Raw genomic sequence first — 54,215 nt, 5'->3', positions numbered from 1 at the left:
GGTACTTCCTCGAATACAACAACTTCATTCCGGCCGATTCGCTCAAGACGCCGAACCACATTGCGCCGGTCTGGTATTTCACGCCGTTCTACTCGATGCTGCGTGCAACCACCGACGACATGGTCAACGTGTTCGCGCTGATCATCGCCGCGGCCGCCGTCCTGAACTTCATCAAGGGCAAGTCGAGCATGGCCCTGAAGATCGCGCTGGTCGTCGTGGCGGCCGTGGCCATCTTCCTGCTCAAGGCCTTCGACGCCAAGTTCTGGGGCGTGCTCGTGATGGGTGGCTCGGTCATCATCCTGTTCTTCCTGCCTTGGCTCGACAAGAGCGAAGTCAAGTCGATCCGCTATCGTCCGGGCTGGCACAAGTATGTCTACGGCGTCTTCGTGTTCTTCTTCCTGATCCTGGGCTACCTGGGCATCCAGGCGCCTGGCGTCTGGGGCAGCCTGGTCATCGGTTCGTTCGCGCTGGACATCGCGCAGACCATTTCCCAGATCGGCACGCTTTTCTACTTCGGTTTCTTCCTGCTCATGCCCTGGTGGAGCAGCAAGGGCGAGTTCAAGCCCGTGCCTGAGCGCGTGACCTTCGCCGCCCATTGAGAAGCCCAAGAGAGCTCGAGAGAAACACGATGAAGAAAAGCATTTCTGGCTGGCTCGCGGTTGTGGGCCTGGCCTTGGGCCTGACCTTTTCCGCCGCCGCATCGGCCGAGTCCGGCGGCATGGCCTGGGACAAGGCGCCCAACAAGACCACCGACGTCGCCTCCCTGCAGAACGGCGCCAAGCTGTTCGTCAACTACTGCCTGAACTGCCATTCCGCGGCGTTCATGCGCTACAACCGGCTGCAGGACATCGGCATTACCGAGCAGCAGATCAAGGACAACCTCCTGTTCGCCACCGACAAGGTCGGCGAAACCATGAAGGCCAACATCGACGCGCGCCAGGCCAAGGAATGGTTCGGCACGACGCCGCCCGACCTGACCCTGGTTGCCCGCTCGCGCGCTGGCCATGGCGGCACGGGCGCAGACTACCTGTACACCTACCTGCGCACCTACTACCGCGACGACACCAAGGCCACCGGCTGGAACAACCTCCTGTTCCCGAGCGTTGCCATGCCCAACCCGCTGTGGGAGCTGCAGGGCGAACGCCGTCCTGTCTACACCAAGGTTTCGCAGCATGGCCACGAGACCGAAGTGTTCAAGGGCTGGGAGCAGGTCACCCCCGGCACCATGACGCCGCTGCAGTTCGACACCGCGGTCGGCGACCTGGTGAGCTACCTGCAATGGATGGCCGAGCCGGCACAGAACACGCGCATCCGCATCGGTGTGTGGGTGCTGCTGTTCCTCGTCATGTCGTTGGTCTTCGTGTGGCGACTGAACGCCTCGTACTGGAAAGACGTCAAGTAGTTCCGTCCACGCCGACCGTGCGCCTGGTGCGTGCGGTCCCACAGAGTGGGTTGCCAACGCGACCCACTCTTTTTGATTTTTAGGAGTCTCTCGCCATGATGGTCTTGTATTCAGGAACGACCTGCCCCTTTTCCCACCGCTGCCGCTTCGTGTTGTTCGAAAAGGGCATGGACTTCGAGATCCGCGACGTCGATCTCTACAACAAGCCCGAAGACATCAGCGTGATGAACCCGTACGGCCAGGTACCGATCCTGGTCGAGCGCGACCTCATCCTGTACGAGTCGAACATCATCAACGAGTACATCGACGAGCGCTTCCCGCATCCGCAGCTGATGCCCGGCGACCCGGTCGACCGCGCGCGCGTGCGCCTGTTCCTGCTCAACTTCGAGAAGGAACTGTTCGTGCACGTGGCTGCGCTCGAGAACCGCACCGCCAAGGGCAACGAGAAGGCGCTCGAAAAGGCCCGCTCGCACATCCGCGACCGCCTGACGCAGCTCGCACCCGTGTTCCTCAAGAACAAGTACATGCTGGGCGACAATTTCTCGATGCTCGACGTGGCGATTGCGCCGCTGCTCTGGCGCCTGGACTACTACGGCATCGACCTCAGCAAGAACGCGGCGCCGCTCCTGAAGTACGCCGAGCGCATCTTCTCGCGCCCGGCCTACATCGAAGCACTGACCCCGTCCGAAAAGGTCATGCGAAAGTAAGTAAGCTGCGTGCCTGCTTCCACCGTTTTTCGCCGTCTTTCATGATCAACGCGCTCGAGTCGTCCTCCACCCGCCCGTATCTCATCCGGGCGCTGTACGAATGGTGCACCGACAACGGGTTCACGCCCTATGTCGCGGTGCAGGTCGACGACACCGTCCAGGTGCCGCGCGAGTACGTGAAGAACGGCGAGATCGTGCTGAACATCAGCTTCGACGCGACCAGTTCGCTCAAGCTCGGCAACGATTTCATCGAGTTCAAGGCCCGCTTCGCGGGCAGTGCGCGCGAGATCGTCGTGCCCGTGGGCCGCGTGATTGCGATCTACGCGCGCGAGAACGGGCAGGGCATGGCGTTTCCCGCTCCGGTACCTGCCGGCAATGGCACCGAGAGCGGCGGGCCGTCCCCGGCGGCCGGCGCGCCTTCCTCGCCCCAGGGGCCTGCGCGCATGCCGCTGCGCGACGCGTCGCGCGGTACCGAAGGCGATGCCGGCAAGATCGTCCACCTGGTGACGGGTGAAGACGCGGACGAAATGGTCGATGTCGGCGACGACGCCGGCTCGCCCACCGACCCCGCCGATGAGCCGCCGCGCCCGCCCGCAGGCGGTGGCAGCCGCCCGTCGCTCAAGCGTGTGAAGTAGCCGCAGGCAGCCAACGCACACCGCACCGTTAAAATCCCGCAAGAGAATCCGTGCCGCTTTAGCTCAGTTGGTAGAGCACCCGCCTTGTAAGCGGAAGGTCGTCAGTTCGATTCCGACAAGCGGCACCATATCGAACATACCGGAAAGCACTCGCGCTGACCGGGCAAGAAAGAAGCGGCGATCTGTCCGCTACTTTCATCCTTCATCCTCGCTGCTGAAGATCAGCAGCGTCCCTTCTTGGCCTGTCCCGGTGGGCAGTGGTATCCGCCACCGCCGCCTGGATGATCGTCGTGATCGGCGTGGCGATGTTGCGGTTTCGCGCGGCGCCAGTTGCCCTCCATCCATCGCCATCCGCCGTCCGCCTGTACCCAGCGGCCCGGCGCATATGCGTAGTCGGGCCGTGCCGCCTGCCAGTAGCCCGAGCGCCAGACGTAGGCGCGTTCGTTCCATTGCCAGTGCCCGGGCACCCACACCTGGCCGGCTCTCGGTCCCGGCATGGGTTCGTAGCGCGGCGCGGGAGGCGCCACCTGGATCAGGCCGGGCACGTTGATGTGAACCGAAACCTGCGCCGCGGCGGGCAAGGCCGACGCCGCGAGTACGGCCGCGGCCAGGAGAGTTGAGACTTTCATTGAAACCCTTGAACGTGTGTACAGGTCTGCACAACGCAGACCGGCGGGAAAGTGTAATCAGCACATTCCCTTGGGGCGGCCGGTAGAGCAAACGCGGTCGATGGGCCTCGGCCATACGTTCGTCCGGGTGCTAGAGTTCAGGCGCAAGTTGCACGCCGATGCGCAGACTACGCTTCCTTACCCACCGCCACCGCGCGCCCTCCACCAACCGGGTGCTCGGCCTGCTGCTGGCCTTCAATGCCGGCGCCGTGAATGCGGGCGGGTTCCTGGTGCTGCACATGTACACCTCGCACATGACGGGCTTCGCGTCGCAGTTCGCGGACGGGCTGGTGCTGGGCAATACCAAGCTGCTGCTGAATGCGCTGGGCGCCATCCTCGCCTTTCTGTCGGGTGCGGCGGTCTGCGCCATTCTCGTGAACTGGGGCCGCCAGCACCGCCTGCGCAGCGTCTATGCGGTGCCGCTGCTGCTGGAAGCCGCGCTCATGTTCCCGTTCGGATTGATGGGCGCCATCACGCTGACCTGGCCGACGCCGTTTGCCGTTCCGCTCACGGTGCTGCTGCTGTCGTTCATCATGGGCCTGCAGAACGCCGTCGGCTCCAAGACCTCCGGCGGCAGCGTCCGCACCACCCACATGACGGGCAACATCACCGACGTGGGCATGGAACTGGGCAAGCTGCTCTATTGGAACCGGCATGCCACGCCGGCACATGCGATGGTGCGCCACAACCGCCGCCGGATGCAGATGGCGGGCGGGCTGATCGGCATGTTCGTGCTGGGCGGCACCGTCGGCGCGCTCGGTTTCAACTACATCGGCTTCGTCTGCGTGGTGCCGCTGGCGGCGCTGCTGCTGGCCATCTCCATCCCGCCGCTCATGGAGGACGTGCCGCGCTCCAGGCCGCTGCAGAAGCTGCTGGCCGCATTCAGACGGCGCCCACGCTGCCGGTGACCGGCAGCACGATGCCGGTGATGTAGCTGGCGCAGCTCGGCGCGGCCAGGAACACGTAGGCAGGCGAGAGCTCTTCCGGCTGCGCGGGCCTTTGCAGGTCGGTTTTCTTGCCGAAATCCTTGATCTTCCCGGGCGGGCTGTCGGCGGGATTCAGCGGCGTCCACACCGGCCCGGGCGCCACCGCGTTCACCCGGATGCCCTTGGGCAGCAGGTTGCTGGCCAGCGACTTGGTGAAGGCGTGGATCGCGCCCTTGGTGGTCGAATAGTCGAGCAGGTGCGCGCTGCCCTCCAGCCCGGTGACCGAGCCGGTATTGATGATCGAAGCGCCCTGGCCCAGGTGCGGCACCGCGGCGCGCGCCATCTGGAAATAGCCGAAGACATTGGTCCTGAGCGTGAGTTCGAAGCGCTCGTCGGTGATGTCCTCGATGGACGCCGCGTGCAGCTGGAAGGCCGCGTTGTTCACCAGGATGTCGAGCTTGCCGAAGGCCTCGATCGTCTGGTCGACCGCGTCGCGGCAGAACGCCGGATCGCAGACGTCGCCCCTGATGAGGATGCAGCGTGCGCCTTCGGCCTCCACGTGGCGCCGGGTTTCCTCGGCGTCCTCGTCTTCTTCCAGGTAGGCGATGGCGACGTCGGCGCCTTCACGGGCATAGAGCAGCGCCACGGCACGCCCGATGCCGGAATCGCCGCCGGTCACCAGGGCCGCCATGCCTTCGAGCTTGCCGCTGCCCTTGTAGTCCGGTGCTTCGAAGCGCGGGCGCAGCGCCATGTCGGCTTCGAGCCCGGGCTTGCTCAAGTGCTGTGCCGGCATCGGATTGGCCGGCTGAGGCCGCGGCCCGGCCTGCGCGGGTGGGCTGGTTTTCTTGGCGGCAGGCTTGGCGCTGTCCTTCGCGTCCTGCGCGCGTTGAACGGTCCGCTGCCGCGTGGCCGTGCGGGCCGCCCCGCGGGACTTGGCGGATTTTGCGGGGGATGCGGTGGTCGATGTCATGTGCATGGGCTCCTGCATGTGAAAGACAACCGTAGAACGCCGCCGCGCGGCCCGCGTAGGAATCCGTCCCGAATGCACGCCCACGGAGGCTGACCCCGAAAAGTCTCGACCCCTTCCAGAAACACCGCGGAACCGGCTTTGCCGGGCCGCTGGTGTTGCTCCCGGTAGGGGGAGGGAGTAGCGACACGAAGTGCGCAAAGCCTGGGGGCGAGCTAAATTTCTGCCCCTTCGACCAGGAAGCGCACGCGGCGCACGCCCTGCCATTCGTCGGCGTCGAGCCTGAAGGCGAGCTTCACGCGCGCGGGCAGCGGTTCGGTGTGGCCGAACCAGATGCCGTCGACCGGCTGCCCCTGGTGCCGCAGCTTGAGCGCCAGGTGCTTCTCGCCCACGAGGCGCTGCGATACCACTTCGACTTCCTCGCTGAAGGTGGGTGGGGCAAAGCCCTGGCCCCACACTTCGCGGTGGAGCGTGTCGACCAGGTCGATGCGCATGTACTCGCGCGCGATCGGGCCATCCGTTTCGATCTGGCGCGTGAGCGCGGAGGCGGCCAGCCATTCGTGCGCGACCTCGGCCAGCGCTCGCTCGAACACCTCGAACTTCTCGCGCGCCACGGTGCAGCCGGCGGCCATGGCATGGCCGCCGAAGCGCAGCAGCACGCCCGGATGGCGCTTGGCCACCAGGTCGAGCGCATCGCGCAGATGGAAGCCCGGAATCGACCGGCCCGAGCCCTTGAGCTCGTGCTCCTTGCCGGGCGCGCCGCTGGCGGCAAAGACGAAGGTCGGGCGGTGGAAGCGGTCCTTGATGCGCGAGGCCACGATGCCGACCACGCCTTCGTGGAAGTCGGCATCGAACACGCTGATGGCCGCGGGCGGTGCCTCGCTGCCATCGGCGGAGGCGCCGAACAGCGATTCGGCGAGCAGCAGCGCCTGGTCGCGCATGCCGCCCTCGATGTCGCGCCGCTCGCGGTTGATGCCGTCGAGCATGCGCGCGAGCTCGTCGGCGCGGCCGGCGTCGTCGGTCAGCAGGCATTCGATGCCCAGCGTCATGTCGGCGAGCCGGCCGGCCGCGTTGATGCGCGGGCCGAGCGCAAAGCCGAAGTCGAAGGTGGTGGCCACCGCGGCGTTGCGCCCCGCGGCCTTGAACAGCGCCGCGATGCCCGCGGGCAGCGCGCCGGCGCGGATGCGCCGCAGGCCCTGCGCCACCAGGCGGCGGTTGTTGGCGTCGAGCTTCACCACGTCGGCCACGGTGCCGAGCGCGACCAGCGGGAGCAGCACGTCGAGCTTGGGCTGCGCGGCCGCGGTGAAGACGCCGCGCGCGCGCAGCTCGGAGCGCAGCGCCAGCAGCACGTAGAACATCACGCCGACGCCGGCGATGCTCTTGCTCTCGAAGCCGCAGCCGGGCTGGTTGGGATTCACCAGCACGTCGGCGGCCGGCAGCTCGGGGCCGGGCAGGTGGTGGTCGGTGACCAGCACCTGCAGGCCGCGCGCCTTGGCGGCGGCCACGCCCTCGACGCTGGCGATGCCGTTGTCGACGGTGATCAGCATGTCGGCGCCGCTGTCGGCCACGCGCTCGGCAATCGGCGGTGTGAGGCCGTAGCCGTCGACCACGCGGTCGGGCACCAGGTAGCTCACGCTCTTTGCGCCGAGCAGGCGCAGGCCGCGTACCGCAACGGCGCAGGCGGTGGCGCCGTCGCAGTCGTAATCGGCCACGATGCACAGGCGCTTGTCCTGTGCCATCGCGTCGGCCAGCAGCACCGCGGCCTCGCGCGTGCCGTGCAGCGTGTCGGGCGGCAGCAGGCGCGCCAGGCCGTCGTCGAGCTCGTCCTTGGCCAGCACGCCGCGCGCGGCGAACAGGCGGGCCAGCAGCGGATGCACGCCGGCCTGCTCGAGCGCCCAGACCGTGCGGGGCGGAATTTCGCGGGCGATGATCTTCACAGGGCCTCCAGGACGCTGGCGGCGCGCGGCCGGTCGAACAGACTCCTGGCCCAGCGCGCCAGCCCGCGCTGCTGCACTGCATAGCGCTGCGCGGTGCGGTCGCCGCACAGCGTGAGCGTGACGTCGGCGCCGGCGGTGTAGTCGGCCAGCAGGCCGGCGATGGGGCCCGCGTCCAGTGCCTGCCAGGCTTCGGCCCAGCCCAGGCCGTCGTCGCGCAGCGCGGCCACGCGCAGCGCGTCGCTCACGGTCGGCGCGGCGGTGTCGGCCGGGGGCGCGCCGGCTTCCAGGGCGCCGGTGCCGCTGAGCCAGAAGGAGTTGATCGGCGGCACGCCGCGCGCGGCGCGGTCGTCGTTCACGCGCTGGGTGTAGAGCAGCATCTGCATTTCGTTCTGGAGGCGGCGCAGCGGCCGCGCGGCTTCGGCCAGCGGCGACCACTGCGAGATCGGGTGGCCCACCGCGCGGTCGATGGAGGCCGTGGCCAGTCCCTCGAAGATGTGCGCGCGCGCGAGCCAGCGGCCGGGTGTGGGGGAAGGGTGCAGCGCGATGCCGTCTTCCTCGAAGAAGGGATGGGCGGCGGCCAGCAGCGCGGCCGATTCGGCGGCGTCGATCTCGATCGCGGCCGGGTCGCCGAGCACCACGTCGTCGATGCCCACCTGCCAGTTGCACAGCGAGACCAGGCCCCAGCCTTCGCGGTCGCCGGGTTCGGCGATGCCGGCCTGCCGGGCTTCCAGCGCGGCCCAGGGAATGCAGCCGTCGGGTGCGGAAATGCCCCGCGCCCGGGCCAGCGCCCGTTCATGGGGCGGCGAGCGCGTGCTTTCGTCCTGCGTATCGGCCTCTGCGAGCGAGAGCCGCGAGAGCAGCGCTTCGAGATTGGGAAGCCGAAGCGTGGGCAGTGCCGCGCGGCACGCCGGGGAACCGCGGCCGGCAAAGGGGATCAACAAGTGACGTGGGGAAGGTTCGGCCATTCCCTCTATTGTCCGGGATGCCACAATCCCGGGATGAAACGCCGCCCGAAGCGCGTTGGGAATAACTGATAAATATGCGACTTCCTTATGAACTGAAGCTCGGCTGGCGCTACACGCGCGCAGGCCGGGCGACGCGGCGCAACGGCTTCATCTCGTTCATCTCCGGCGTGTCGATGCTCGGCATCGCATTGGGGGTGGCGGCGCTGATCATCGTGCTCAGTGTGATGAACGGCTTCCAGAAGGAGGTGCGCGACCGCATGCTCGGCGTGGTGTCGCACATCGAAATTTTGTCGCGCGACGGCCAGGCCCTGCCCGACATCGACGCCATCATGGCCGCCGCCCGCAAGAACCCCGAGGTGATCGGCGCGGCGCCCTTCATTGCCACGCAGGCGCTCATTGCGCGCGGCGAGGACATGAAGGGCACGCTGGTGCGCGGCATCGTGCCCAAGCTCGAACCCGAGGTGACCGACATCGCCACCACGGCGCAGAAGGGCACGCTCGACAAGCTGGTGCCGGGCGAGTTCGGCATCGTGCTCGGCGGCGAGCTGGCGCGCTCGCTGTTCGTGCAGCCGGGCGACCAGGTCACGCTGGTGGCGCCGGGCGGCCAGGTCACGCCGGCCGGCGTGGTGCCGCGGCTCAAGCAGTTCACCGTGGTGGGCACCTTCGATTCGGGCCACTACGAATACGACTCGGCGCTGGCGATGATCCATGCGGAAGACGCCCAGCGCGTGTTCCGGCTCGAAGGCCCGACCGGCATCCGCATCAAGCTCAAGGACCTGAACGAGGCGCGCGAAGTGGCCGACCAGATGGCCGTCACGCTGCCGGGCCAGTTCCTCATCCGCGACTGGACGCGCCAGAACAAGACCTGGTTTGCGGCCGTGCAGGTCGAGAAACGCATGATGTTCATCATCCTCACGCTCATCGTGGCGGTGGCCGCCTTCAACCTGGTGTCCACGCTGGTCATGACGGTGACCGACAAGCGCGCCGACATCGCCATCTTGCGCACGCTGGGCAGTTCGCCGCGCAGCATCATGGGCATCTTCGTGGTGCAGGGGGCGATGGTTGGCGTGATCGGCACGGTGGCCGGGCTGCTGCTGGGGCTGGGCATTGCCTACAACATCGACGTGATCGTGCCGGCCCTCGAGCAGCTGTTCCACGCGAGCTTCCTGCCCAAGGACATCTACCTGATCAGCAAGATGCCGAGCGATCCGCAGCGCAGCGACATCATGCCGATCGCGATCATTTCGCTGGTCCTGGCTTTTCTTGCAACGCTGTATCCCAGCTGGCGCGCGAGCCGCGTCAACCCCGCCGAGGCATTGCGCTATGAGTGACGTGGTTCTCAAGGCGCGCGGCCTCACCAAGCGCTTTCACGAAGGGCGCATCGACCTCACGGTGCTGCACGGCGTCGACCTGGACGTGCGCGCCGGGGAAACGCTGGCCATCGTCGGCGCCTCGGGCTCGGGCAAGAGCACGCTGCTGCACCTGATGGGCGGGCTCGATGCGCCCACCGCCGGCAAGGTCGAGCTGCTCGGCAAGGACATCGCGCATGCCGATGCGGCCGAGCAGGGGCGGCTGCGCAACCGGCACCTGGGCTTCGTCTACCAGTTCCACCACCTGCTGCCCGAGTTCAGCGCGCTCGACAACGTGGCGATGCCGCTCAAGATCCGGCGCATGGACTCCGCACCGGCGGCGGCGGCGGCCACGAAGATCCTCGAAAGCGTGGGTCTGGGCGAGCGCCTGCACCATCGGCCGGCCGAGCTCTCGGGCGGCGAGCGCCAGCGCGTGGCCATTGCGCGCGCGCTGGTCACGCAGCCGGCCTGCGTGCTGGCCGACGAGCCCACGGGCAACCTCGACCGCAGCACGGCGGACACGGTGTTCGCACTGATGATCGAGCTCGCGCACAGGCACCGCACGGCCTTTGTGATGGTCACGCACGACCAGGAACTCGCAAAGCGCTGCGACCGCGTGCTGCAACTGGTGGCGGGGCGATTGGCGGGCTGATTCGCCGATGCCGCTTGCCACGGCGCATGCAATGTCGCGAAACTGTTCGCCTGCGCGGCACGAGGCCGTGCAATCACAGGAGCGCTTCTTCATCATGGAAACCGACGACGACACCCCACCCGCGGCCACCGCCGAGCCGCGCAATTCGTACCTCGAAGAAAAAGCCTTCAAGTCGCGCACGCTGCTGATCTTCGGCAGCATCACCGATTCGGTGGCTGCCGACGTGACGCGCAGGCTCATCGCCCTGGACGCCGACAGCGCGGACAAACCCATCGACATCCTGGTGAGTTCGCCCGGCGGCCACCTGGAGTCGGGCGATGCGATTCACGACATCGTGCGCTTCATCTCCGCGCCGGTGAACATGATCGGCACCGGATGGGTGGGCAGCGCCGCCACGCACCTGTACCTGGCGGTGCCGCGCGAGCGGCGCGTGTGCCTGCCGAACACCCGCTTCCTGATCCACCAGCCCAGCGGCGGCGCGGGCGGACAGGCGACCGACATCGCGATCCAGGCGCAGGAAATCATCAAGGCCCGGCACCGCATTGCGCACGAGATCGCGCGGGAAACCGGCAAACCCATCGACGTGGTGCTGGCCGACATCGAGCGCGACCGCTGGCTCTCGGCCGCGGAGGCGGTCGAGTACGGCCTGGTCTCGCGCATCATCCAGCGCAAGACCGAGCTGCATGCCTGATCAGGCCTTGGGCTTGTAGGCCACCACGTCGATCTCGACCTTGGCGTCGACCATCAGCCGCGCCTCGGTGGTCGAGCGCGCCGGCTTGTTGTCACCGAAGTAGCTCATGTAGATGCGGTTGAAGGCACCAAAGTCGCGCGCGTCCTGCAGCCAGACGGTGCTCTTGCAGACGTCGTCGAGCGTGGCGCCGGCCAGTGCCAGCACCTTCTTCAGGTTTTCCATCACCTGGCGCGTCTGCGCCTCGATGCCGCCCACCACGATCTCGCCCTCGGCATTGGCCGGCACCTGGCCCGACACGTAGATGAAATCGCCGGCGCGCACGGCCGGGGAGAAGGGGCGGGCCTGGCGGTCCGAGGCGACGGGCGGGGCGCCGAGGTATTCGAGCGGCATGGAGAACTCCTGAAAAGATTGAAAGAAAAGCAGGTCGCGAGTATCGATCCAATCTGAAAATTTGTTTCAGAAAAACCCACAAACAAGGGTTAACACGGATGATTTGGCATGGATAGTGCTTCAAAGTGCGGGCCGAAAAGAAAATTTCTTTCACAATTTGCTCGCCCCACGAAGGAGTTCCCCATGTCCCACGCCGGTCTTGTCCAGTGCCTGCCGAAGCTGTCGAAGCGCAGCCTGCTGGGTGCCTCCCTGCTCGCCATGCTGTGCGCCGCGCTGCCTTCCCAGCCCGCGCATGCCCAGGGGCCGCGCAACTTCGCAACGCTCGCCATGGTGGCCGAACCGCAGACGCTCGACCCGATGGCGTCCACGGCCGACCTGGTCGGAACCATCATGCAGCATGTGTACGAGACGCTCTACACCTTCGATGCCAAGTGGAACGTGGTGCCGATGCTGGCCGAGAGCAGCCCCAAGATCTCGGCCGACGGCAAGACCTACGCGATCACGCTGCGCAAGGGCGTGATGCTGCACAGCGGCCGCGAACTCAACGCCGACGACGTGGTGGCCAGCCTGCAGCGCTGGATGGACCAGTCGCCGCGCGGCAAGGCCGTGGGCAAGGAGATCGAGAGCCTCAAGGCCAAGGGCCCGCTGGGCGTGGAGATCGTGCTGAAGGCGCCGTATGCGCCGCTGCTCTCGCAGCTCGCGCTGCCCAGCGGCATGGCCGCCATCATGGCGAAGGATTCCATTGCTTCGCCGCTGAAGGAATTCGTCGGCACCGGCCCTTACAAGTTCAAGGAACGCCGCCCCGACCAGTTCGTGCTGCTCACGCGCTTCGACAAGTACACGGCGCGCAAGGAGCCCGCGACCGGCTACGGGGGCAAGCGCGAGGCGGCCATCGAGGAGCTGCGCTTCGTGCCTGTGCCCAATGCCAGCACGCGGGTCGAAGGCGCGCTGGCCGGCCAGTACGACTTTGCCGACCTGCTGCCGGTCGAAGCCTTGCCGCGCCTGGAGAAGTCGGGCGGCAAGACCGTGCCGATCATGACGCCGTCGTTCGGCTTTCCGTACCTCGTGCTCAACACCAAGGAAGGCGTGGCTTCCAGCCAGGCCCTGCGCCAGGCGATCCAGTCGGCGCTCGGCGAAGGCGAAATGCTCGCGGCCGGCTTCGGCGACACGCGCTTCTTCGTGGCCGAAGGCAACCACTTTCCCAAGGGGTCGCCGTTCTATTCGACGGCCGGCACCACGCTCTACAACGAGCGCAACGCCGCCAAGGCCAAGGAGGCCGCGGCCAAGGCCGGCTACAAGGGCGAGCCGATCCGCGTGCTCACCAGCCGCCAGTACGACTTCCACTACAACATGTCGCTGCTGATGGCCGAGCAGCTCAAGCGCGCCGGCTTCAAGGTCGACCTGAACGTGGTCGACTGGGCCACGCTGGTGCAGCGCCGCAACGACCCGAAGCTGTGGGACATCTACGTGACCCACTCGGGCCAGTTTCCCGAGCCGATGCTCTCGCCACCGCAGCTCGGCGACGGCGCCCCCGGCTGGTGGGACACGCCCGCCAAGAAGTCGGCGCTGCAGGCCTTCAATGTCGAAAGCGACCCGGCCAAGCGCGGCGCGCTGTGGGGCAAGGTGCAGCAGGTGGTCTACGAAGAGGTTCCGTACATCAACGTCGGCAAGTTCAACGGCCTTTCGGCCAAGAGCCCGGCGCTGGAGAACTACCAGCCCGCGACCTGGCCGTTCTTCTGGAACGCGAAGATCAAGTAAAGCCCCGGGGCGCCACGGAGCCAACCACCCATGTTTCGCTATCTTGCTTCCCGCGCCGCCGGCATGCTCGTTGTGCTCGCCATCGTGGCGGTGCTCGTGTTCGTGCTCACGCGTGCGGCCTCGGGCGATCCGGTCTCGGTACTGCTGGGCGACCAGGCGACGGCCGCCGACATCGCGCGCGTGCAGAAAGAGTACGGGCTCGACAAGCCGCTGCCCCTGCAGTTCGGCTACTGGCTGCGCGAAGTGCTGCAGGGCAATCTCGGCACCTCGATCTTCCTGCAGCGGCCGGTCACGCAGGCGCTGTGGGAGCGGGCCGAACCGACCACGCTGCTCGCGCTGATGGCCGTGGCCATCGCGGCACTGATCGGCGTGCCGTGCGGCATCGTCTCGGCGGTGTTCCGCGGGCGCGTGGTCGACCAGCTCTTCACCGGCATCGCGATGCTCGGTGCCAGCATTCCGAGCTTCTGGCTCGGGATCGTGCTGATCCAGATCTTTGCAGTGTCCTTCGGCTGGTTTCCTGTCTCGGGCTATGGCGCGCCCGATGCGCCCTTGGCCGAGCGGCTGCATGCGCTGGTGCTGCCGGCCACGGTGCTGGGGCTCCTGAACTCGGCGCTCATCATCCGCTTCACGCGCGCCTCGATGCTCGACGTGCTCGGCGAAGACTATGTGCGCACGGCGCGCTCCAAGGGCCTGAGCGAAAGCACGGTCGTGCTCAAGCATGCGCTGCGCAATGCGCTGGTGCCGATCGTCACGGTGATCGGCCTCACGGTCGCGCTGATGATCGGCGGCGCCGTCATCACGGAGACGGTGTTCGGGCTGCCCGGTGTCGGCAACCTGGTGGTGAGCGCGGTGCTGCGGCGCGACTATCCGGTGATCCAGGGCGCGCTGCTCGTGATTGCGGCGATCTACGTGCTGATCAATTTTTCCATCGACCTGCTCTACGCCGTCGTCGATCCGCGCGTGAAAGTCTGAGGGAACAAGAATGCAAATGCCCCGAATGCTCCGCCAGCTGATGCATCGCCGCATCGTGATGGTTTCCGCGCTGGTGTTGCTGGTCATTGCGGTGCTCGCCATCGGCGCGCCGCTGTTCGCCTCCATCGACCCCAACGACACCGCCGTGCTGCAGCGCCTGAAGGGGCCGAGCGCCGAGCATCTGCTGGGCACCGACGAGCTCGGCCGCGACATGTATTCGCGCATCGTGCACGGCGCGCGCTACTCGCTGGCCATTGCGGCGCTCACGGCGCTGGGTTCGGTCATTGCCGGCACGGTGCTTGGTCTGGTGGCCGGTTTCTTCCGCCGGCTCGACACGCCGTTGATGCGCGTGGTCGACGCGATGATGTCCTTCCCCGACATCCTGCTGGCCATTGCGCTCGTGGCCATCCTCGGGCCCTCGCTCATGAACACCGTGCTGGCGCTGGTGCTGGTCTACACGCCGCGCGTGGCGCGGGTGGTGCGGGCCTCGACGCTGGTGGTGCGCGAGCTGCTGTTCGTCGAGGCGGTGCGCGCGCTGGGCGTGCGCACCTCGCGCATCCTGTGGCGCCACATATTGCCCAACCTGATGTCGCCGATCCTCGTGCAGGTGTCGTTCATCTTCGCCTACGCCATCCTGGCCGAGGCGGGGCTCTCGTTCCTCGGCGTCGGCGTGCCGCCCGAGATCCCGACCTGGGGCACCATGGTCGCGGGCAGCCAGCAGTACGCGCACCAGGCCTTCTGGGTGGTGCTGTTCCCGGGGCTCGCGATCATCTTCACCGCACTCTCGCTGCAGTTGCTGGGCGACGGCGTGCGCGACCTGCTCGACCCCAAGCTCAAGAAAACCCTGTGATGACGAACGCCACCAACGCACCGCGTCTCACGGTCAGCAACCTGAGCACCAGCTTCCCCACCGAAGACGGCCTGATCCGTTCGGTGGCCGATGTGAGCTTCTCGATCCAGCCCGGCAAGACCACGGCGCTGGTCGGCGAATCGGGCTCGGGCAAGTCGGTCACCAGCCTCACGCTGATGCGCCTGTTGCCCAAGACCGCGAACGCGCAGGTCAGCGGCTCGGCTTCTTTCGTGACCCGCGAGGGCAAGACGCTCGACCTGCTGCGGATCGGCGAACGCGAGATGCGCAGCCTGCGCGGCAACCAGCTGTCGATGATCTTCCAGGAGCCGATGACCAGCCTGAACCCGGTCTTCACCATCGGCGAGCAGATTGCCGAGAGCGTGCGGCTGCACAAGGGCCTGGACCGCAAGGCGGCCATGGCCCATGCGCTGCGCATGCTGGAACTGGTGGAGATTCCCGCGGCGGCGCAGCGCATCCACGAGTACCCGCACCAGCTCTCGGGCGGCATGCGCCAGCGCGTGATGATCGCGCTGGCGATGGCCTGCGACCCGACGCTGCTCATTGCCGACGAGCCCACCACCGCGCTCGACGTCACCATCCAGGCGCAGATCCTCGAGCTGATGCGCCGGCTGCAGGCCGAAACCGGCATGAGCATTCTCTTCATCACCCACAACCTCGGCGTGGTCGCGCACCATGCGGACGACGTGGTGGTGCTCTATGCGGGCCGCGTGGTCGAGAGCGCGCCCGTGCGACCGCTGTTCGCGCAGCCCGAGCATCCGTACACGCAGGGCCTGCTGGCCTGCCTGCCGGGCAAGGCGCGGCTGCCGGGGCAGCCCAAGCCCAAGCGGCTGTTCGCGATCCGCGGCCAGGTGTCGAGCCCGCTCGCGCCGCCCCCGGGCTGCGCCTTCGAGCCGCGCTGCGACCAGGCGCTGGCGGGCTGCAGCGCCGCGATTCCGCCGCTGCTCGACATCCGCCAGGACCGCCGGGCGCGCTGCATTCGCGTGCAGCCGGATGTCCAACTCGCGAGGGTTGCATGAGGCGCGCGCTGCTGCTCCTGTCTTGCTCCCTCCCCTTCCGGGGGAGGGCTGGGGTAGGGGCACGCGGCCGTTCCATCGTTGCGACGGTCTCCACCGCCCAGAGCCCCCACCCCAACCCTCCCCCGGAAGGGGAGGGAGCCAACACGACACCCCCATGACCACCGCCGCTCCCCTCATCGAAGTCCGCGGACTCAAGAAGTACTTCGGCAGCAGCGACCGCCCGGTGCGCGCGGTCGACGACGTGTCGTTTGCCATCCATCCCGGCGAAACGCTGGGCCTGGTCGGCGAATCGGGCTCGGGCAAGAGCACCATCGGCCGCACTGTGCTGCGCCTGGTCGAACGCACCGAGGGCCAGGTGCTCTACCGCGGCGACGACATCGGCGCGCTGTCGGGCGAACGCATGCGCCGGCTGCGCAGCAAGCTGCAGATCATTTTCCAGGACCCGTATGCGAGCCTGAATCCGAAGATGCGCATCAGCGCCATCCTCGGCGAGGCGCTCTCCACGCACGGCCTGCACAAGGGCGCGGCGGCACGCGACAAGCGCATTGCCGAGCTGCTCGAAACCGTGGGCCTGCGCGCCGAGCATGCGAGCCGCTTTCCGCACGAGTTCTCGGGCGGGCAGCGCCAGCGCATCGGCGTGGCGCGCGCGCTCGCGGTCGAGCCAGAGTTCATCGTGGCCGACGAGCCGCTGTCGGCGCTCGACGTGTCGATCCAGTCGCAGGTCATCAACCTCTTGGCCGACCTGCGCGAGCGGCTCGGCCTCACCATGCTCTTCATCTCGCACGATCTCGACGTGGTCGAGTACCTGTGCGACCGCGTGGTGGTGCTGTACCTTGGCAAGGTGATGGAGGTGACCGCAACGGACGAGCTGTTCGCGCGGCCATCGCATCCCTACACGCAGGCGCTGCTGGCCGCGAGCCCGAAGCCCGACCCCACGCTCGCCACCGAGCGCATCGCGCTCAAGGGCGACATCCCGAGCCCGATCTCGCCGCCTTCGGGCTGCGTGTTCCGCACCCGCTGCCCGCACGCCATCGAGGCTTGCGCGCAGACTGTGCCGCCGCTCGACGAAATATCTCCCGGACACTACAGCGCCTGCATCCGAAAAGAGTTGCTCTCCAACATTGCCGCATGAACACCATGACCGACACCACCGCCGACCAGGATTTCAACGACCCACTGCTGGGCAACAGCTTCAAGGGCTACCCGCGCACCCAGCCACCGCGCCGCCGCAGCGAAGTCGGGGCCGCGGGATGGAACGTGCTCGCAGGCGACCTGCCGCTGCCGCTGGCCGTGCTCAAGCGCGAGGCGCTTGAGCACAACCTGGCCTGGATGCAGTCGCGCGTGCGCGCATGGGGCATCGACCTGGCGCCGCATGGCAAGACCACCATGTCGCCGCAGCTCTTCCGGCGCCAGCTCAATGCCGGCGCCTGGGGGCTGACCTTTGCCACCGTCACGCAGCTTGGCGTGGGCGTGGCGGCCGGTGCGCGCCGCACGCTCATCGCCAACCAGGTGGTGAGCGATGAAGACCTGGCCGGCATCCAGCTGCTGCTGCAGGCGCATGCCGACCTGCGCGCGGTGTTCCTGGTCGATTCGCTGGCGCAGCTTGCATTGATCGAGGACTGGTCGAAGCGCCATCCCGAGAGCGTGCCCTTCGAGGTGATGCTCGAAATAGGCGTCGAGGGCGCGCGCACCGGCTGCCGCACGCATGAGGAAGCCGTGGCGCTCGCCACGCGGCTGCGTGCCAGCGATGCAGTCAAGCTCGTCGGCATCGAAACCTACGAAGGGCAGGGCGCCACGGGTTCCAGCGAAGCCGACACGGCCTACGCCAGCACGCTGATGGACCGCGTGGAAGCCATCGCGCGCCACTGCGACGCGCAGCAATTGTTCGAGTCCGACGAGGTGCTGGTCTCGGCCGGCGGCTCGGCCATCTTCGACCTCGTGGCCGGGCGGTTGAAGCCTGCGCTGGGTTCGCCGGTGCGCGGCCTGCTGCGCTCGGGCTGCTATGTGACGCACGACCACGGCTTCTACAAGCGCATGGTGAGCGCGGTGGATGAACGCCTGGGCTGCGATTGCGGCGAGAGCCTGCGTCCCGCGATGGAGGTGTGGGCCACGGTGCAGTCGCGGCCCGAGCCGGGCCTGGCGATCCTGGCCGTGGGCAAGCGCGACATCTCCTTCGACCTGTCGATGCCGGTGCCCATCGCGCGCGCCGCACGTGGCATGCTCGAAGCGCAGGCCGTGCCCGCCGGCTGGAAGATCACCGCACTCAACGACCAGCACGCCTACCTGCGCTGGGACGCCGCCGAAGAGGCGCAGGCGCTCGCCGTCGGCGACCGCGTCGGCCTCGGCATTTCGCATCCCTGCACCACCTTCGACAAGTGGCACTGGATGCCGGTGGTCGAAGAAAACTACCGCGTGAGCGACGCCGTCGCCATGCATTTCTGAACCTGCCGCGATGACCCCTTCCCTGCTTCAGAAGATCGCACAGGCCCGCAGCAGCGCGCCGGCCACGCGGCGCGCGATTCTCGACCTGATCCTCGAAGACCCTGACCGCGCGCTCGAAGAGAGTTTCGAGCAGCTGGCCGAGCGCTCGCGCAGTTCGGTGCCCACCATCATGCGCACCTGCCGCGACCTGGGCTTTGCGGGGCTGCGCGAATTCAAGCTTGCGCTCGCGCAGGAGCTGGCGCTCGGCGGCTCACCGCTGCACCGGCGCGTGAACATCGAGGATGCGGCCGACGAAGTCGTCGGCAAGATCGCGCGCAGCGCGGCGGCCTCGGTGTCTGGCGTGCGCGGACAGCTCGACATGCAGGTGCTCGAAGGCGCAGTGGCCGCTATCGCGGCCGCGCCGCACGTCGACCTTTACGGCGCGGGCGCCACCTCGTGGTTCATGGCCAACGACCTGCAGGCGCGGCTCTTCAGGCTCGGCCTCTCGGCCAATGCGTGGGCCGACTACCACCTGCAGCAGGTGGCGGGCGCGGCGCAGCGTCCGGGCGGCGTGGTCATCGCCATCTCGCACGTGGGCGGCATGCCTTCGCTGCTCGACGCGGTGGATATCGCGCGCGGGCAGGGCGCCAAGGTGGTCGCGCTCACGCGGCCCGGCACGGCCCTGGCGGGCAAGGCAGACTTCCTGCTGGGCCTTTCGGTACCCGACGACGCCGTGATGCACGTGGGCATCGATGCCTACCTGACGCACCTCACAGCCATCGAGATCCTCACGGTGCTGGTGGCGCAGCGCCGCGGCGAGCCCGCGGTGCAACGCCTGCAGCGCGCGCGCGAGGCTTTCCAGCGCCACGGCATCGACGCCACCACGCATCCGCTGCAAAGCTGGGACGGCGGCGGCATCAACCCGGGGGGCCGCGCATCGTGAGCGATCGACCGAAAGTCATCCTGCTCGAGGCTGGACTTGTGGTCGACGGCTCGGGCGGTCCCTCGTGGCCCGGGGACGTGCTGCTGTGGGGCGACCGCATCGTTGCGCTCGGCGAAGGCCTGCGCGGGCGGCTGCCCGAAGGCTTGGCGCTCGCTGATGTCGAAATCGTCGACTGCCGAACGAAGGTGATCGCACCCGGCTTCATCGACGCGCACACGCACGACGATGCCATCGTGCTGCGCGACCCGCTGTGCCTGCCGAAGGTGTCGCAAGGCATCACCACCGTGGTGACGGGCAACTGCGGCATCTCGCTCGCGCCGTACCGCACGCCGCAGTCGAAGCCGCCACTCACGCTGCTGGGCGCGGAATCTTTCAAGCATGCGACCATGGCCGAGTACCGCGCGGCCGTCGATGCCGCGCAGCCCGCGCTCAACGTGGCGGCGCTGGTGGGGCACACCACCTTGCGCTTCGCTGCGATGGAAGTGCTCGATCGTCCGGCCAGCGGCGACGAGCTGGCGCGCATGGCGGCGCTGCTCGAGGGCTGCATGGCCGAGGGCGCGCACGGCTTGTCGTCGGGGCTGTTCTACGAAGAAGCATTTGCTGCGCCGGCCGAAGAAGTGACCGCACTCGCGCGCGTCGTGGCAAGGCACGGCGGCGTCTACGCCACGCACCTGCGCAGCGAGATGCAGCAGATCATCGAGGCGCTGCACGAAGCGGGCGACACCGCTTTCAGCGCCGGCGTGCCGCTGGTCATTTCACACCACAAGTGCGCGGGCCCCGCCAACTGGGGCCGCACGAAGGAAACGCTGCCGCTGATCGAAGCGCTCGCGCAGCGGCAGAAGATCTCGATGGACGTGTACCCCTACGTGGCCGGTTCCACCGTGCTGCGCGAAGACCTGGTCGACGGCGTCATCGACGTGCTGCTGACCTGGTCCGATCCGCACCCGGAGATGACCGGCCGCCTGGTCTCCGACATCGCGCGCGAATGGGGCATCACCGAGCAGGAGGCCTGCCTGCGTCTGAAGCCCGGCGGTGCCTGTTATTTCCAGATGCAGGAAGAAGACGTGGAGCGCGTCATCGCGCATCCGCTCACCATGATCGGCAGCGACGGCCTGCCGCATGACCGCCATCCGCATCCGCGCCTGTGGGGCGCGTTCCCACGCGTGTTCGCGCGCTACTGGCGCGAGCGCCGCCTGTTCACGCTCGAGCAGGCCGTGCACAAGATGACCGGAATGACCGCGCGCAACCTGCGCATTGCAGACCGCGGGTTGCTGCGCGTCGGTGCGACGGCTGACGTGGTGGTGTTCGACTCCGAGACCATTGCCGACACCGCCACCTACGACAAGCCGCACGGCGTGAGCCTGGGCGTGGAGCGGGTGTTCGTGAACGGTGTGCTGGCGTATCGCGGCGGCGGCGCTGAAGCGAAGGTGCTCGCGCGGGCGGGGCGGATGTTGACGCGCGGAAGTTAGGCGAACGCAACTCGTTTTTGGGGGCTGCTTTCGGGGCGCGTGCACTGGCCGCACACCGCGCACTGCTTGCAGAGTCGCCATGAATGCTTAAGCAGCGGTTGAGTCGAAGCAGGCATCAAACTTAAATCTTCCTGGTTAACGAGCTTCAAGGCGGGCAGTGTCTGTCCGAAAAAAAAGACGCCGCAAGGCTCGCGCAGCCTCGAGAGCGACGCTTCCCGCTGGTATCTTCGTGCGCGCAATCCAGCTTCACGCCACCACGCCCGTTGTCGACGCATTGGGTGCTTCACATGCCTCTTCGTCACGACCGAATCTTTCCGCGCTATGCGTTCTGCTGTGTGCTGTCCGGCCTTGCCGCGATCTATGTCTTTTGCGCCATGGTGCTGGTGCCGGCAAAGATCTACATCCTTCCCTACCTCATCACACCGGACTTCGTTCGCTACAAGGGCGCCTTCTTCGTGCTGGTGCTGGCGATCCCGGCCGCGATCTACCTGATCGGCTGGAAGGGCAGCGACTTCTTCGCGTGGTTGCGAACGCCGCAGGTGCTGACCCTGGGCGCGCACGGCCTGCAGCTCGGTGCGACGACCGTGGCCTTCGCTGACGTGACGCAGCTGCGCCATCGCCACAACCGCAACCACCTGCTGCTCACCACCCGCGACGGCAAGACGCTGCGGCTGCGGCTCGACCTGTGGGACGACGCGCATGCGCTGGTCGCCGAAGTGGAAGAAGCCGTGGGCGAGGTGCTGCGGCACGACGTCGAGCGACGCCTGCATGCCGGCGACACCGTGCCCTTCGGCGCGCTGGCGATGAATGCGGAAGGCCTGGTGCACAAGGGCCAGCTCATCGCGTGGTCGAGCATCGACACGATCCGCACCCAGTCCGATGCCGAAGCCATGGACGTCGACGAGCACCTTGTGATCGTCGCCGACGGCAGGGCCCGCAAGATCGATCGCTCGAAGATCGACAACGAACCGGTGCTGATGGTGTGCCTCATGCAGCGCCTTCCGTCGGCCTGAGCCTTCTCCTTCTTTCCTTCATCTGCAACACACAGCGATACAGCGACTAAAAAAATGGAAATCTACAGCTCCGCCAGCCAGCAGGAAAAAACCCGCCAGGACCGCCCCGTCTTCTACTCCCGTTCGCGGCTGATCGCCGGTGCCACCCTCTGGGTGGTGGTGGCGGTCGTGCTGGCCGTGCTCTGCATCCGCGCGCAGGACAAGAACATCGGCATCCTCATTGCGGCGGGCTTCGGCCTGCTGGCCGCGTGGCTGGCCGTCAAGTGCATCCGCACGCTGGCCAACATCGGAACGCCCGCGTTCGTCATCGGCCACCAGGGCCTGACCTTCGAGAACGGCCTGCTGCTTCCATGGCACAACATCGTCGAAAACACCTGGGTCAACCAAGACTACATGGGCATTCCCGTCGGCAAGCAGATCCAGATCAAGACCGACCTGCCCAAGCCGAAGGCCCGTGTGCTGCGCCGTGCGACCGCACTGGAGATTTCGGGCGATGAATACCTCGCCCTGTGCGACGCCTATGCGGCGTGAGAGGCAACCGGGCGTCTGAGCCCCCGGCAGCGCAAGGCCCGGCACCTGCTGGTAGGCTGGCAGGCCTCCATCCTCAGGACTCGCCTTGGCGAGCCCCCAGCGCATGAATGCCTCTCACCGCCGGCCGGTTCCGTTGAACAAGGCCTACCGTCTCCTGAACCACGGACCCACCGTCCTTGTGAGCGCTGCGCACGGCGGCCGGCGCAACATCATGGCCGCGGCCTGGGCGATGCCATTGGACTTCGATCCGCCCAAGGTGGCCGTGGTGCTCGACAAGAGCACCTGGACGCGCGTGCTGCTCGAAGGCGCGGGCAGCTTCGCGCTGCAGGTGCCCACGCGCGCGCAGCTCGACCTGACCGAGGCGCTGGGCAACAGCTCGGGCCGCGAGATCGTGGAGCGCGACGGGCACGACAAGTTCGCGGCCTACGGCCTGCAGACCTTCGCGGGCGTCGCAGCCGATGCGCCGCTGCTGGAAGGCTGTGCGGCCTGGCTCGAATGCCGGCTGCTGCCCGAGCCGCCGATCCAGCAGCGCTACGACCTGTTCCTGGGCGAGGTGATCGCGGCGCAGGCCGATGCACGCGTGTTCGCCGATGGCCGATGGAACTTCGCCGGGCATGACGAGCTGCGCACGCTGCACCACGTCGCGGGCGGGCATTTCATCGTCGATGGCGAGGCGGTCGATGCGCGGCCGTTGGCTCCCGTGCTGCGTACAAGCAACGGCGGTACCTCCGCCTGAGAAGAACAACCGTGCGCTACAGCACGAACGGAATGAAGCGCCGCGTGCCGCGCATGTACGCGCGGTAGTCGTCGCCGAAATGCGCGATGCATTCCTTCTCGTCGCTCAAGGCCGTGAGGAACAGCAGCACCGTGGCCGCCAGCACCAGCGCCAGCGTGAGCCAGGTGAACTGCTTGAGGAAGGCGCCCCAGGCCAGCAGCATGAGCGCCGTGTACATGGGGTGGCGGATGTAGCGGAAGGCGCCGGTGCTGACGATCGACGACGTCTTCTCGAAGCCGTAGAGCGCCGGATCGTCATTGCGCGCCTCGGTCGGCTTGCCGTGGGCCTTGAGCAGCTTCACCGCATGGATCGGCAGCCAGATCGACAGCGCGAGGAACACGCAGGAGAGCAGCTGGGTGAACGACAGCGGGTCGACATGCCACACCGGCAGGTTCACGATGATCAGCACCAGCATGCATTCCCACGCGAAGAAGCGGTAGAAGCCATGCGAGCCTGGCTGGCGCAGCGGGCCGCGCGAGACGTACAGCAGCGCGGCCGTGCCGGCAATGAAGAGAAAGATCTGGAACCAGAGAAGCATGGCGGCCGAATTTACACGGCCCGCCCGACTTCAGCCAGAGATGGAGAATCCGCCGTCGACCGGGATCGCGGTGCCGGTCACGTAGTCGGAGGCGGGACTCGCAAGGAACACCGCGGTGCCGGCGATGTCGGCCGGCTGGCCCCAGCGCCCGGCGGCAGCGCGGGCCACCACGCGGTCATAGAGGCCCGGGATCTGGTTGCGGGCGCCGTCGGTCAGCTCGGTCTCGAACCAGCCCGGCAAAATCGCGTTGACCTGGATGTTGTCGGCCGCCCATGAAAGCGCGGTCGACTTGGTGAGCTGCACGATGCCCGCCTTGCTCGCGGCATAGGCTGGTGCGTAGGGCGCGCCGAAGATCGACATCATCGAGCCGATGTTGATGATCTTGCCGCCACCGGCCGCCTTCAGGTGCGGGTGCGCGGCGCGGCTGCAGAGAAAGGCGCTGGTCAGGTTGGTGTCCAGCACCAGGTGCCATTCGTCCAGCGCGAGCTGGTCGACGGGCTTGCGCACGGTGGTGCCGGCGTTGTTCACGAGGATGTCGAGACGGCCGCAGCGCGCGGCCGCATCGTCGACCGCCTTCTGCACCGAGGCTTCGTCGGCCACGTCGACTTCGAGCGCGAAGCTGTCGCTGCCCAGGGCCCTGAGCGCCTCGACCGCGGCGGCCGACTTCTGTGCGTTGCGCGCGGCAATGACGACGCGGGCGCCGGCCTTGGCCAGCCCCTGGGCCATGCCCAGGCCGATGCCGCCGTTGCCGCCGGTGACGAGCGCCGCTTTTCCCGTGAGATCGAACATCAGGTGGTTTCTGGTTTCTTGGAGACGAGGGTCAGGATATCGTAGCTCGCGACCAGCTCGCCGTCCTGGTTCGTCACCTCCACGTCCCAGGCCACCACGCCCTGTCCCTGGCCGCTCGCGTCCTTCCTGTTGCGGTCGATCTTGCGTTTGCATGTGAGGCGTGCGCGGATGGTGTCGCCGATGCCCACGGGCTTGATGAAGCGCAGCGTGTCGAGGCCGTAGTTGGCAAGCACCGGGCCCGGCGCGGGCGACACGAACAGGCCGGCCGCGGCCGACAGCACGAAGTAGCCATGCGCGATGCGCTTGCCGAACGGCGACTCCCTGGCCGCGACCTCGTCGAAGTGCATGTAGAAATAGTCGCCCGAGATGCCGCCGAAGGCCACGATGTCGGCCTCGCCAACCGTGCGGCGGTGCGTGAGCAGCGAGTCGCCGATGCGCAGGTCCTCGAAGTGGCGGCGGAACGGGTGCACCTCGCTCTCGCGCACGGCCGCGCCGCGCACGTGCTCGCCAGTGATCGCGGCCAGCATGGTGGGCGAACCCTGCACCGCGGCGCGCTGCAGGTAGTGCTTCACGGCGCGCAGGCCGCCGAGTTCTTCGCCGCCGCCCGCGCGGCCCGGGCCGCCATGCTTGAGCTGCGGCAACGGCGAGCCGTGGCCGGTCGATTCGGCCGCGGCCTCGCGGTCGAGCACCAGCAGGCGGCCGTGCCAGGCGGCAGCCACCGGAATGGCCCTGGCCGCGATGGCCGGGTCGCGCGTGACCAGCGTGCCGACGAGGCTGCCGCGGCCGCGCGCGGCCAGCGCCAGGGCTTCGTCGATGCCGTCATAAGGCATCAGCGTGCTGACGGGGCCGAAGGCTTCGACATCGTGTACGGCGTCGTGCTCGAGGGGCTTGCGGCTCAAGAGCAGCGTGGGCGCGAAGAAGGCGCCATCGGCCACGCCGTCGCCCACCGGCGAAAAGCCGTCGCGCTCGCCGTACACCAGCTCGGCGCCCTGCAGCAGCGTGGCCACGCGCTCGGCCACGTCAGCCTGCTGCGCATGCGAGGCGAGGGCGCCCATGCGCACCTCTTCGCGCGCCGGATCGCCGATGACGGTCTTGGCAAGCCGCGCGCGCAGCCGTTCGGCCACCGCATCCAGGTGCTGGCGCGGCACGATCGCACGGCGGATCGCGGTGCACTTCTGGCCGGCCTTGACCGTCATCTCGCGCGCTACCTCCTTCACGAACAGGTCGAACTCCTCGTCGTCGGGCATCACGTCGGGCGCGAGGATCGCGCAGTTGAGCGAGTCGGCTTCGGCGTTGAACGGGATCGACTGGCGCACCAGGTTCGGATGCACGCGCAGCCTGGCGGCGGTGTCGGCCGAACCGGTGAAGGTGACCACGTCGGCCCCTTCGAGCCGGTCGAGCAGGTCGCCCGTGCCGCCGATCACCAGTTGCAGGCTGCCTTCGGGCAGGATGCCCGACTGCACGATGAGCCGCACCAGCGCCTCGGTGAGGTAGCTGGTGGCCGTGGCCGGCTTGCCGATGCAGGGCATGCCCGCGAGGAAGCTGGGCGCGAATTTCTCGAGCAGGCCCCACACTGGAAAGTTGAAGGCGTTGATGTGCACCGCCACGCCGCCGCGCGGCACCAGGATGTGCGTGCCCGCAAAGCCGCCCTTCCTGCCGAGCGCAAAGGCCGGGCCTTCGTGCACCAGGTTGCCCGAGGGCAGCTCGTTGCTGCCGATGCCGGCATAGGCGCTCAGCGTGCCGGCGCCGCCTTCGATGTCGATCCAGCTGTCGGTGCGCGTCGCGCCCGTGTGGGCCGAGATCGCGTAGAGCGTTTCCTTGTGGGCGGCAAGGTGCTTGGCCAGCGCCTTCAGCCGCTCGGAGCGCTGCTGGAAGTCGAGCGCCATCAGCGCGGGCAGGCCGACGCGGCGCGCATGGCCGAGCGCCTCGGCAAAGTCGATGGCCTCGGCGTGCGTGCTGGCCACGGGCTGGCCGTTGACGGCGCTGCGCAGCTGCTGCGCGGCCTGCTGGCCGATCCAGCGGCCGGCGATGTAGCTTTGAAGGGTGGTCATGGAGGATCCTCGTGTTCAGGCGGCGGCAGCTTCGGCGTTCCGGTTGCCGATGCCCAGGTAGGTGTCGATGATTCGCTGGTCGTTCAGCAGTTCGCGGGCATCGCCGTCGAGCGCCACGGCGCCCATTTCGAGCACGTAGGCGCGGTCGGCCACCTGCAGCGCGGCGCGGGCGTTCTGCTCCACCAGCAGCACCGATACGCCGTGGCTGCGCAGTTGCGAGACCACGCGCAGCACTTCGCGCACGACCAGCGGAGCGAGGCCCAGCGAAGGTTCGTCGAGCATCAGCAGGCGGGGGCGCGCCATCAATGCGCGGCCGATGGCCAGCATCTGGCGCTCGCCGCCCGAGAGGGTCGAAGCCAACTGCGGCTTGCGCTCGCGCAGGCGCGGGAAGATGGCGAAAACTTCCTCCATGCGCGCACGCTGGTCGCGCTTGCCCTTGCGCCATTGGTAGAAACCGCCGAGCAGCAGGTTGTCCTCGACCGACATCTCGCCGAACAGCTCGCGGCGCTCGGGCACCAGCGCCACGCCGCGCGCCACCATGGTCTCGACGCCGGGGCGGGCGATGCGCTCGCCATGCAGCGTGAGGCGGCCGGTGGAGGGCAGCAGGCCCATGGCCGCGCACAGCAGCGTGGTCTTGCCGGCGCCGTTGGGGCCGATGACGGTGACGATCTCGCCTTCGTTCACATGCAGCCGCACGCTGTGCACCGCCTCGACCGTGCGATAGGCGACGCAGAAGTCTTCGAGTTGGAGGATGGGGGTGCTCATCGTGCGTCTTCCAGCAGTTCGTCGTCGGCACCGCCCAGGTAGGCTTCAAGGACGCGCGGGTTGGCCTGCACTTCGGCGGGCGTGCCGGTGGCGATGACGGTGCCGAACTCCAGTACCGTGATGCGGTCGGCCAGGTTCATCACGAACTCCATGTCGTGCTCCACCACGAGGATGCCGAGGCCTTCGGCGCGCAGCTGGTCCAGCAGCACGGAAAGGGCGCGCTTCTCCAGGTGGCGCAGGCCCGCGGCGGGTTCGTCGAGCAGCAGCACCGAAGGCTGGCCGGCCAGCGCACGTGCAATCTCGACCACGCGCTGCTGGCCCAGCGAGAGCGACGCGGCCGGCGTGTCGGCATGCGCCCCGAGGCCGCAGCGTTCGATCTGGCGGCGCGCCTCGGCCATCAGCGCGGCTTCCTCGGCGCGGTCCAGCCGCAGCATCGCGGCGATCCAGCCGCGCCTGGCGCGCAGGTGCGCACCCAGCGCCACGTTCTCGACCACGCTGCGCTGGCCGAGCAGGCGCACGTGCTGGAAGGTGCGGCCCAGGCCGAGCGCGGCGAACACGCGCGAGGGCTTTGCCGTCATCGCCTGGCCTGCAAGCAGCACTTCGCCGGAGCTCGGGTCGTCCACGCCCGAGACCATGTTGAAGAAGGTGCTCTTGCCCGCGCCGTTCGGACCGATCAGCGCGTGGATCTCGCCGGCCTTCAGCGTCATCGAGATGTCGTTGTTGGCCACCAGGCCGCCGAAGCGCTTGCTGACCTTGGTGGCCTGCAGCAGCACCTCGCCCCTGGCGGGCAGGTTGCGGTGCGCGAGCTGCACGGCTGGCGCGGTAGCGGCGGCAGCCGTGGCACGCGGGTGCACCCAGCGGCCGGCGATGCGCGCGAGCGTGGGCCACAGGCCGTCCGCAAAGCGCTGCAGCACGAACAGCATGAGCAGGCCGAACACGATCACTTCGAAGTTGCCGCTGCTGCCCAGCAGCGAGGGCAGCACGTCCTGCAGCTTTTCCTTCAGCAGCGTGATGAGCGCGGCGCCCAGCACCGCGCCCCACAGGTGGCCCGCGCCGCCCACCACCGCCATGAACAGCAGCTCGATGCCGATGTTCAGGTTGAAGGGCGTCGGGTTCACGAAGCGCTGCAGGTGCGCATAGAGCCAGCCCGAGACGGCCGCCAGCAGCGCAGCCAGCACGAACAGCTTCACGCGGTGGCGCGCCGTGTCCACGCCCATGGACTCGGCCATCAGCCGGCCGCCCTTGAGCGCGCGGATGGCCCGGCCTTCGCGCGAGTCGAGCAGGTTGTGCATGGCCCACAGCGCGAGCAACAGCACGGCCCAGATCACCACGCCCAGTGCGCGCGGCGTGGCCAGCGAGTAGCCGGCGATCACCAATGGCGGCACGCCGGTGATGCCCGTCTGCCCGCCAAGAAAATCCATGTTGCCGAGCAGGTAGTACAGGCTCAGGCCCCAGGCGATGGTGCACAGCGGCAGGTAGTGGCCCTGCAGCTTGAGCGTGACCGCCCCCAGCGCCCAGGCCAGCGCAAAGGTGAAGACGAGGCCGAGCAGGAGTCCGGCCCACGGCAGCAGCGCGGGGCTCACGGCGCCGCCCATCCATGCGGCGGCCGTGGGCGAGGTGCAGATCCAGGCGGTGGCGTAGGCACCCATGCCGACGAACGCGGCCTGGCCGAAGGAGGTCATGCCGCCCACGCCGGTGAGCATCACCAGCCCGGCCGCGACCAGCGCATAGAGACCGATGTTGCTGAGGACCGAGACCGTGAACTCCGGCAGGAAGCCCCAGGCGAGGGCCAGCGCCGCCACGCAGGCGAGTGTCAGCTGCCGGGGCGTGACCAGCGCGCGGCCGGCCGGTGCGGCGGTGGCGGCTGCGGGGTTGCTGGACGGGGTGTGGTTCATTCCTCGTCCTCCACGTGGTGGCTGTGCAGCGAACGCCACCACAGCACCGGAATGATCAGCGTGAAGACGAGCACCTCCTTGAAGGGGCTGGCCCAGAACGAGGCAAAGGCCTCGAGCTGCCCGACCAGCAGCGCGCCCGCCAGCGCCAGCGGATAGCTCGCCAGCCCGCCCACGATGGCGGCGACGAAGCCCTTCAGGCCGATCAGGAAGCCGGTGTCGTAGTAGACCGTGGTGAGCGGCGCGATGAGCAGGCCGGAGACCGCGCCGATGAGCGCCGCAAGCGCAAAGCTCAGGTCGCCCGAGAGCTCCGTCGGAATGCCCGACAGCCGTGCGCCCACGCGGTTGATGGCGGTGGCGCGCAGCGCCTTGCCGATCATCGAGCGGCCGAAGAACAGGAACATCGCAAGCACCAGCAGCAGCGTGACGCCGACCACCACCAGCGACTGCCCGCTGACCGGGATGCCGCCGATGTCGAAGCGCTCCTCGGAGAATGCCGTGGTGCGATAACCCTCGGCGCCGAAGAAGAGCAGGCCCAGGCCCACCAGCACGCCATGCAGCGCGACGGAAACGATCAGCAGCATCAGCACGCTGGCGCTGGCCAATGGCCGGTAGGCGAGGCGGTAGAGCAGCGGCCCGAGCGGCATGATGAGCAGCAGCGTGGTGAGCGCCTGGCCCGCCATCGAGGTCGGTTTGAGCAGCAGCACCAGCGCGGCCGCGGCCAGCGGCAGCACCACGCACCATGCGAGCGCGGAGGCCCAGTCGACCACCGCGCCGCGCTTCCAGCGCCAGAACTCGACCACCAGCACCATCACCGCCAGCGCGAGCAGCAGCCACAGCGTGGCCGGCACGCGGCCGGCCTGCAGTACCGCCATCGAGAGCGCCCCGAAGGCAACGAACTCTCCCTGGGGAATGAAGATGACGCGCGTGACCGAGAACACCAGCACCAGCGCGAGCGCCATCAATCCGTAGACGGCACCGTTCACGATGCCGTCCTGCCCCAAAAGCAGGGCGATCTGCAGATCCATATAACTACAGCCTTCGGGCAGCGCCCGTGAGTCAGATCAGGAACACCGAGGAACCGGCTTTGCCGGGCCTCTGGTGTTGCCCCCGGTAGGGGGTGGGAGAAGCGACACGAAGTGCGCGAAGCCTGGGGGCGAGCCGAGTTTCAGGGCTGGTATTTCCAGGCGCCGTTCTCGATCTTGACCATGACCCGGGCACGCTGGTCCAGGCCCAGGTGGTCGTTGGCGGTCATGTTGAACACGCCGTGCGCGCCCGACACTTCCTTGACCTGCTCGAGCGCATCGCGCAGCGCGGCGCGGAATTCGGGCGTGCCGGGCTGCGCCTTCTTGAGCGCCACCGGCACGGCGGAGGTCATCAGCAGGCCCGCATCCCAGGCGTGCGCGCCGAAGGTCGACACCGAGTTCTTGCCGTTCGCGGCCTCGTAGGCGGTGACATAGGCCAAGGCCGACTTTTTCACCGGATGGCTCGCGGGCAGCTGCTCGGCCACCAGCACCGGGCCGGCAGGCAGGAAGGTGCCTTCCACGTCCTTGCCGCCGACGCGCAGGAAGTCGGCATTGGCCACGCCGTGCGTCTGGTACATCTTGCCGGTGTAGCCGCGCTCCTTGAGCGTCTTCTGCGGCAGCGCGGCCGGCGTGCCAGAGCCCGCGACCAGCACCGCGTCGGCCTTGGCGGCCATGATTTTCAGGGCCTGCCCGGTCACCGAGGTGTCGGTGCGCGCATAGCGCTCGTTGGCCACGATCTTGAGCTTCTTCAGCTCCGCCGCCTTGGCAAATTCCTGCGACCAGCCCTCGCCATAGGCATCGGAGAAGCCGATGAAGGCCACCGTCTTCACGCCGCTGGCGGCCATGTGCTCGGCAATCGCCAGCGACATCATGATGTCGTTCTGCGGCGTCTTGAAGACCCACTGCTTCTTGGCGTCCATGGGCTCCACGATGCGGGCCGATGCGGCAATGGAGATCATCGGCGTCTTGGCTTCGCTCACCACGTCGATCATCGCGAGCGAGTTGGGCGTGGTGGTCGAGCCCAGCACGATGTCGACCTTGTTCTCGGCGATGAGCTTGCGCGTGTTGGCCACGGCTGCCGTGGTGTCGGAAGCGTCATCCAGCACGATGTAGTTGATCTTCTGGCCGCCGATGGTCTTGGGCATCAGGGAGATGGTGTTCTTCTCGGGAATGCCGAGCGAGGCGGCCGGCCCGGTGGCCGACAGCGTCACGCCGACATTGACGTCGGCCCAGGCCGCGGCGGCGGTGGCGCACAGCGCGGCGATCAGCAGGGGCTTGAAGAAGAATTTCATTTTGGACTTGTCTCCGGGTTGAAAAATCGTTGTGGTGTCAACGCTCGTCGAAGGACAAGGTGACACGTTCTGTGAGAGGGTGGGCCTGGCAGGTCAGCACGAATCCCGCGGCTACTTCATTCTTGTCGAGCGCGAAGTTTCTTTCCATGCGGACTTCCCCCTCCACCAGCTTGGCGCGGCAGGTGCCGCATACGCCGGAGGTGCAGGAGAACGGCACTTCGAGGCCGGCGGCCGACGCCGCATCGAGGATGCTCGGCTGCCCTTCGGTGAAGGTGATCTCGCGCTGCAGCCCGTCGCGCACGATGGTGATGCGCGCCTGCTTGGCATCGCCGGGCAGGGCCTCGTGCACCACCGCACCGACCTGGCCCGCCGGCGCCGCCGAAGGCAGCGCGACGCCGAAGCGCTCGATGTGGATGCGCTCCTCGGGTACGCCCGCGGCGAGCAGCGCGGCCTCGGCCTCGTCGTTCATCTGGAACGGGCCGCAGATGTAGGCGTGGTCGATGCTGGCGGCCGGCACCAGCGTGTTCAGGAACTCGCCGATCTTCTCGCGGTTCATCACGCCGCGGCCGAGCGGCGAATCCGTCTGCTCGTCGGAGAACACCAGCTGCAGCGCGAGTCGCGTCATGTAGCGGTTCTTCAGGTCCTCGATCTCTTCCTTGAACATCGTGGACTGCAGCTGCCGGTTGCCGTAGATCAGCGTGAAGCGGCTGCGCGGCTCGCGCGCCAGCACGGTCTTCATGATCGAGAGGATCGGCGTGATGCCGCTGCCGCCCGCAATGCCGACGTGATGGCGCGCGGAGGCCGGCTCGATCGGCACGAAGAAGCGGCCCTGCGGCGCCATCACCTGCACCGTGTCGCCGGGCTGAAGATGCGCGTTGATCCAGTTGGAGAACACGCCGCCTTGCACCTTGCGCACGCCCACGCGCAGTTCGCCGTCGTCCAGGCCGGCGCAGATCGAATAGGAGCGGCGCAGGTCCTGCCCCTCGATGTCCCGGCGCAGCGTGAGGTACTGTCCCTGCGTGAAGCCGAAGACTTTTTGCAGCTCGGGCGGCACTTCGAAGGAGACGATGACGGCCTCCGAGGTGTCGGGCTCGACGGCCTTCACGCGCAGGGGATGGAAGAGGGTGCTCATCGCTCAGATCGGCTTGAAGTGTTCGAAGGGTTCGCGGCAGGCGAGGCAGCGGTAGAGCGCCTTGCATGCGGTGGAGCCGAAGGCGGAGAGGCGTTCGGTGCGCTCGCTCGCGCAGCGCGGGCAGGCAATGCGTTCGCTACCGGCGATGCGGCCGAAGAGGCGGATGGGCATGGCGGTGCCGGCTGCAGCTTCCGGCGTGAGGTGGGCGGGCGGCGCAATGCCATAGGCCTTGAGCTTGGCGCGGCCTTCCTCGCTGATCCAGTCGCTGCTCCAGGCGGGCGCGCGTCGCAGGGTGGCGCGTGCGCGGCCGAGGCCTGCCTGCTCGATGGCGGCCAGCACGTCGTGCTCGATGGCCTCGGTCGCAGGGCAGCCCGAGTAGGTCGGCGTGAGCACGATCTCCAGAGCGTCGTCATGTTCGATCACCTCGCGCACGATGCCCAGGTCGCAGACCGACACGGCCGGCACCTCGGGGTCGAGGACCGTGTGCAGCACGGCCCAGGCCGTGTCGACGCGCGATGAGATGGCGGCGTTCACCACACGCCTCCGGGATAGCTGCGCTGCAGGTGCTGCATCTCGGCCAGGATGTAGCCCATGTGCTCGCTGTGCACGCCTTGCTTGCCGGTGCTGCGGAAGGCGGTCTCCTGCGGCATGGAAAGCCCGGCGGCGTCGAGCACCTGCTGCATCTCGGCAAGCCACGGTTCGCGCAGTTCGCTCCATGCGGGGCCGAGGCCGCTCGCGCTGGCTTGCGCATCGACTGCGTCGCTCTCGAACAGCTCGGGCATGTAGAGCCAGAGCTGCTTCAGCGCCTTTTCCGTGCGGCGGCGCGATTCATCGGTACCGTCGCCGAGCCGCACGACCCAGTCGCCCGAATGCTGCTGGTGGTAGCGCGCTTCCTTCACGGCCTTGCCGGCAATGGCGGCCACCTCGGCATCGCTCGATGCGGCAAGGCGTTGCCACAGCAGCTTGAGCAGCGTGGCGACCATGGTGTTGCGCACCACGGCAAAGGCGAAGTCGCCGCGCGGCAGCTCGACCAGCGTGAGGTTGAAGTAGTCGCGCTCGTCGCGCAGGTAGGCGAGCTGGTCTTCGTCGTGTTCGCGGCCGGCGCCTTCGAGCTTGCCGGCGTGCGTGAGCAGTGCGCGGGCCTGGCCGACGAGGTCGAGCGCGATGTTGGCCATCGCGATGTCTTCCTCGAGCACGGGCGCGTGGCCGCACCATTCGCCAAGCCGCTGCGCCAGCACGAGGCAGGTGTCGCCTATGCGCAGCAGGTATTGCACGGCGGGAGTGCGGTTCAGTTCTATGGATGCTTGCATGGCGCGCCGCTCACATGTGGTCCACGGACTTGGGCAACTTGTAGAAGGTCGGGTGGCGGTACACCTTGTCCTCCGCCGGATCGAAGAACATGTCCTTGTCCCCCGGGTCGCTCGCCACGATCTGGTCCGAGCGCACCACCCAGATGCTGCTGCCTTCCTGGCGGCGCGTGTAGACGTCGCGCGCCATCTGGATCGCCATCTTCGGGTCGGCAGCGTGCAGGCTGCCGCAATGCTTGTGGTCGAGTCCGGCCTTGCTGCGCACGAACACTTCCCAGAGAGGCCACTCTTGCTTGCTGTCGTCGGCGCTCATGCGGCCTCCTTCATCGGTTGCTTGTTGGCGTGCGCCGTGGCGGCTTCGCGCACCCACGCGCCTTCTTCCCAGGCATCGACGCGCGCTTGCAGGCGTTCGCGGTTGCAGGGGCCATCGCCGCCGATCACGCGCCAGAACTCGCTCCAGTCGATGGCGCCGAAGTCGTGCGCCTGGCGCTCTTCGTTCCACTTCAGGTCGGGGTCGGGCAGGGTCACGCCGAGGATGCGCGCCTGTTCCACGGTGGCGTCGATGAACTTCTGGCGCAGCTCGTCGTTGCTGAAGCGCTTGATGCCCCAGCGCATCGACTGCGCGCTGTTGGGCGACTGGTCGTCGGGCGGGCCGAACATCATGACCGAGGGCCACCACCAGCGGTTGACCGCATCCTGCACCATCGCCTTCTGCGCGGCGGTGCCGTGCGTCATCATGGTCAGCAGCGCTTCGTAGCCCTGGCGCTGGTGGAAGCTCTCCTCGCGGCAGATGCGGATCATGGCGCGCGCATACGGTGCGTAGGAACAGCGGCAGATCGGCACCTGGTTCATGATGGCCGCGCCATCGACCAGCCAGCCGATGGTGCCCATGTCGGCCCAGGTGAGCGTGGGGTAGTTGAAGATCGAGCTGTACTTGGCGCGGCCGCTGTGCAGCGCATCGAACATCTGGTCGCGCGAGGTGCCCAGCGTTTCGGCGGCCGCATACAGGTATAGGCCGTGGCCGCCTTCGTCCTGCACCTTGGCCAGCAGGATGGCCTTGCGCTTGAGCGTGGGCGCGCGGCCGATCCAGTTGCCCTCGGGCAGCATGCCGACGATCTCCGAATGCGCATGCTGGCTGATCTGGCGCACCAGCGTCTTGCGGTAGTGCTCGGGCATCCAGTCCTTCGCCTCGATGAAGTCGCCGGCGTCGATGTGCGCGTCGAAGCGCTCCTCGAGCCGCATTTCCTCGGCGGAGCGCACGGCTTTCTTCTGCTTGCCGTCGCCTGCGTCCTTACCCATGGTGTCCATTGCCTGGGTGTACATGTGCGTGTCCTTTCTGTGCGATGTGTGGGCGCGCGGTCGACTCAGCGCGGGCGCGTGTCGATCACGCGGCGGGCCTTGCCGGTCTGCGTGCGTTCCAATTCGTCGGGGCCGTGCACAACCACGCGGGTGGAGATGCCGATGAGCGTCTTCACGCGTTGCTGCACCCAGTCGGAGATGGCGTTGCGGTCGGCCGCGGCGGCCTCGTGCGGTGTGAGTTCGCAGTGCACCTCGACCTGGTCGAGCAGGCCTTCGCGGCTCACGCGTACTTGGTAGAGACCGGTGAGCGCGCTGTGCGCGAGCACGATCTCTTCCACCTGCGTGGGAAAGACGTTGACGCCGCGGATGATCATCATGTCGTCGCTGCGCCCGACGATCTTGCCCATGCGGCGGAACGAACGCGAGGTGGGCGGCAACAGGCGCGTGAGGTCGCGCGTGCGGTAGCGCACGATGGGCATGGCCTCCTTGCTGAGCGAGGTGAAGACCAGCTCGCCTTCCTCGCCGTCGGCCTTGGGCTCGCCGGTGTCGGGATCGATGATCTCGGGGTAGAAGTGGTCCTCCCAGATGACGGGGCCGTCCTTGCTCTCGACGCATTCGCTGGCCACGCCCGGGCCCATCACTTCGGACAGGCCGTAGATGTCGACCGCATCGAGGCCGGCCTTGCCTTCGATGTCGCGGCGCATGGCCTCGGTCCACGGCTCGGCGCCGAAGATGCCGATCCTGAGCGAGCTGTCTTTCGCATCGAGGCCCATTCGCTCGAACTGCTCGATGATCACCTGCATGTAGCTGGGTGTGACCATGATGATGTCGGGCTTGAAATCCTGGATGAGCTGCACCTGCTTCTCGGTCTGGCCGCCCGACATCGGGATGACGGTGCAGCCCGCGCGCTCGGCGCCGTAGTGCGCGCCCAGGCCGCCTGTGAAGAGGCCGTAGCCGTACGACACGTGCACCATGTCGCCGGCGCGGCCGCCCGCCGCGCGGATCGATCGCGCGACCAGGTCGGCCCAGGTGTCGATGTCCTTCAGCGTGTAGCCGACCACGGTTGGCTTGCCGGTGGTGCCCGACGAGGCATGGATGCGCGCCACCTGCGTGCGCGGCACGGCGAACATGCCGAAGGGGTAGTTGTCGCGCAGGTCGGTCTTTACCGTGAACGGAAACTTCGACAGGTCGGCGAGCGACTTCAGATCATGAGGGTGCACGCCCTTGGCATCGAAGGCCTTGCGGTAGTGCGGCACGTTGTCGTACGCGCGCTGCAGCGTGGCGCGCAGGCGCTGGATCTGCAGCGCGGTGATCTCGTCGCGGCTCGCGGTTTCGATGGGCTCGAGCTCGCCGGCGGAGGGATGTCTGGCTGTCATGGTGCTGGTCTCCTCAGGCGGCAACGGCAGGGCGGCCCTTGGCGGTGTACGAACGGCCGCGGAAGATGGCGACGCGCTCGCCGCGCTGGTTGGTGATCTCGGTGTCGTACACGCCGGTGCGGCCGGCCTTCGACACTTCGAAGCAGCGCGCGGTGAGCACGTCGCCTTCGCGTGCCGGTGCGATGAAGTCGATCGAGAAGCCCGAGGCCACGGTCAGCTCGTTGTACGAGTTGCAGGCGAAGGCAAAGGTGGAGTCGGCCAGCGTGGCCATGAAGCCGCCGTGGCAGATGGCGTGGCCGTTGAGCATGTCGGTGCGCACGCGCATCTCGAGCGTGGCCTGGCCGGGGCCGACTTCGACGATGCGCATGCCCAGGCCCTTGCTGGCGTTGTCGTTCTCGAACATGCCGTCGCGGACGTACTCGGCGGTTTGCTGGGGGGTGCGGGTGGTGTCCGTCATGGCCTAGCGGTCCTTGAATTGCGGGGCGCGCTTGGCGCGGAAGGCCTCGACGCCCTCGCGGTAGTCGCCTGCATTGCCCATCTCGCGCTGGATGCGCGCTTCTTCGGCCAGTGCCGCATCGAGGTCCAGGTCCTGCGCCGCGGCCATGGCCTGGCGCGTGGCGACCAGGGCGCGGGTCGGCATGCCGGCCAGCTTCGCGGCGAGCGCGGCGGCCGTTTCGGGCAGTGCCGCGTCGTCCACGCACTGCCAGATCAGCCCGATGCGCGCGGCTTCCTCGGCAGGCAGCTTGTCGCCCAGCATCGCCATGCCCAGCGCGCGCGCCGAGCCCACGAGCCGCGGCAGCAGCCAGGTGCCGCCGGTGTCGGGCACGAGGCCGATCCTGGTGAAGGCCTGGATGAAGCTGGCCGAACGCGCAGCCACGACGAGGTCGCAGCACAGCGCGATGTTGGCGCCTGCTCCGGCGGCCACGCCGTTGACGGCTGCGACCACCGGCACCGGCATCGAGCGCAGCCGCGCGACGAGCGGGGCGTAGTAAGCGGAGATGACATGCCCCAGGTCCTTGGGCGCGGCACCAGGCGCGGGGTCGGGTGCGACCGAGGGATCGGCCAGGTCCTGCCCGGCGCAGAAGGCGCGGCCCGCACCCGTGAGCACCAGGCAGCGCACTTCCGGATCGCCGGCTGCAAGGTCCAGCGCTGCCATCAGCTCGCCGTGCAATTCGGTCGTGAAGCTGTTGAGCGCCGCGGGCCGGTTGAGGCTCAGCGTGCGAACGGCACCGGCATTGCTGGTGAGAACTAAAGGTTCTGGCATGGGCTTGTCTCTGATCCTTAAACACTATTGACCGACCGTCCGGTAGATTTTAAGATCGAGCTCGATGCCAGCACAAGCGGATGGCTTCAGGGCAAACCCTGAGCCCGCAACAAAGGAGACCGATCGAATGCCCAGCTACTCCATCGACGGCGTGATTCCCGTCGTCGACCCGACGGCCTACGTGCACCCCAGCGCCGTGCTGATAGGCGACGTGATCGTCGGCCCCGGCTGCTATGTCGGCCCCTGCGCCAGCCTGCGCGGCGATTTCGGCCGCATCGTGCTGCAGGAGGGCTCCAACGTGCAGGACCACTGCTGCATCCACGGCTTTCCCGACCAGGACACGGTGGTCGAGGTCAACGGCCACATCGGCCACGGCGCGATCCTGCACAGCTGCATCGTGCGGCGCGATGCGCTGGTGGGCATGAACGCGGTGGTGATGGACGAGGCCGAGATCGGCGAGCAGGCCATCGTGGCGGCCTGCGCCTTCGTGCCGGCCGGCATGAAGGTGCCGGCGCGCTCGCTGGTGGCGGGCATTCCGGCCAAGGTGAAGAAGATGCTGAGCGAGGAAGAAATTGCCTGGAAGCTCGAAGGCACGCATACCTACCAGGCGCTCACCGTGCGCAGCCTGGCCAGCCTGCGCGAGGTCGCGCCGCTGCGGCAGATGGAGCCCGGCCGCCCGCGCCTGCCCGCTTCCGAGGTGCGGTCGCTGATCGCGACGCGGCGCGGTTAGCTTCGTGCAAGATCGCGGGCTGCCCGCAACAACTGCCAATCAAGGAAGAAAGAAGACCCGATGCCGCGTGGAAGATCCGCCACCTATGACGACCAGCGCGAGTTCATCCTGGCGCAGGCCGCCCAGCTGTTCGCGCGCCGCGGCTATCCCGCCACCTCGATGAACCAGGTGGCCGAGGCCTGCAATCTCTCGAAGGCGACGCTCTATCACTACTACAAGGACAAGAGCAGCCTCTTGATCAGCATTGCCGAGACGCACGTGTCGAAGCTCGCTGCGCTGGTGGCCGAGGAAGAGGCGTCGACTCACACCGATGAGGAGCGCCTGCGCCGCTTCATCTACCGGATCGTCGAGGAATACGCCGGCGCGCAGGACGCGCACCGCGTGCTGACCGACGACGTGCGCTTTCTGGAAGAAGAAGACCGCGAGCGCGTGCTGAACCAGGAGCGCGAAGTGGTGGCGGGATTTGCACGTGCCGTGTCGGCGTTGCGGCCGGGCACGCCGAGCGACGACCTCGCCAAGCCGCTGACCATGCTGCTGTTCGGCATGATCAACTGGATGTTCACCTGGATGAAGCCCGGCGGCCGGCTCGACCATGCGTCCATTGCGCCGATCGTGGCCGACCTGTTCCTGGGCGGCATCGGCGCGGTGAAGTCGCCTCCGCCGGCCGGTGCGGCGCCGCCGGCCCGCCAGCTGGACTCCGTCAAAGAATCCGGTTGAACCAGAGCAGCGACAGCCCCGCCGACAGCAGCGTGAGGATGGCCGCGCCGAGCGCGAAGAGCGCCGATACCTCGGTTTCCTTCTTCTCGACCGTGAGCCGCGAGCTCAGCGTTTCGTAGACCTTCTTCAGGTCGGCGGCGGTGCCGGCGTAGAAGTATTCAGCCTGCGTCTTGTTGGCCACGGCCTTGAGCGTTTCCTCGTCGAGCCGCACGCGCATCGACCAGCCTTCGAAGCCGATGGTCTCGCCATCGACCGTGCCCACGCCCACCGTGTAGATGCGCACGCCGCGGTCCGCCGCGGCCTTGGCGGCATCGAGGGGATCGACGCCGGTGGTGCGCTGTCCGTCGGTCAGCATGATGACCGCGGCCGAGCTGTAGGAGCCCGGCGCCACCGGGGTGAACTCCTTGGCCTGCTTTTCCGCCTGGTCGATCGGCGTGCCGCGCTGGCGGCTGGGCGCGCTGAACTGCGAGACGTCGATGCCCGCGTCGGGAAACAAGGTGGCGAGCGACACCACGATCGCATTGCCCGTGGCGGTGGCGCGCTGCAGCTGGAAGCTGTCGATCGCGGTGATCAGGTCGTCGTGGTTGGTGGTGGGCAGCTGCGCCACCTGCGCGCTGCCCGCGAAAGCCACGATGCCCACCTTGACGTGGCGCGGCAGGTCCTTGATGAAGCTCTTGGCCGCTTCCTGCGCCGCCACCAGCCGGTTGGGCAGCACGTCGGCCGCGCGCATGCTGCCCGACACGTCCATTGCAAGGATGATGGTCTGCTGGTTCGATGGCAGCATCACCACCGCCATCGGCCGCGCGGCCGCCACCAGCATCGCGGCCATGGCCAGCAGGAACAGGAAGGGCGGAATATGCCGGCGCAGGCTCTGGCCGGCGCCCATCGCCTCGCGCACGATCGACAGGCTCGCATAGCGCACCGCGAGCTTCTTCTTGCGGCGGATCAGCCAGATGTAGAGCAACACCAGCAGCGGCAAGGCCGCCAGCAACCAGAGGAATTGAGGCCAGAGAAATGTCATGCTGCCACCGCCTTCATGCTGCTCGGGCCGATGCGCATGCGGCGCTTGCGCAGGTCGGCGAAACGAACGATGGCTTCCACCAGGTCGTCGCTGGTCGAAAGCTCCAGCGCATCGACACCCGCTTTCGCGAGCGCGGCGCGCAGCGTTGCTTCACGCTCGGCCGCCAGGCGCGCAAAGCGCTTGCGAAAACCGGCGTCGTGCGTGTCGACCCAGAGCTGCTCGCCGGTTTCCGCGTCGCGCAGCGGCACCAGGCCAAGGTCGGGCAGCTCGAGTTCGAGCGGATCGAACAGGCGCACGGCAATGACTTCATGCCGCTGCACCAGCTGGCCGAGCGGGCGTTCCCAGCCGGGCTCGCTCAGGAAATCGGACACCACGAACACGGTGGAGCGGCGCGGCATCAGCGTGGCGGCCGATTTCAGCAGGTCGGCCAGGCGCGTCATGCCTTTTTGCGCGGGCGCGGCCTCGGCCTTGTCGGCCCGCCGCTCCATCGCATGCAGCAGGTGCAGCACGTGCCGGCGGCCGCTGCGCGGCGGAATCACCGCCTCGAGGTCGGTGCCGTAGACCAGTGCGCCCACCCGGTTGCCGTGGCGCGTGAGCAGCCGCGCGAGCACGCCGACGAAGCCGGCCGAGATTTCGCGCTTGGCTTTGAGGCCCGAGCCGAAATCGACCGAGCGGCTCAGGTCGAGCACGAACCAGGCTGCCATCTCGCGGTCTTCGGTGAAGACGCGCACGTGCGGCGTCTGCAGGCGGGCGGTGACGTTCCAGTCGATGTGGCGCACGTCGTCGTGGTGCTGGTATTCGCGCAGGTCGGCCAGGTCGAGCCCGGTGCCGCGCATCAGCGTGCGGTAGTCGCCCTGCAGCAGGCCATCGAGGCGGCGGATCACGGTCCATTCGAGCCGGCGCAGCGCGCGTTCCGCACCGCCGGCTTGCGCGATGAGCCGTTCGTCGTTCGCGGCCGCGGGGGCCTTACGCCACCAGCTTTTCATGTTCCAGGGGTTTTGGAGGAGCGGGAACGGCCTTCATGATCTTCTCGATCAGGCTGTCGGGTGTGAGGCCTTCGGACAAGCCTTCGTAGGAAAGCGTCACGCGATGGCGCAGCACGTCGGGCACCAGCGCGGTCATGTCCTCGGGCAGTGCATAGCTGCGGCCGCGCAGCAGCGCGAGTGCGCGCGCGCCTTCGGTCAGGCTGATGCTCGCGCGCGGGCTCGCGCCGAAGGTGATGAAGCGGCGCATGTCCTTCAGGCCGTGCTTGTCGGGCGTGCGCGTGGCCGACACCAGCTTGACCGCGTACTGGATGAGCGAAGGGTCGACGTACACGCGCCGCGCTTCGGCCTGCAGGGTAGCGAGCTGCTCGGTGGTTGCCACCGGATTGACCTCGACCAGCGAGCCGATCACGCGCTGGACGATGACGAACTCTTCCTCGTCGCTCGGGTAGTCGACCAGCACCTTCATCATGAAGCGGTCGACCTGCGCCTCGGGCAGCGGATAGGTGCCTTCGGTCTCGATCGGGTTCTGCGTGGCCATCACCAGGAAGGGGCGCGGCACCCTGTGCGTCTCGCCGGCAATGGTGACCTGGCGCTCCTGCATCACTTCGAGCAGCGCGCTCTGCACCTTGGCCGGCGCGCGGTTGATTTCGTCGGCCAGCAGCAGGTTGGCGAACACCGGGCCGAGCGAGGTGCTGAACTCGCCGGTCTTCTGGTTGTAGATGCGCGTGCCCACCAGGTCGGCCGGCACCAGGTCGGGCGTGAACTGGATGCGCTTGAACTGGCCGCGCACGGTGTCGGCCAGCGTCTTGATGGTGAGCGTCTTCGCCAGGCCCGGAACGCCTTCGACCAGCAGGTGCCCGCCCGCGAGCATGGCCACCATCACGCGCTCCAGGAAGCGGTCCTGGCCCACCACCACGCGCTTGACCTCGTAGAGGATCTGCTCCATCAATTCGGCCGTGGCGGGAGAGGTGGAAAAGGGGGTCTCAGTGCTCATGCGGGGCCTCTCGGTGAACAATCGAAAGCGTGGGTGTTCCTGGCTAGAACGGCGGCGAGCCCGCGGCCGAGGCCGCGTTCTCTATGGGCACCGCAAAGCCGATGCCGATGAAGGTGCGCTGCTGCGTGGGGTTGAGGATGGCGGTGACGATGCCGAGCACCTCGCCGTCCATGTTGATCAGCGGGCCGCCCGAGTTGCCGGGGTTGGCTGCCGCGTCGAACTGGATCAGGTTGCCCAGTTCCTGCTTGCCCTCGGGCGAGCGGAACGAGCGCTTCAGCCCCGACACCACGCCGGCCGACACCGAAGGGCCGATGCCGAACGGAAAGCCGACCGCGGCCACCTGGTCGCCGGACTGCAGGTCTCCGGTCGAGCGCATGACGGCGGGAATCAGGTCGTCGGGGATCTTCTGGGCCTGCAGCACCGCAAGGTCGTTCTCGGGCTGCACGCCGGTGATGGTGGCCACGGCCTCCAGGCCGTCGGAGAAGGTGACCTTGATCGTCTCCGCGCCGGCCACGACGTGCAGGTTGGTGAGGATCACGCCCTTGTCGACGATGACCACCCCGGTGCCCACGCCGCGCTCGACCTCGCCCGGGGGCGCATCGGCTTCGGGCGGCTTGCCCTTGGCCATGTTGCGGCCGCGTTTCTGGGTCTTGGCCTCGGGCGTGGCCTTCTCGGGGCCGTAGCCGACTACGCGGACCACCGAAGGCCGCACGATCTCGGCGGCCTTTGCGGCGGGCGAGGGGAGCGTGTGGGTCTGCAGCGTGCGCAGCACGGCCGAATCGATGTCTTTCTGCGTCAACGCCTTGCCCTGCCGGGGCCACCACGTGGCGCCGCCCGCAACCAGCGCGGCGCACAGCACCAGGAGGAATGCGAAGCTGCGCCGGCCCGGCTGCCAGCCGGCCCTGGGGTGCGGCGGGGGCGGCGCGCCATTGCCTGCTGCGCCCTCGGGCGACGGCACGGCAGCCTCTTCGGCCGCGGAATCGGCCGCTTGAGGCAGCGTGCGGGGCGAACGGCTGTAGAAAGCGGGCCTGCGCATCGGGGCACCTCCGGCAAGGGATGACGGGTGAGTAGGGAGTCACAGTAGCACGCTTTCTTCTGCCTTGCATCCCTTCGGGCATCATCTGGCCATGGCTGTTTTTGTCGATACCCACTGCCACCTCGACGCGCCCGAATTCGGTGCGGAAATGCCGCTCATCCGTGCACGGGCCGCCGAACGGGGCGTGGCGCTGTGCGTCATTCCTGCCGTGGCGGTCTTCAACTTTGCGACCGTGCGCGAACTGGCGCAGCTGCAGGGCGACGCCTATGCGCTTGGAATCCATCCGCTGTGCACCGGCAATGCAGAGGAGGCCGACCTGGAGGCGCTCGATGCCGAGCTTGCCGCGCACCGCGGCGATCCACGGCTGGTCGCGGTCGGCGAGATCGGCCTCGACTACTTCGTGGAAGGGCTGGACAGCGACAAGCAGCAGCACTTTTTTCACACCCAGTTGCAACTCGCGCGCAAATACGATCTGCCGGTGCTCATCCACGTGCGCCGCTCGGTCGACAAGGTGCTCAAGCACCTGCGGCAGACCGCGGCCGGCCGGCCGTGGCAGGGCATTGCCCATGCGTTCAATGGCAGCGAGCAGCAGGCCACGGCCTGCATCGACATCGGCCTGAAGCTGGGCTTCGGCGGCGCCGTGACCTTCGATCGCGCATTGCAGCTGCGGCGGCTGGCGGCCATGCTTCCGCTCGAATCGATGGTGATGGAAACCGATGCGCCCGACATCCAGCCGCATTGGCTCTACCGCACCCAGGCGCAGCGCGCGGCCGGCGAAGCGCAGGGCCGCAACGAACCGGGCGAGCTGCCGCGCATCGCCGAAGTGGTGGCCCGGCTGCGCGGAATGGACGTCGATGAACTGGCCCGGGCCACCACCCGCAATGCGCTGAAAGCCCTGCCGCGGCTCGAAAGCCTGCTCTCCTTGTCGGAAGGCCGGCCGCATCCCGCGTAGGCCGAGATCCCGAGTTGCGATGGCGCAAGGAAGCGCGTGCATTTGCTGTCATCCTTGGTATTCGAAGTGCCGTTTCCTGTTCAGTGGCAAGTTCGTCACTTCAACATGTCATCCCCAAAGGAGCTTTTGCATGAACACATCTTTCATCCGCACCATGCCCGTCGTGCTGGCCCTCGCGCTCGCCTCCATCGGCGTGTCCGCCGTGGCCCAGACCGCTGCGCCGGCCACCGCGGAACCCACCACCACCGAAAAGGTGAAGGAAGCCGGCAAGGACGCCGTCGATGCCACCAAGCGCACGACCAAGAAGGCCGTCGACGCTACCGAGCGAGGCACCAAGAAGGCCTGGAACGCGACCAAGCGCACCACCAAGAAGGCCGCCGACGCCACCAAGAGCGTGGCTGCCAAGACCGGCGACGCCGTTGAAACAGCCGGCCACAAGACGGCCGACGGCATGCGCAGCACCGGCAAGGCGATCGGCGAGAAGGTGCCCGGCACCGCCGAGAACGAAGCCGCCAAGAAGTAATCGGAATTCGCCCTCGGCAGAAACCCGCTTCGGCGGGTTTTTTCATGGGCGGGCGACAGTGCCAAGATAGAGCCTGTCCATGAACCCACCCGCCATATCCGACACCGGCAGTCCCGTGCTCACGGGCCTGGCCCCCATCGTCTCGCCCGCCACCGTCGTACTGATCCTGGGCAGCTTCCCGGGCGTGCGGTCGCTCGAACTGCAGCAGTACTATGCGCATCCGCAAAATCAGTTCTGGAAAATCTTGCAAGCCGTTTGGCCCCATCATCCGCTCCCCATGGGCGCAGACAGCTATCCCGAGAAGAAAAAGTGGCTGCTCGAGCGCGGCCTGGGCGTATGGGACGTGTATGCCGCCTGCGAGCGCGAGGGCAGCCTCGACTCCGCCATTCGCGCGCCCGTGGCCAACGACATCGCGGGCCTGCACCTGCCCCGTCTGGCCGCCATTGCGCACAACGGCGGCGAGAGCTTCAAGCATGCGCGCCACACGCGCACCCTCGGGGTGCCGGTCTACCAGCTGCCTTCCACCAGCCCCGCCAACGCGTCGTGGAGCTTCGAGCGCAAGCTCGCAGCCTGGCGCGAGGTCCTTGACGCCCACCACCTTCTTTGATGGCCACGAGCAAAACTCCCGTTCTCCCCGAAGTCAATTTTTCCGACTGGGGCGACATCCGCTACCTGCACCTTGGCACCGAATGGGTCCAGGGCTCGATGAAGCTCGACGCGCCGTTCGAGATCGAGCTCGAATACGTGCAGCGCATGATGGCCTGGCTGCTGTTCGCCGACCCGAAGAGCCTGGCCAGCCGCCATGCGATGCAGCTGGGCCTCGGTGCGGCCACGCTCACCAAGTTCTGCCGCAAGACGCTGCGCATGCGCACCACCGCGGTGGAGCTGAATCCGCAGGTGGTGTCGGCCTGCCGCGGCTGGTTCAAGCTGCCGGCCGACGACCCGAAGCTGCGCGTGGTCATTGCCGATGCGGCGCAGGAGATCCGCAAGCCCGAATGGCAGGGCACGGTCGATGCGCTGCAGGTCGACCTGTACGACCATGAGGCTGCCGCGCCGGTGCTCGACAGCGAAGACTTCTATGCCGATTGCCGCGCGCTGCTCAGCGAGGACGGCTGCATGACGGTCAACCTCTTCGGCCGCTCGTCGAGCTACGAGCGCAGCCTCGAGAAGATTGCCGGTGCATTTGGCGCCGATGCGGTCTGGGCCTTCAAGCCGACGCGCGAAGGCAACACGGTGGTGCTGGCGCAGCGCGCACCCGGCCGGCCCAAGCGCGAAGCCCTTGCCGAGCGCGCCCAAACGATCCAGACTCGATGGGGCCTGCCCGCGCCCAAATGGCTGCGCGTGTTCAAACCGCTGAATCCCACTCTCACCCGACCGTCCGGCCCATGAGCGCTGTTTCCGTTCCCGCATCCCCGGCCGCCCGCCACGAAGGCCCGCTCGACCTGCGCCGCCTGATCGAATGGCTCGCCGCCGACGGCGTGATTTCTCCGGTCGAAGCCAAGCGCACCATCGCGCGCTGCGCCCAGGCCGAGAGCCGGCAGGCGCCGCTGGTTCGCCTGGCCAACGTGGCCATGACGCGCGAAAGCGACGGCAAGCCGCTCGACCTCGAAATGCTCACGCAGTGGCTCTCCGGCCGCGCGGGGCTTGCCTACCTGCGCATCGATCCGCTCAAGGTCGATGTGGGCAAGGTGGCCGACACCATGAGCGCGGCCTACGCCGAGCGCCACAAGGTGCTGCCGGTGCAGGTGCTGCCCAACGAGGTGGTGGTGGCCACGGCCGAACCCTTCCTGACCGACTGGATCGCCGAGGTGGAGCGCCAGTCGCGCCGTACCGTGCGCCGCGTGGTGGCCAACCCGACCGACATCCAGCGCTACACGGCCGAGTTCTTCGCGCTCGCCAAGTCGGTGCGCGCCGCGCAGAAGGCCGGCGGCAACACCGGCGGCGCGAGCTTCGAGCAGCTGGTGGAACTGGGCAAGAGCACCAAGCAGCTCGACGCCAACGACCAGAGCGTGGTGCAGGTGGTCGACTGGCTCTGGCAATACGCCTTCGACCAGCGCGCGAGCGACATCCACCTGGAGCCGCGGCGCGAGCAGGGCGTGATCCGCTTTCGCATCGACGGCATCCTGCACCCGGCCTATCAGATGCCCATGGGCGTGATGAACGCCATGGTGTCGCGCATCAAGCTGCTGGGCCGCATGGACGTGGTCGAGAAGCGCCGCCCGCTCGACGGCCGCATCAAGACGCGCAACATGCGCGGCGACGAAGTCGAGATGCGCCTGTCCACCCTGCCGACCGCCTTCGGCGAGAAGATGGTGATGCGCATCTTCGACCCCGACACCGCGGTAAAGGACCTTGACGCGCTCGGCTTCGCGCAGCATGACGCGCAGCGCTGGGAGCAGCTCGTCACGCGTCCCAACGGCATCATCCTGGTGACCGGGCCCACGGGTTCGGGCAAGACCACCACGCTGTACTCCACGCTCAAGCGCGTGGCCACCGAGGAGGTCAACGTGAGCACGGTGGAAGACCCGATCGAGATGATCGAGCCTTCGTTCAACCAGACGCAGGTGCAGCCGCAGCTCGATTTCGGCTTTACCGAAGGCCTGCGCGCGCTGATGCGGCAGGACCCGGACATCATCATGGTCGGCGAAATCCGCGACCTTGCCACGGCCGAGATGGCGGTGCAGGCCGCGCTCACCGGCCACCTGGTGTTCAGCACGCTGCACACCAACGATGCGCCCAGCGCCATCACGCGGCTGATGGAGCTCGGTGTGCCTTCCTACCTCATCAACGCCGTGATGCTCGGCGTGCTGGCCCAGCGGCTGGTGCGCACGCTGTGCCCCAACTGCAAGCAGCCCGACGACACGGTCACGCGCGAGAAGCTCGAAACCATCGTCAAGCCCTGGCAGATCACCGGTTCGGTGCGCGCCTACAAGCCCGTGGGCTGCGTCGACTGCCGCATGACCGGCTACATGGGCCGCATGGGCCTGTACGAGCTGCTGAGCATCAGCGAGGACTTCAAGGCGCAGGTCACCAAGGAGCCCAACCTCGCCGGGCTGCGCCGGCAGGCCGTGATCGACGGCATGCGCCCGCTGCGCCTGGCCGGGGCGCTGCGCGTGGCCGAAGGCGTCACCACCATCGAGGAAGTGCTGAGCGCGACGCCGCCGCTGGAGTGAGCCAAGGCAAGGCTCCGGAAAAAGAGCGCGTCGCCCCTGGGGGTTATCCCTAGGCGTTCGGTTAGTGGAATCCACATCGGGCTGACCACCAGCTGACTCGACAATCTCGCATCGAAATTTGTTCGAGGAGACTGTTCGTGAAAATCAAGAGTCAGAAAGACTTTTTCTCGGGTCTGATGTTTGCGGTCGTGGGCGTGGCGTTCGCATGGGGCGCCACCACCTACAGCGTAGGCAGCGGCGCCCGCATGGGGCCGGGCTACTTCCCGTTGATGCTGGGCATCCTGATGGCCGTCATCGGCCTGGGGATCATGTTCAGCGGCCTGACCGTCGAAACCACCGACGGCGAAAAGATCGGCAAGTGGGCCTGGAAGCAGGTCGTGTTCATCCTGGGCGCCAATGTCGCGTTCGGCATCCTGCTGGGCGGCCTGCCGAGCCTCGGCGTGCCGGCCATGGGAATGATCATCGCCATCTACGCGCTCGTGCTGATCGCAAGCCTCGCGGGCCACGAGTACAGGCTGCGTACCGTGCTGATCCTGGCCACCGTGCTGGCCGTCGGCAGCTATGTCGCATTCATCTGGGCCCTCAAGCTGCAGATCCAGGTCTGGCCGACCTTCATCACCGGTTGAGAAGAAAGCTGCTCACATGGAATTGATTGACCACCTCTCGATGGGTTTTGGCGTTGCCTTTACCTTCACGAACCTGCTGTACTGCCTTGGCGGCTGTATTCTGGGCACGCTGATCGGCGTGCTGCCGGGCATCGGCCCGGTCGCGACCATCGCGATGCTGCTGCCCGCCACCTATGCGCTGCCGCCCGTGTCGGCGCTGATCATGCTGGCCGGCATCTACTACGGCGCGCAGTACGGCGGCTCGACCACCGCCATCCTGGTGAACCTGCCGGGCGAATCTTCGTCGGTGGTGACCGTGATCGACGGCTACCAGATGGCGCGCAAGGGCCGCGCGGGTCCGGCGCTGGCTGCTGCGGGCTTGGGCTCGTTCTTTGCCGGCTGCGTCGGCACGCTGATCCTGGCGGCCTTCGCGCCGCCGCTGACCGAACTGGCCTTCAAGTTCGGTCCGGCCGAGTACTTCTCGCTGATGATCCTGGGCCTGATCGGCGCCGTGGTGCTGGCTTCGGGCTCGCTGCTCAAGGCCATCGGGATGATCGTGCTGGGCCTCTTGCTGGGCCTCGTGGGCACCGACGTGAATTCGGGCGTGGCGCGCTACAGCTTCGACGTTCCGGAACTGACCGACGGCATCGGCTTCGTGGCCATTGCCATGGGCGTGTTCGGCTACGGCGAAATCATTGCCAACCTTTCGCGTCCCGACGACGAACGCGAGGTGTTCACCGCCAAGGTCTCGGGCCTGTTCCCGACCAAGGAAGACTTCAAGCGCATGATCCCCGCCGTGCTGCGCGGCACCGCGCTGGGCTCGTCGCTCGGCATCCTGCCCGGCGGCGGCGCGCTGCTGTCGGCCTTCGCGGCCTACACCATCGAGAAGAAGACCAAGCTGCATCCCGGTGAAGTGCCGTTCGGCAAGGGCAACATCCGCGGCGTGGCCGCACCCGAGGCGGCCAACAACGCCGGTGCGCAGACCTCCTTCATCCCGCTGCTCACGCTGGGCATTCCGCCCAACGCGGTGATGGCGCTGATGGTGGGCGCGATGACGATCCACAACATCCAGCCCGGCCCGCAGGTGATGACCAGCAACCCCGAGCTGTTCTGGGGCCTGATCGCCTCGATGTGGCTGGGCAATGCGATGCTCGTCATCCTGAACCTGCCGCTGATCGGCATGTGGATCAAGCTCCTGACGGTGCCCTACAAGTTCCTGTTCCCGGCGATCGTGCTGTTCTGCGCCATTGGCGTGTACTCCACGAACAACAACACCTGGGACATCTGGATGGTCGGCATCTTCGGCTTCGTGGGCTACACCTTCTTCAAGCTGGGTTGCGAGCCTGCGCCGCTGCTGCTGGGCTTCATCCTCGGGCCGATGATGGAAGAAAACCTGCGCCGTTCGCTGCTGCTCTCGCGCGGCGACTGGAGCGTGTTCGTCACGCGTCCGATCTCGCTCGGGCTGCTGCTCGCCGCGGCGCTGCTGCTGGTGATCGTGCTGCTGCCGGCGGTCAAGGCGAAACGCGAAGAAGCCTTCGTCGAGGATTGACCAGGGGGCAACACCAGCGGCCCGGCAAAGCCGGTTCCGCGGTGTTTCACGAAGAAAACCGCGGCGCCTTCGGGCGCCGTTTTTTTCAGGGCTTGTTTGCGCGCGGCGGTTTCATGTGCTGCCGTGCCATGGCCAAAAAGGCCAGCGCCGCCGGGCTCAGCGGATGCTTGGCCAGCCGCACCGCGACGACCGGGTATTCGAGCGTCGGACGTGTCACCGCCACGGCGCGCAGATTGCCCGGCATCAGCACCTCCACATAGCGCGGCAGCAACGCCACGCCCGCGCCCGCCTGAATGAGGCCGAAAGCCGTCGACAGCATCGAGACGTGATGCACCACCTGCGGATACACGTTCGCCACGCTCGACAGCTGGCGGCTCACCGCGCGCCAGATGTTTGCGTCCGGGTTGACGTGGATGAAGGGCAGCGCATCGAGGTGCTTCGCATCGACAACCACGCGCTGCGCGAGCGGATGGTCGTCGCGTACGAAGAGGGCCATGCGCTCGGTGAACAGCGGCTCGGTCGCGAGTTCGGAGTGTTTCTGCCCGATGTCAGAACCGAAGCCCAGGTCGGCCTCCTGCGAGAGGATGCGCGAGATCATCTGCTCGGCCGTGCTGTCGAGCAGCGTGATCGCGAGCGTCGGGTGCTTCTGCGAGAAGCGGCCGAGCATCGGCGGCAGCAGGGCGCCCGCCGTGAGGTGACCCACGGCCAGAACCACGCGCCCTTCGCGCAGCTGCGACTGGGAGCGGCAAGCGCCCACCGATTCATCGATCATCCGCAGCGCCCGCACGGCCGTCTCGACCATCAGTTGGCCCGCGCTCGTGAGCTGGATACGGCGGCCGCGCACGATGAGCGGCTGTCCGAGCTGCTCTTCCATGCGCTTGACCAGATGGCTGATGGCCGGCTGCGTCAGCTGCAGGCTTTCCGCTGCCAATGTGAAGCTGCCCGATTCGGCGACCGCCGCCAGCGCCCGCAACTGCTGCAGCGAGACTTCTTCCGTGGCGTTCTTCGTCATAAGCAGCGCTCATAGTTGAATAAGCTGAATTATCTGGCTTGATGCATGGCGGCTGCATAGCATGCGAGGTTTCTCCACGGGGCCAGAATCCAAGCACCATGAAAAGAATCCAGTTCCTTCAAGGGGCCGCCGTTGCGCTGCTGTGCATGGCCGCCTCGTCCGCCAGCCTGGCCCAGGGTTACCCGAACAAGCCGATCCGGCTCATCGTGCCGTTCCCCGCGGGCGGCGCCACTGATCTTTTCGCCCGCACGCTCGGGCAAAAGATGGGCGAGAAGCTCGGCACCCAGCTGATCATCGACAACAAGCCCGGCGCCGGCGGGGCCATCGGCTCCGACCAGGCCGCCAAGGCGCCAGCCGACGGCTACACGCTGCTGCTGGCCACCACCAGCACGCATTCGATCGGCCCGGCCGTCGTGCCGAAGCTGCCTTACGACACGGTGCGCGACTTCACGCCCATCGCGCACGTGGGCGATGCGCCGAGCATCATGCTGGTGCCGGTCGACTCGCCCGCAAAGAGCGTGCGCGAATGGATAGCCTACGCACAGAAGAACCCCGGCAAGCTCAACTACGCCTCCAGCGGCAACGGCACCATCGTGCAGCTCACGGCGGAGCTCTTCAAGTCGCAGGCCGGTGTGTTCGTGACGCACATTCCCTACAAGGGCACGGCCCTGGCCATTCCCGACCTGATCAGCGGCAAGGTCGACGTGCTGTTCGACTCGCTTCCCACCGGCATGCCGCACGTGCGTGACGGCCGGCTGCGCGCGCTGGGCGTCACCACGCCCAAGCGCAGCCCGCTCGCGCCCGAACTGCCGCCGATCGCCGACACGCTGCCGGGCTTCGAGTCGAACACCTGGTTCGGCTTCTACGGCCCGAAGGGCCTGCCGGCGGACATCGTGGCGCGCGTCAACAAGGCCGCGAACGAGGCGCTGGCCGATCCCGAGGTGAAGGAAAAGCTTTCGCGCCTGGGCATCGAGCCTGCTGCTGCCGGAACGCCCGAGCAGTTCGCCAGGATGGTGGCTGCCGACGCCGCCAAGTGGAAAAGAATCGTGGTCGAGCGCAAGATCACCAACGAATAGCGAGCACACCCCATGAACTTCGATTTCAGCAACCCCTATCTCTCCACCCGCATTCCGATCTTCGCGCGCAACGTGGTGTCCACGTCGCACCCGCTCGCTTCGCAGGCGGGGCTGCGCATGCTGCAGCAGGGCGGCAATGCCGTCGATGCGGCCATTGCCACGGCGGCCGTGATGACGCTGGTCGAGCCCGTGAGCAACGGCCTGGGCAGCGATGCCTTCTGCATCCTGTGGGACGGCAAGGAACTGCACGGCCTCAACGCCTCGGGCCCCGCGCCCAGGGCCTGGACGCCTGACTACTTCAAGGCCAAGTACGGCGCCGATGCCTCCACGCCGCCGATGCGCGGCATCGATTCGGTCACCGTGCCGGGCGCGGTGCGCGGCTGGGTGGCGCTGAGCGAGCGCTTCGGCAGGCTGCCTTTCGCCGACCTGCTGGCACCCGCCATCGACATTGCCGAGCGCGGCTACCTGGTGCCGCCGGTGGTGCAGCAGAAGTGGGCCGCTGCCACGCCGGTGCTCGAATCGGTGGCGGGCTTCGCGCAGACCTTCATGCCCTGGGGCCGTGCGCCCGAAGTGGGCGAGCTGTTCCGCTTCACGGCCGCCGCGCGCGCGCTCAAGGCCATTGCCCGCACCAAGGGCGAGGCCTACTACAGCGGCGAGATCGCCGAGGCGCTTGCCAGGTTCTCGAAGGAGCAGGGCGGCGCGCTCACGGTGGCGGACCTCTCGGCCTACCAGCCCGAATGGGTCAAGCCGATCTCGCGCGACTACCGCGGCCACACGCTGCACGAGATTCCGCCCAACGGGCAGGGCATTGCGGCGCTGATCGCGCTCGGCATCCTCGAGAAATTCGACATCGCCTCGCTGCCGGTCGACTCGGTGGCTTCGCAGCACCTGCAGATCGAGGCGATGAAGCTCGCCTTCGCCGACGTCTACCGCTACGTGTCGGAGCCATCGTCGATGACGGTGACACCCGCGCAAATGCTCGATGACTCCTACCTCGCATCGCGTGCGAGACTCATCGACGTGAAAAAGGCGCAGGACTTCAAGGCCGGCAACCCCGTCAAGGGCGGCACCATCTACCTCACGGCGGCCGACGAGAGCGGCATGATGGTGAGCTTCATCCAGAGCAACTACATGGGCTTCGGCTCGGGCTGCGTGGAGCCCGAGTTCGGCATCAGCCTGCAGAACCGCGGCCATGGCTTCAGTCTCAAGGCCGAGAGCCCGAACGTCGTGGCGCCGGGCAAGCGGCCGTTCCACACCATCATTCCGGCCTTCCTCACCAAGGACGGCCAGCCGGTGATGAGCTTCGGCGTGATGGGCGGCAACATGCAGCCGCAAGGCCACATGCAGACGCTGGTGCGCATGCTCGACTACAGGCAGAACCCGCAGGCCGCCTGCGATGCGCCGCGCTGGCGCTTCAACGCGGGGCTCGAGATCAATGTCGAGGCCGCGATGGACCCGGCCACGGTGCAGGGCCTGCGGGAGCTCGGCCATCACCTCGACGTCATCAACGACTCCTACCAGGATTTCGGCGCCGGCCAGTTCATCTGGCGCGCGGGCGATCCGTCGGTCGAAGGCTACGTGGCTGCCAGCGATCCGCGCCGCGATGGCCTGGCGGCAGGCTTTTGACGGCTACGCGATGATCGGGGAATGACCAAGTCCGCCGTACAGTCCGGCATTCCCCCTTCTTCTGCCAGCGGCGCAAGGAGCCTTGCGCCCGGCCTCATCCTCGCCTCGCTGGGCGCGGTCGCATTCAGCGGCAAGGCCATCATCGTCAAGCTGGCCTACCGCTACGGCGTGGATGCGATCACGCTGATCATGCTGCGCATGCTGTTCGCGCTGCCGTTGTTCGCGGTGATGGCATGGTGGGCCGGGCGCGGCAAGCCCGCGCTCACCTTGCGCGACTGGCTCGGCGTGGCCGGGCTCGGCTTCTCGGGCTACTACCTGGCGAGCTTTCTCGACTTTGCGGGACTCGCCTACATCTCGGCCAGCTTCGAGCGGCTCATTCTCTATCTCAACCCCACGCTGGTGCTGCTGTTCGGCTGGCTGCTGTACC

General features: G+C 67.6%; 56 protein-coding genes and 1 tRNA gene (2 of these 57 running past the window's edge). 32 read left to right on the top strand and 25 right to left on the bottom strand.

Going from position 1 to position 54,215, the window contains the following annotated elements; genetic code table 11:
• The 5 genes from EJO66_RS02715 to EJO66_RS02695 form a co-directional block, all read left to right on the top strand.
• Positions 1–599: the 3' end of a cytochrome b gene (locus tag EJO66_RS02715; protein ID WP_124957386.1), read on the top strand. 838 nt of this gene lie to the left of the window's left edge; 599 of the gene's 1,437 nt are visible here — the last part of the coding sequence; the start codon falls outside the window, past its left edge; it ends in the stop codon at positions 597–599.
• Between the two features lie 29 nt (positions 600–628).
• Positions 629–1,402: a cytochrome c1 gene (locus EJO66_RS02710; protein WP_021005919.1), complete on the top strand. Its 774-nt coding sequence runs from the start codon at positions 629–631 to the stop codon at positions 1,400–1,402.
• 95 nt (positions 1,403–1,497) lie between these two features.
• Positions 1,498–2,109 (top strand): glutathione S-transferase N-terminal domain-containing protein, encoded by a 612-nt coding sequence (locus tag EJO66_RS02705; RefSeq protein ID WP_012746352.1) that lies wholly within the window; start codon positions 1,498–1,500, stop codon positions 2,107–2,109.
• Between the two features lie 41 nt (positions 2,110–2,150).
• A complete protein-coding gene (locus tag EJO66_RS02700) occupies positions 2,151–2,744 on the top strand; it encodes a ClpXP protease specificity-enhancing factor (RefSeq protein WP_124957385.1) in 594 nt (197 codons plus the stop codon).
• A 52-nt stretch (positions 2,745–2,796) separates the two neighbouring features.
• Positions 2,797–2,872 (top strand) — tRNA-Thr (locus tag EJO66_RS02695).
• Positions 2,873–2,965: 93 nt separating this feature from the next.
• Here the strand turns inward: EJO66_RS02695 and EJO66_RS02690 are convergent.
• Positions 2,966–3,373, bottom strand: coding sequence for a YXWGXW repeat-containing protein (locus EJO66_RS02690; RefSeq protein WP_124957384.1), 408 nt, complete (start codon positions 3,371–3,373; stop codon positions 2,966–2,968).
• A gap of 158 nt (positions 3,374–3,531) precedes the next feature.
• Here EJO66_RS02690 and EJO66_RS02685 point away from each other — a divergent pair, with 158 nt between their 5' ends.
• Positions 3,532–4,320 carry a YoaK family protein gene (locus EJO66_RS02685; RefSeq protein WP_124957383.1) on the top strand — a complete coding sequence of 263 codons (789 nt, stop codon included), beginning with the start codon at positions 3,532–3,534 and terminating at the stop codon, positions 4,318–4,320.
• On the opposite strand, the gene EJO66_RS02680 is transcribed toward EJO66_RS02685, so the two are convergent.
• The 3 genes from EJO66_RS02680 to EJO66_RS02670 form a co-directional block, all read right to left on the bottom strand.
• Positions 4,295–5,314 (bottom strand): SDR family oxidoreductase, encoded by a 1,020-nt coding sequence (locus EJO66_RS02680; RefSeq protein ID WP_206168823.1) that lies wholly within the window; start codon positions 5,312–5,314, stop codon positions 4,295–4,297. The genes EJO66_RS02685 and EJO66_RS02680 overlap by 26 nt on opposite strands.
• A 206-nt stretch (positions 5,315–5,520) precedes the next feature.
• On the bottom strand, positions 5,521–7,242 hold the full coding sequence (gene recJ, locus EJO66_RS02675; protein ID WP_124957381.1) for a single-stranded-DNA-specific exonuclease RecJ: 1,722 nt from the start codon (positions 7,240–7,242) through the stop codon (positions 5,521–5,523).
• A complete protein-coding gene (locus EJO66_RS02670) occupies positions 7,239–8,207 on the bottom strand; it encodes a hypothetical protein (RefSeq protein WP_124957380.1) in 969 nt (322 codons plus the stop codon). Before EJO66_RS02670 ends, recJ begins: the two co-directional genes overlap by 4 nt.
• A 74-nt stretch (positions 8,208–8,281) precedes the next feature.
• Between EJO66_RS02670 and EJO66_RS02665 the strand changes: the two genes are divergently transcribed.
• The 3 genes from EJO66_RS02665 (at position 8,282) to EJO66_RS02655 (ending at position 10,899) form a co-directional block, all read left to right on the top strand.
• Entirely contained in the window at positions 8,282–9,538 is a 1,257-nt protein-coding gene (locus EJO66_RS02665; RefSeq protein WP_124957379.1) for a lipoprotein-releasing ABC transporter permease subunit, read from the top strand.
• Entirely contained in the window at positions 9,531–10,208 is a 678-nt protein-coding gene (lolD, locus tag EJO66_RS02660) for a lipoprotein-releasing ABC transporter ATP-binding protein LolD (RefSeq protein ID WP_124957378.1), read from the top strand. The genes EJO66_RS02665 and lolD overlap by 8 nt, the downstream gene beginning before the upstream one ends.
• A 94-nt stretch (positions 10,209–10,302) precedes the next feature.
• Positions 10,303–10,899, top strand: a complete 597-nt coding sequence (locus EJO66_RS02655; protein WP_124957377.1) for an ATP-dependent Clp protease proteolytic subunit — start codon at positions 10,303–10,305, stop codon at positions 10,897–10,899.
• On the opposite strand, the gene EJO66_RS02650 is transcribed toward EJO66_RS02655, so the two are convergent.
• Complete coding sequence (locus EJO66_RS02650) at positions 10,900–11,289, bottom strand: RidA family protein (protein WP_125964567.1); 390 nt, start codon at positions 11,287–11,289, stop codon at positions 10,900–10,902.
• Between the two features lie 183 nt (positions 11,290–11,472).
• Between EJO66_RS02650 and EJO66_RS02645 the strand changes: the two genes are divergently transcribed.
• The 11 genes from EJO66_RS02645 to EJO66_RS02595 all read left to right on the top strand — a co-directional run bounded on the left by EJO66_RS02645 (position 11,473) and on the right by EJO66_RS02595 (position 23,019).
• The gene (locus tag EJO66_RS02645; protein WP_124957375.1) at positions 11,473–13,047 is read left to right on the top strand and encodes an ABC transporter substrate-binding protein; all 1,575 of its coding nucleotides are present in this window, start codon (positions 11,473–11,475) and stop codon (positions 13,045–13,047) included.
• A 30-nt stretch (positions 13,048–13,077) separates the two neighbouring features.
• Entirely contained in the window at positions 13,078–14,019 is a 942-nt protein-coding gene (locus EJO66_RS02640) for an ABC transporter permease (protein ID WP_124957374.1), read from the top strand.
• A 10-nt stretch (positions 14,020–14,029) separates the two neighbouring features.
• Positions 14,030–14,869 carry an ABC transporter permease gene (locus tag EJO66_RS02635; protein WP_124957373.1) on the top strand — a complete coding sequence of 280 codons (840 nt, stop codon included), beginning with the start codon at positions 14,030–14,032 and terminating at the stop codon, positions 14,867–14,869.
• Positions 14,869–15,906 (top strand): ABC transporter ATP-binding protein, encoded by a 1,038-nt coding sequence (locus EJO66_RS02630; RefSeq protein WP_124957372.1) that lies wholly within the window; start codon positions 14,869–14,871, stop codon positions 15,904–15,906. Before EJO66_RS02635 ends, EJO66_RS02630 begins: the two co-directional genes overlap by 1 nt.
• A 154-nt stretch (positions 15,907–16,060) precedes the next feature.
• Positions 16,061–17,038 carry an ABC transporter ATP-binding protein gene (locus tag EJO66_RS02625; RefSeq protein ID WP_125964566.1) on the top strand — a complete coding sequence of 326 codons (978 nt, stop codon included), beginning with the start codon at positions 16,061–16,063 and terminating at the stop codon, positions 17,036–17,038.
• A complete protein-coding gene (locus EJO66_RS02620) occupies positions 17,035–18,348 on the top strand; it encodes an amino acid deaminase (RefSeq protein WP_125964565.1) in 1,314 nt (437 codons plus the stop codon). The genes EJO66_RS02625 and EJO66_RS02620 overlap by 4 nt, the downstream gene beginning before the upstream one ends.
• A 10-nt stretch (positions 18,349–18,358) precedes the next feature.
• Positions 18,359–19,270 (top strand): MurR/RpiR family transcriptional regulator, encoded by a 912-nt coding sequence (locus tag EJO66_RS02615; protein WP_124957369.1) that lies wholly within the window; start codon positions 18,359–18,361, stop codon positions 19,268–19,270.
• A complete protein-coding gene (locus EJO66_RS02610; protein ID WP_124957368.1) occupies positions 19,267–20,739 on the top strand; it encodes an N-acyl-D-amino-acid deacylase family protein in 1,473 nt (490 codons plus the stop codon). The genes EJO66_RS02615 and EJO66_RS02610 overlap by 4 nt, the downstream gene beginning before the upstream one ends.
• 287 nt (positions 20,740–21,026) lie before the next feature.
• The gene (locus EJO66_RS02605) at positions 21,027–21,752 is read left to right on the top strand and encodes a hypothetical protein (RefSeq protein WP_124957367.1); all 726 of its coding nucleotides are present in this window, start codon (positions 21,027–21,029) and stop codon (positions 21,750–21,752) included.
• Positions 21,753–21,806: 54 nt separating this feature from the next.
• On the top strand, positions 21,807–22,283 hold the full coding sequence (locus EJO66_RS02600) for a hypothetical protein (protein ID WP_124957366.1): 477 nt from the start codon (positions 21,807–21,809) through the stop codon (positions 22,281–22,283).
• 103 nt (positions 22,284–22,386) lie between these two features.
• Positions 22,387–23,019, top strand: coding sequence for a flavin reductase family protein (locus EJO66_RS02595; protein WP_124957365.1), 633 nt, complete (start codon positions 22,387–22,389; stop codon positions 23,017–23,019).
• A gap of 16 nt (positions 23,020–23,035) precedes the next feature.
• On the opposite strand, the gene EJO66_RS02590 is transcribed toward EJO66_RS02595, so the two are convergent.
• The 15 genes from EJO66_RS02590 to EJO66_RS02520 all read right to left on the bottom strand — a co-directional run bounded on the left by EJO66_RS02590 (position 23,036) and on the right by EJO66_RS02520 (position 37,788).
• A complete protein-coding gene (locus EJO66_RS02590) occupies positions 23,036–23,596 on the bottom strand; it encodes a methyltransferase family protein (RefSeq protein WP_124957364.1) in 561 nt (186 codons plus the stop codon).
• 30 nt (positions 23,597–23,626) lie between these two features.
• Positions 23,627–24,385 (bottom strand): SDR family NAD(P)-dependent oxidoreductase, encoded by a 759-nt coding sequence (locus EJO66_RS02585; RefSeq protein ID WP_124957363.1) that lies wholly within the window; start codon positions 24,383–24,385, stop codon positions 23,627–23,629.
• Positions 24,385–26,436 (bottom strand): phenylacetic acid degradation bifunctional protein PaaZ, encoded by a 2,052-nt coding sequence (paaZ, locus tag EJO66_RS02580; protein ID WP_125964564.1) that lies wholly within the window; start codon positions 26,434–26,436, stop codon positions 24,385–24,387. The genes EJO66_RS02585 and paaZ overlap by 1 nt, the downstream gene beginning before the upstream one ends.
• Before the next feature lie 15 nt (positions 26,437–26,451).
• Complete coding sequence (locus EJO66_RS02575) at positions 26,452–27,201, bottom strand: ABC transporter ATP-binding protein (protein ID WP_124957361.1); 750 nt, start codon at positions 27,199–27,201, stop codon at positions 26,452–26,454.
• Entirely contained in the window at positions 27,198–29,096 is a 1,899-nt protein-coding gene (locus EJO66_RS02570) for a branched-chain amino acid ABC transporter ATP-binding protein/permease (protein ID WP_125964563.1), read from the bottom strand. Before EJO66_RS02570 ends, EJO66_RS02575 begins: the two co-directional genes overlap by 4 nt.
• The gene (locus EJO66_RS02565; RefSeq protein ID WP_124957359.1) at positions 29,093–30,121 is read right to left on the bottom strand and encodes a branched-chain amino acid ABC transporter permease; all 1,029 of its coding nucleotides are present in this window, start codon (positions 30,119–30,121) and stop codon (positions 29,093–29,095) included. The genes EJO66_RS02570 and EJO66_RS02565 overlap by 4 nt, the downstream gene beginning before the upstream one ends.
• Positions 30,122–30,261: 140 nt before the next feature.
• A complete protein-coding gene (locus EJO66_RS02560; RefSeq protein WP_047784355.1) occupies positions 30,262–31,410 on the bottom strand; it encodes an ABC transporter substrate-binding protein in 1,149 nt (382 codons plus the stop codon).
• A gap of 37 nt (positions 31,411–31,447) precedes the next feature.
• Positions 31,448–32,542: a 1,2-phenylacetyl-CoA epoxidase subunit PaaE gene (gene paaE / locus EJO66_RS02555; RefSeq protein WP_124957358.1), complete on the bottom strand. Its 1,095-nt coding sequence runs from the start codon at positions 32,540–32,542 to the stop codon at positions 31,448–31,450.
• A 3-nt stretch (positions 32,543–32,545) separates the two neighbouring features.
• Positions 32,546–33,076: a 1,2-phenylacetyl-CoA epoxidase subunit PaaD gene (paaD, locus tag EJO66_RS02550; RefSeq protein ID WP_124957357.1), complete on the bottom strand. Its 531-nt coding sequence runs from the start codon at positions 33,074–33,076 to the stop codon at positions 32,546–32,548.
• Entirely contained in the window at positions 33,073–33,852 is a 780-nt protein-coding gene (paaC, locus tag EJO66_RS02545) for a 1,2-phenylacetyl-CoA epoxidase subunit PaaC (RefSeq protein ID WP_124957356.1), read from the bottom strand. The genes paaD and paaC overlap by 4 nt, the downstream gene beginning before the upstream one ends.
• Before the next feature lie 10 nt (positions 33,853–33,862).
• Complete coding sequence (gene paaB / locus EJO66_RS02540) at positions 33,863–34,162, bottom strand: 1,2-phenylacetyl-CoA epoxidase subunit PaaB (RefSeq protein ID WP_124957355.1); 300 nt, start codon at positions 34,160–34,162, stop codon at positions 33,863–33,865.
• Positions 34,159–35,172, bottom strand: a complete 1,014-nt coding sequence (gene paaA / locus EJO66_RS02535; protein ID WP_125964562.1) for a 1,2-phenylacetyl-CoA epoxidase subunit PaaA — start codon at positions 35,170–35,172, stop codon at positions 34,159–34,161. Before paaA ends, paaB begins: the two co-directional genes overlap by 4 nt.
• Before the next feature lie 41 nt (positions 35,173–35,213).
• Positions 35,214–36,524, bottom strand: a complete 1,311-nt coding sequence (paaK, locus tag EJO66_RS02530) for a phenylacetate--CoA ligase PaaK (protein WP_124957353.1) — start codon at positions 36,522–36,524, stop codon at positions 35,214–35,216.
• 13 nt (positions 36,525–36,537) lie between these two features.
• Positions 36,538–36,981, bottom strand: coding sequence for a hydroxyphenylacetyl-CoA thioesterase PaaI (gene paaI / locus EJO66_RS02525; protein WP_124957352.1), 444 nt, complete (start codon positions 36,979–36,981; stop codon positions 36,538–36,540).
• Positions 36,982–36,984: 3 nt separating this feature from the next.
• Positions 36,985–37,788 (bottom strand): enoyl-CoA hydratase-related protein, encoded by an 804-nt coding sequence (locus tag EJO66_RS02520; RefSeq protein WP_124957351.1) that lies wholly within the window; start codon positions 37,786–37,788, stop codon positions 36,985–36,987.
• Positions 37,789–37,915: 127 nt separating this feature from the next.
• On the opposite strand from EJO66_RS02520, the gene EJO66_RS02515 reads away from it, so the two are divergent.
• Together EJO66_RS02515 and EJO66_RS02510 are read left to right on the top strand one after the other, a co-directional pair.
• Positions 37,916–38,518 (top strand): phenylacetic acid degradation protein PaaY, encoded by a 603-nt coding sequence (locus tag EJO66_RS02515; protein ID WP_124957350.1) that lies wholly within the window; start codon positions 37,916–37,918, stop codon positions 38,516–38,518.
• A gap of 60 nt (positions 38,519–38,578) precedes the next feature.
• Complete coding sequence (locus EJO66_RS02510; protein WP_124957349.1) at positions 38,579–39,235, top strand: TetR/AcrR family transcriptional regulator; 657 nt, start codon at positions 38,579–38,581, stop codon at positions 39,233–39,235.
• On the opposite strand, the gene EJO66_RS02505 is transcribed toward EJO66_RS02510, so the two are convergent.
• Genes EJO66_RS02505 through EJO66_RS02490 form a run of 4 tightly spaced genes read right to left on the bottom strand, consistent with a single transcriptional unit; the run spans position 39,219 to position 43,272 of the window.
• Positions 39,219–40,256 (bottom strand): VWA domain-containing protein, encoded by a 1,038-nt coding sequence (locus EJO66_RS02505; RefSeq protein WP_124957348.1) that lies wholly within the window; start codon positions 40,254–40,256, stop codon positions 39,219–39,221. The two genes, EJO66_RS02510 and EJO66_RS02505, sit on opposite strands and share 17 nt — an antisense overlap.
• Positions 40,253–41,242 carry a DUF58 domain-containing protein gene (locus tag EJO66_RS02500; RefSeq protein ID WP_124957347.1) on the bottom strand — a complete coding sequence of 330 codons (990 nt, stop codon included), beginning with the start codon at positions 41,240–41,242 and terminating at the stop codon, positions 40,253–40,255. The genes EJO66_RS02505 and EJO66_RS02500 overlap by 4 nt, the downstream gene beginning before the upstream one ends.
• Positions 41,223–42,236, bottom strand: a complete 1,014-nt coding sequence (locus EJO66_RS02495) for an AAA family ATPase (protein ID WP_124957346.1) — start codon at positions 42,234–42,236, stop codon at positions 41,223–41,225. Before EJO66_RS02495 ends, EJO66_RS02500 begins: the two co-directional genes overlap by 20 nt.
• A gap of 43 nt (positions 42,237–42,279) precedes the next feature.
• Positions 42,280–43,272 (bottom strand): S1C family serine protease, encoded by a 993-nt coding sequence (locus EJO66_RS02490; protein WP_124957345.1) that lies wholly within the window; start codon positions 43,270–43,272, stop codon positions 42,280–42,282.
• 91 nt (positions 43,273–43,363) lie between these two features.
• Here EJO66_RS02490 and EJO66_RS02485 point away from each other — a divergent pair, with 91 nt between their 5' ends.
• The 7 genes from EJO66_RS02485 (at position 43,364) to EJO66_RS02455 (ending at position 50,074) form a co-directional block, all read left to right on the top strand.
• Positions 43,364–44,224, top strand: coding sequence for a TatD family hydrolase (locus EJO66_RS02485; RefSeq protein WP_124957344.1), 861 nt, complete (start codon positions 43,364–43,366; stop codon positions 44,222–44,224).
• Positions 44,225–44,354: 130 nt separating this feature from the next.
• On the top strand, positions 44,355–44,747 hold the full coding sequence (locus EJO66_RS02480; protein ID WP_124957343.1) for a hypothetical protein: 393 nt from the start codon (positions 44,355–44,357) through the stop codon (positions 44,745–44,747).
• A 79-nt stretch (positions 44,748–44,826) separates the two neighbouring features.
• Positions 44,827–45,354, top strand: coding sequence for a DNA-deoxyinosine glycosylase (locus EJO66_RS02475; RefSeq protein ID WP_124957342.1), 528 nt, complete (start codon positions 44,827–44,829; stop codon positions 45,352–45,354).
• Complete coding sequence (locus tag EJO66_RS02470) at positions 45,354–46,136, top strand: spermine/spermidine synthase domain-containing protein (protein WP_124957341.1); 783 nt, start codon at positions 45,354–45,356, stop codon at positions 46,134–46,136. The genes EJO66_RS02475 and EJO66_RS02470 overlap by 1 nt, the downstream gene beginning before the upstream one ends.
• On the top strand, positions 46,133–47,920 hold the full coding sequence (gene tfpB, locus EJO66_RS02465; RefSeq protein WP_124957340.1) for a type IV pilus assembly ATPase TfpB: 1,788 nt from the start codon (positions 46,133–46,135) through the stop codon (positions 47,918–47,920). The genes EJO66_RS02470 and tfpB overlap by 4 nt, the downstream gene beginning before the upstream one ends.
• Positions 47,921–48,057: 137 nt before the next feature.
• On the top strand, positions 48,058–48,546 hold the full coding sequence (locus tag EJO66_RS02460; RefSeq protein ID WP_124957339.1) for a tripartite tricarboxylate transporter TctB family protein: 489 nt from the start codon (positions 48,058–48,060) through the stop codon (positions 48,544–48,546).
• Positions 48,547–48,562: 16 nt separating this feature from the next.
• Positions 48,563–50,074: a tripartite tricarboxylate transporter permease gene (locus EJO66_RS02455; protein WP_124957338.1), complete on the top strand. Its 1,512-nt coding sequence runs from the start codon at positions 48,563–48,565 to the stop codon at positions 50,072–50,074.
• A gap of 85 nt (positions 50,075–50,159) precedes the next feature.
• Here EJO66_RS02455 and EJO66_RS02450 read toward each other — a convergent pair whose 3' ends face one another.
• Positions 50,160–51,086: a LysR family transcriptional regulator gene (locus EJO66_RS02450; RefSeq protein ID WP_124957337.1), complete on the bottom strand. Its 927-nt coding sequence runs from the start codon at positions 51,084–51,086 to the stop codon at positions 50,160–50,162.
• Between the two features lie 98 nt (positions 51,087–51,184).
• Between EJO66_RS02450 and EJO66_RS02445 the strand changes: the two genes are divergently transcribed.
• The 3 genes in view from EJO66_RS02445 to EJO66_RS02435 are tightly spaced (at most 21 nt apart) and all read left to right on the top strand, a layout consistent with a single transcriptional unit that may run on beyond the window.
• Positions 51,185–52,162, top strand: a complete 978-nt coding sequence (locus tag EJO66_RS02445) for a Bug family tripartite tricarboxylate transporter substrate binding protein (protein ID WP_124957336.1) — start codon at positions 51,185–51,187, stop codon at positions 52,160–52,162.
• A 12-nt stretch (positions 52,163–52,174) separates the two neighbouring features.
• Positions 52,175–53,788 carry a gamma-glutamyltransferase family protein gene (locus EJO66_RS02440; RefSeq protein WP_124957335.1) on the top strand — a complete coding sequence of 538 codons (1,614 nt, stop codon included), beginning with the start codon at positions 52,175–52,177 and terminating at the stop codon, positions 53,786–53,788.
• A gap of 21 nt (positions 53,789–53,809) precedes the next feature.
• Positions 53,810–54,215 carry the 5' portion of a DMT family transporter gene (locus tag EJO66_RS02435; RefSeq protein ID WP_124957334.1) on the top strand. It continues 545 nt past the right edge of the window, so the window shows 406 of its 951 coding nt (coding positions 1–406); the start codon lies at positions 53,810–53,812; its stop codon lies beyond the right edge, outside the window.

Source organism: Variovorax beijingensis, assembly GCF_003951285.1.
Taxonomy (GTDB): Bacteria; Pseudomonadota; Gammaproteobacteria; order Burkholderiales; family Burkholderiaceae_C; genus Variovorax; species Variovorax beijingensis.
Note: the sequence above shows the minus strand (reverse complement) of the source record. Positions and strands in the feature narration are given on the sequence as shown.

Excerpts from the sequence above, each read along its gene's own strand:
- paaE (WP_124957358.1), bottom strand. The coding sequence starts at position 32,542 with ATGAGCACCCTCTTCCATCCCCTGCGCGTGAAGGCCGTCGAGCCCGAC.
- EJO66_RS02700 (WP_124957385.1), top strand. The coding sequence starts at position 2,151 with ATGATCAACGCGCTCGAGTCGTCCTCCACCCGCCCGTATCTCATCCGG.
- EJO66_RS02620 (WP_125964565.1), top strand. The coding sequence starts at position 17,035 with ATGAACACCATGACCGACACCACCGCCGACCAGGATTTCAACGACCCA.
- EJO66_RS02520 (WP_124957351.1), bottom strand. The coding sequence starts at position 37,788 with ATGCCAGAACCTTTAGTTCTCACCAGCAATGCCGGTGCCGTTCGCACG.
- EJO66_RS02690 (WP_124957384.1), bottom strand. The coding sequence starts at position 3,373 with ATGAAAGTCTCAACTCTCCTGGCCGCGGCCGTACTCGCGGCGTCGGCC.
- paaC (WP_124957356.1), bottom strand. The coding sequence starts at position 33,852 with ATGCAAGCATCCATAGAACTGAACCGCACTCCCGCCGTGCAATACCTG.
- EJO66_RS02505 (WP_124957348.1), bottom strand. The coding sequence starts at position 40,256 with ATGACATTTCTCTGGCCTCAATTCCTCTGGTTGCTGGCGGCCTTGCCG.
- EJO66_RS02570 (WP_125964563.1), bottom strand. The coding sequence starts at position 29,096 with ATGAACCACACCCCGTCCAGCAACCCCGCAGCCGCCACCGCCGCACCG.
- EJO66_RS02475 (WP_124957342.1), top strand. The coding sequence starts at position 44,827 with ATGAACCCACCCGCCATATCCGACACCGGCAGTCCCGTGCTCACGGGC.
- EJO66_RS02590 (WP_124957364.1), bottom strand. The coding sequence starts at position 23,596 with ATGCTTCTCTGGTTCCAGATCTTTCTCTTCATTGCCGGCACGGCCGCG.
- EJO66_RS02665 (WP_124957379.1), top strand. The coding sequence starts at position 8,282 with ATGCGACTTCCTTATGAACTGAAGCTCGGCTGGCGCTACACGCGCGCA.
- EJO66_RS02615 (WP_124957369.1), top strand. The coding sequence starts at position 18,359 with ATGACCCCTTCCCTGCTTCAGAAGATCGCACAGGCCCGCAGCAGCGCG.
- EJO66_RS02515 (WP_124957350.1), top strand. The coding sequence starts at position 37,916 with ATGCCCAGCTACTCCATCGACGGCGTGATTCCCGTCGTCGACCCGACG.
- EJO66_RS02440 (WP_124957335.1), top strand. The coding sequence starts at position 52,175 with ATGAACTTCGATTTCAGCAACCCCTATCTCTCCACCCGCATTCCGATC.
- EJO66_RS02650 (WP_125964567.1), bottom strand. The coding sequence starts at position 11,289 with ATGCCGCTCGAATACCTCGGCGCCCCGCCCGTCGCCTCGGACCGCCAG.
- EJO66_RS02490 (WP_124957345.1), bottom strand. The coding sequence starts at position 43,272 with ATGCGCAGGCCCGCTTTCTACAGCCGTTCGCCCCGCACGCTGCCTCAA.
- paaI (WP_124957352.1), bottom strand. The coding sequence starts at position 36,981 with ATGACGGACACCACCCGCACCCCCCAGCAAACCGCCGAGTACGTCCGC.
- EJO66_RS02710 (WP_021005919.1), top strand. The coding sequence starts at position 629 with ATGAAGAAAAGCATTTCTGGCTGGCTCGCGGTTGTGGGCCTGGCCTTG.
- EJO66_RS02635 (WP_124957373.1), top strand. The coding sequence starts at position 14,030 with ATGCAAATGCCCCGAATGCTCCGCCAGCTGATGCATCGCCGCATCGTG.
- paaA (WP_125964562.1), bottom strand. The coding sequence starts at position 35,172 with ATGTACACCCAGGCAATGGACACCATGGGTAAGGACGCAGGCGACGGC.
- tfpB (WP_124957340.1), top strand. The coding sequence starts at position 46,133 with ATGAGCGCTGTTTCCGTTCCCGCATCCCCGGCCGCCCGCCACGAAGGC.
- EJO66_RS02625 (WP_125964566.1), top strand. The coding sequence starts at position 16,061 with ATGACCACCGCCGCTCCCCTCATCGAAGTCCGCGGACTCAAGAAGTAC.
- EJO66_RS02645 (WP_124957375.1), top strand. The coding sequence starts at position 11,473 with ATGTCCCACGCCGGTCTTGTCCAGTGCCTGCCGAAGCTGTCGAAGCGC.
- EJO66_RS02445 (WP_124957336.1), top strand. The coding sequence starts at position 51,185 with ATGAAAAGAATCCAGTTCCTTCAAGGGGCCGCCGTTGCGCTGCTGTGC.
- EJO66_RS02595 (WP_124957365.1), top strand. The coding sequence starts at position 22,387 with ATGAATGCCTCTCACCGCCGGCCGGTTCCGTTGAACAAGGCCTACCGT.
- lolD (WP_124957378.1), top strand. The coding sequence starts at position 9,531 with ATGAGTGACGTGGTTCTCAAGGCGCGCGGCCTCACCAAGCGCTTTCAC.
- EJO66_RS02680 (WP_206168823.1), bottom strand. The coding sequence starts at position 5,314 with ATGCACATGACATCGACCACCGCATCCCCCGCAAAATCCGCCAAGTCC.
- EJO66_RS02585 (WP_124957363.1), bottom strand. The coding sequence starts at position 24,385 with ATGTTCGATCTCACGGGAAAAGCGGCGCTCGTCACCGGCGGCAACGGC.
- EJO66_RS02630 (WP_124957372.1), top strand. The coding sequence starts at position 14,869 with ATGACGAACGCCACCAACGCACCGCGTCTCACGGTCAGCAACCTGAGC.
- EJO66_RS02510 (WP_124957349.1), top strand. The coding sequence starts at position 38,579 with ATGCCGCGTGGAAGATCCGCCACCTATGACGACCAGCGCGAGTTCATC.
- paaK (WP_124957353.1), bottom strand. The coding sequence starts at position 36,524 with ATGACAGCCAGACATCCCTCCGCCGGCGAGCTCGAGCCCATCGAAACC.
- EJO66_RS02565 (WP_124957359.1), bottom strand. The coding sequence starts at position 30,121 with ATGGATCTGCAGATCGCCCTGCTTTTGGGGCAGGACGGCATCGTGAAC.
- EJO66_RS02500 (WP_124957347.1), bottom strand. The coding sequence starts at position 41,242 with ATGAAAAGCTGGTGGCGTAAGGCCCCCGCGGCCGCGAACGACGAACGG.
- EJO66_RS02450 (WP_124957337.1), bottom strand. The coding sequence starts at position 51,086 with ATGACGAAGAACGCCACGGAAGAAGTCTCGCTGCAGCAGTTGCGGGCG.
- EJO66_RS02705 (WP_012746352.1), top strand. The coding sequence starts at position 1,498 with ATGATGGTCTTGTATTCAGGAACGACCTGCCCCTTTTCCCACCGCTGC.
- EJO66_RS02670 (WP_124957380.1), bottom strand. The coding sequence starts at position 8,207 with ATGGCCGAACCTTCCCCACGTCACTTGTTGATCCCCTTTGCCGGCCGC.
- EJO66_RS02560 (WP_047784355.1), bottom strand. The coding sequence starts at position 31,410 with ATGAAATTCTTCTTCAAGCCCCTGCTGATCGCCGCGCTGTGCGCCACC.
- EJO66_RS02640 (WP_124957374.1), top strand. The coding sequence starts at position 13,078 with ATGTTTCGCTATCTTGCTTCCCGCGCCGCCGGCATGCTCGTTGTGCTC.
- paaB (WP_124957355.1), bottom strand. The coding sequence starts at position 34,162 with ATGAGCGCCGACGACAGCAAGCAAGAGTGGCCTCTCTGGGAAGTGTTC.
- EJO66_RS02655 (WP_124957377.1), top strand. The coding sequence starts at position 10,303 with ATGGAAACCGACGACGACACCCCACCCGCGGCCACCGCCGAGCCGCGC.
- EJO66_RS02685 (WP_124957383.1), top strand. The coding sequence starts at position 3,532 with ATGCGCAGACTACGCTTCCTTACCCACCGCCACCGCGCGCCCTCCACC.
- EJO66_RS02480 (WP_124957343.1), top strand. The coding sequence starts at position 44,355 with ATGAACACATCTTTCATCCGCACCATGCCCGTCGTGCTGGCCCTCGCG.
- EJO66_RS02600 (WP_124957366.1), top strand. The coding sequence starts at position 21,807 with ATGGAAATCTACAGCTCCGCCAGCCAGCAGGAAAAAACCCGCCAGGAC.
- EJO66_RS02495 (WP_124957346.1), bottom strand. The coding sequence starts at position 42,236 with ATGAGCACTGAGACCCCCTTTTCCACCTCTCCCGCCACGGCCGAATTG.
- EJO66_RS02485 (WP_124957344.1), top strand. The coding sequence starts at position 43,364 with ATGGCTGTTTTTGTCGATACCCACTGCCACCTCGACGCGCCCGAATTC.
- EJO66_RS02470 (WP_124957341.1), top strand. The coding sequence starts at position 45,354 with ATGGCCACGAGCAAAACTCCCGTTCTCCCCGAAGTCAATTTTTCCGAC.
- EJO66_RS02575 (WP_124957361.1), bottom strand. The coding sequence starts at position 27,201 with ATGAGCACCCCCATCCTCCAACTCGAAGACTTCTGCGTCGCCTATCGC.
- EJO66_RS02455 (WP_124957338.1), top strand. The coding sequence starts at position 48,563 with ATGGAATTGATTGACCACCTCTCGATGGGTTTTGGCGTTGCCTTTACC.
- EJO66_RS02605 (WP_124957367.1), top strand. The coding sequence starts at position 21,027 with ATGCCTCTTCGTCACGACCGAATCTTTCCGCGCTATGCGTTCTGCTGT.
- paaZ (WP_125964564.1), bottom strand. The coding sequence starts at position 26,436 with ATGACCACCCTTCAAAGCTACATCGCCGGCCGCTGGATCGGCCAGCAG.